The following is a 52328-nucleotide window of genomic DNA, read 5'->3' on the forward strand; positions in this document are numbered from 1 at the left end:
ATGCTAAATTATGCACACGGGTGTGCAGTTTTTTTGGGTGTGTGCACTTTTTAGCGATAAGGTTTTCTTAATAAACAAGCTCTCTATTTTTTAAAAAAATTGTGTTAAAATATAAAATATGAGTGAGTTTTACATAAAGGGGGTGGAGAGAAATAAAACCTAGTAGGGATTTAATTATGGGGTATTGATTAATTTTTTTGTATATCATAAGAAACAATTAATTATTGAGGGGATATAGTATAATTAAAACAAAGGTTGGGGCAAAAAACTAATAAAAAGATAATAAGATATAAATTAAAAGCATGAATTACTATAGTGGGAAATAAGGAGGATCAATTACGATGGATATTATGGAAAAATGGAAAAATGAATATTTAATAGAAGATAGTAAATATGAAAATCATGTGAATTAGTTTATCGAATATTTAAAATCAATTAATAAAAGCAATAGACCAACAAGTATTACGATTGATGATGTAGTGGATTGTATAGGAAGTTATAATAAGAAACAAAAGATAAATACTATTAGTAGCATGGAGAATCATTTAGAAGCCGTTAAGGCTTTTTATAAATATTTAGTTAGTAAGAATTATGCCACTGATATTTTTTCAACAATACATTCATATTTATTAATTAATTATATATAGACCATTAAATTTTATTATTTTAATCAAAAGGATAAATGAGGAGGTAACTTCCCTAGTTATGCGTATTTGCCTTATTTCCTCAGACAACCCATGTGGAGATTATAGTTAGGCTGAAAAGAAAAGACAGTTGAGGGGTTGGAAATAGCGGGATTCAGGGGAGAAAGAAAATGTATATGTTACCTTGGACGGGATTAGAAAATATGGAAGTTTAGATATGAGTCAGTTGGGACTTAGAGTTATAATCCTTACTGGTTTTTTGTTATTGATATAGCTTTATTTGAAAATACATATCTTTAAGATATAATAATAATACAGGCTATACAAATTCTAGAGTAACAAAGCAAGTGGGGGGTGTGGGTTAATTGAGAAGGAAAATATTTGAAAAATGGTTAAAAGAAAATACTAATTTAGCAGATGGTACTATAAATTCATATGGCTCAGCTATAACCACTGTCAGTAATTTTGGGCTAGGAGAAAAAATCATATCAGAAGATATATATGGGGTTAAAGATATTGCAGTATTGAATGAGATAATTAATTTACTTGAATCCTCCGAATTATATATAGAAAAAAATTTAGTGTCAAAAAGAAGGTGGAGTTCTGCTTTAGAACAATATAAACAGTTTACCATGGCTGTTGGGCAAATGGCTAATAGCAATGATTTAGATATAAAAGATACTTTAAATAATACTTATTTAAAACTTGAATTTGAACAGTGGTTGGGCGAACAAATTCAAAGTAATGGAAGTCCGTATTCTCCTCATACACAAAAAGGATACATCTATGCTCTTGAAAAAGCATGTAGTGAAATTGAAAATCTTAATTTAGAAAATGATGACTTATTTACCGTTGGTTCGGTTGATGAATTTAAGAAAATTGATGAGAGGGTAAGAACCAACAAAGATTTTAAACGAGTAAACGAGAAATTTGGTAATGGTCAATTATCTGCAGGGATGATAAAATATGGTGAATTTTTAGCAGAAAGAGAAACAAAGGAAAATTCTCAAGTAGAAGTTAATAATATGCTAGAAAATCAGTATGAATGGACAAGATTTTATGAGGAAACCGCTAAAGCTCTGTTAGAATACAAGGATAATCGATTGGAATTGATGGATGGGATTAGTAAAATATTTAATAAAATTGATATGAAAAATCCTTTAATGAAAAAATTAGCTGATGGTAAGGAAGAAGTTTTGACTGATGTTTGCCCATTTACAGTTTTTGGACTATTCAATAAAGGGATTACAAATAAAAATAGAATATTGATAATGGAAGAACTTGCGGATTTACTTGGTGTCCAAGAGAGTGTACCTACCTCATTTGATGGTATTCCTGTGCTAAATAATATGAAGTCATGGTTCTTTGGTGGTGAGGATCATAGAAAAGAAACTGATATAGATAATTTATGGATGTTGTTCGAGTGCGCAATTAACTTAGCTGATGATTATACAGCAGAAAACAAACATTCATTTATAGAGATATATGATAAAGTAATCAATCAGCATGGTATTCAATGGAATATTACATTTGGGTTATATTGGATTAGGCCATGGGATTATTTAACTTTAGATAATAATACAAGAACTGCTTTGACAGAGAAACTAAAAATAAAAATACCACGTAATTCCGCAAAAAAAATGTGTACAGGAACAGACTATCTCGGTTTGGTAGAGATGATGAAAGAAAAATTTGATGATGAAGATTACCCTGTTCATTCTTTTCCAGAGTTATCCTATAAAGCCTGGAGCGGAGAAATCGAAACTAGGATAGGAGCAACAGTTTCACCCTTTGATATTCCAACTCAAGTAGAATACGAATCTTATACTAAGTCAGATTTCTTATCAGATGTTTTTATTAGCGAAGAAAAATATGAGACCATAAAATCATTGTTAAAAAGAAAAAAGAATCTTATACTACAAGGTGCACCAGGAGTAGGCAAGACATATGTAGCTAAAAGATTAGCTTATTCTATAATGGGGAAAAAAGATGAATCCAAAATAAAAATGCTTCAATTTCATCAGAGCTATGCATATGAGGATTTTATTATGGGCTATAGACCTAATGAAACTGGTTTTGAATTAAAGGAAGGACCCTTCCATCAATTCTGCAAAATAGCATCAGAAAATCTAGATGAGGATTACTTTTTTATTATAGATGAAATTAATAGAGGAAATATGAGCAAAATATTTGGAGAATTAATGATGCTAATAGAAAGTGATAAACGTGGAGAAGAGATAATACTTACTTATTCAGATGAGCTCTTTTATGTGCCAGAAAACTTATATATTATTGGTATGATGAATACTGCTGATAGAAGCTTAGCAATAATAGATTATGCTTTAAGAAGAAGGTTCTGTTTTGTTGAATTGGAACCCGCATTTGAAACAGAAGCATTTAAAAAACACCTTCTATTACAAGGGGCTAGTGAAGATTTAATAAATAAAATAAAGATGAGAATAGGAAGCCTTAATTTAGAGATTGAAAAAGATGTTAATTTAGGTAAAGGTTTTAGAATCGGGCACAGCTATTTTTGTAACTATGTAGATACGGATAAATGGTATGAAGAGGTAATCAAATATGAGATTCAGCCACTTATTAAGGAATATTGGTTTGATGAAGAGGAAAAAGCAAAGAACTATGTTGAAGATTTATTAAGGTGATTGATATGAATGCTAGTCCTAAAATTCCAATAAAAAATATATATTATATGCTTTGTTATGCATGGAATGTACTTGAGCAGTCAGATAATATTTTTTTGGGTAGTGAAAAGTTTGATAATATATATAATCTATTTGCAAGGATCTACATTAATGGGACAAGTAGTTTAATCAAGAGAGGATTCAATAGATACTATATTCAGGAAAATGAAGCAACATCAACTCTTAAAGGGAAGATAAATATATCAGATTCGATAAAGGAACAGACTTTCTACAATGCAAGTATGATTTGTCAGTTTGATGATTTTTCAAAGAATATTAAATTAAACCAGATTATAAAAACTACGATTAATATATTAGTAAAATCACCTCAGCTAGATGATGATTTAAGAAACAAACTATTAAAAATAAGATTACATTTTTCAGATATTCAGGATATTAGGCTTTCTAAGGAATTATTTTCTTCTCTTAGGTATAATAGAAATAATTATCACTATAGAATGCTAATAAATATTAGTGAATTAATCTATTGCGGTTTAATTACCAACGAGGATGATAATGAATTTACATTTTCAGATTTTATAAGGGATAATCAAATGGCAAAGCTTTATGAAAAATTTGTATTAAATTTTTATAAAATTCATCTAGATGAAAATTTATATAAAGTGCATTCTCCTAAACTGAAATGGAATTTAGATGAGGAAATTAGTGAAGAAGAACTATCCCTACTTCCAGAAATGAGAACTGATATAGTAATTGAAGACAAGGTTAAAAATACCCAATTAATAATCGATACTAAATACTATGCACAGACATTGGTTTCAAGTAACTGGACAGATATTGAAAAGGTTCGTACTGCCCATTTGTTTCAAATCTTAGCATATGTAAACAATAGCAATTTTACAGGTGATATAAAAGGAATGTTATTATATCCAACTATAGAAAAAGAGATTAATGCAAACTTTCCAATACTCGGGAAAAGAATAGGAATAAGAACTTTGAATCTTAATACAGAATGGAAAGATATATTGGATAGATTGTTATCGTTGGTAATATAAGATTTAATAAAGATTAATCATGTAAGTTCTCAAAATTAAGTAGAGGAAGGTGGAAAAGGGCAAAAATATAAAATAGGTTATTCATAGAATACTATCTTATTCTACGTCCATGAATTCTTGATAATGATAAGTACTTTAAAAAATCTCTATAATTTATTTCATAATCACGTGAAATACTGAGTAAACAGTGGGAAATATCAAATTAGTAAAAGGGGAAAATATTATGGTATATGATGATAAAATTTTTACTATTATAAATGATTATAGACTTCCAATAAGTAGGGGGGAGCTACCAATAGATATATTTTTGGAAGGCTATTTTAAGGAATATATAGAAGCAATTAAAATAGCTATAAGTAATACTGACAATCGTTTTTTTAGGGATGAATTCTATAATAATCTTGAAAGAGAATTTTATTTAATAGAGGAATTGTGTAATGGTATATTAGAAATTTATCAATTATATGATTCTGCATATATGGTAGAATTATATAAAAAACTTAATGAAGTAATGGGGAAAATTGAAAAGCATTTATATATAAAAGAAATTAAAACGATTAATGATTTTTATAGGATAAGAGTTGAAAATGGAGAAAAATATAGTCGAAAAGATTTATTTCATATACCAATGAGTAAACGGGAATTAATTAGACCGTATAGATATAGTATAGCTGGATATCCATGTTTATATTTGGCGAGTTATATAGAGTTATGCTGGTTTGAATGTGGTATGCCCCAAAAGTTTAGTTTTAGTAAATTTAGATTCAACCCAATTGATAGGGGCACTCTAAAGTTAATAGATTTTTCTATTCAACCATTAGAATTAATTAGTGATGTGGAGATTGGGTATTATAATCACGCAGATAAGAAAGAATTGATTGATAATTATTTAATTAAGTATTTAATTACATATCCTCTTAGAGCAGCATGTTCTGTCAAAGTAAATAATAAAGATAATCCATTTATCGAAGAGTATATTATTCCACAACTATTATTGTTATGGATTAGGCATAATGATAATTTTGATGGTGTAGCATATTTGACTGCTTCAGCAATAGAGGCTGCATATGAATGGAATGCCTTCAATCTTGTATTACCAGCTAAGGATATTAAACAAGAGTATTGTAGCAAATTATCACAGATGTTTGAAATATCAGAACCTGTTAGTTGTGATATTAGTAAGATATTTATAAGTTATTCTTATAAGGTTGAAAATGTAAAGGAATTTTTAAAAGAATTAGAGTATGCATATTTAGAGGGCCAATCGTTTTATTTATATAAAGAAATTATATCACTATGCAAATCCTTCCTATTATTTTATGATTGTATAGTTTCTGAAAAGTATGCTGATGCTGAAGTTTTATATCAAACTATGGATACAATAAATTTATTTGCTAATGTGATAGATGATAATGGAGGAGTTTTTGAAAAGATAGCAATTAAAAAAGCAAAGAATTGGGATGAGCGAATATTAGAAGATAAGGTAACAAAATCTTATAATAATATAATTGAAAAGTTTTCGAAGGATGTGAAACTGATATTGTCAATATTACTTGACAGTTTTTTCTCGCATAGTTCGTTATTAGGCAGCTTGGTTTAGAGATTCATAGTATCTCTGTCTTTTAACCATAGGAGGTAGCCCACCATTGGCAGAGCAAATCCTCCTGTTGTTCCAATAACTGATGAAATAACGCCATATAAGAATCTTAAGTTCTTCAACAGTCATTTCTTTAGTGTTGTAACGATCATAAAGCAGCTCTTCTTTCATTCTGGCCCACATACTTTCACACCTTGCATTGTCATGGCATCTGCCACCATCACTGTTCATACTTTGCTGTATGCCATATTTATTTATTACATTGCGATATTCATTACTGGTGTACTGTGTACCTCTATCAGAGTGAACAATGGCACCCCTAAGTTTAGGATAAGCTTTAAAAGCATTATCAAGAGTATTTACACACAAGGTGGCTTTCATATTTGTATCCATTGAAAGCCCAAGAACTGCTAAATCATAGCAGTCAAAAATTGCAGATACATAAAGTTTACCATCTTTTGCTTTAATTTCTGATATGTCTGTTACAGTCTTTTTAAGAGGCTCAGATGCTCTGAAATCACGCTTAAGAAGATCATCAGATTTTCTGGCTTCGCGGTCAGCTTTGGTTATACCATTAGGTTTACGTTTAGGTTTATGACTAAGACCAATTTCCTCCATAACTCTATAAACAGTACGTTCACTAGGGATATGGACATTTTCAGGATTTTTTAGAAGTAAGGCTTGATGCATACGGATTCTTCCATAGGTATCATTGTACTCATCTTCAGAATTGATTTTTATCATTTCTTCAGCGACAGCCTCATACTTCCAAGGTTTATCTTTATTTGCCAGATAATTATGAAAGCCTTGACGGCTAACTTTAAGCATCCTACAATAAAATGATATTTTACCCTTAATCATGCCGTCATTAGTCTTAATAGCTATAAATCTCATTCGTGAGTTTTTACTGACTTCCGACGGCTGGCGGCGAAAAAAGCGCTTGCTTCCTCTAGAAATTCATTCTCTTCCTTCAAACGTTTGATTTCCTTACTCTGCTCTTTAACTTGCTTTTTTAGGGTCATAAGTTCTTCTGTAAGGGAAAGAGCACTATCAGGAGTGTGTGAACCAGCACCTAAATCAAGTACGCCTTCTTTAGAGGCTTTTACCCATCCGCTTACTGTGCTTGGAGCAATTCCTATTTCTTTTGCAGCTTTATTAATACCAATTTCCTTGGCTAACTTAACTGCCTGGACTTTATAATCCTGGTCATAACGTTTTTGTGCCATGATAAGCACCTCCTTATTCTCTTAATTATATTTTGAATTATACGAGAATAAGGTGTCAACTTTATTTATACAACATCAAACCTGTATTAATGAGTTTATGGGGGTATGTGAAAACAATTCATGACGGTACTACAATAGATAATAATTCTTTTGAATATATTCGGGATTAGTGATTATAAAGTTTAAATTTGTTTGCTTTAAAGGAATTTAGTGGATTTTTTTTAACAAGTGAGTCTAAGTGATGATCCTATTTTGCAAAACCCCTTATTTATGCGTATTGGTATTATCTCTACGTCCTAATCCATTTGGAGACGGTTGTGCTGATAGAGAAGGAATAGGTTAAAATAGCTTGGCTGAGAGGGTTTTGAGTAAATATGTAAGTGTGTTTTTATTCCCCTAGGTGATAAGTTTAGGGGAATTTTTGTTAGGAGGGTCTATTGTGTACGCAAAAAAAACAAATGTTATGTGAAAAGTATACTATTGCTAGATAAAAGGTATTTTTATTCTACTATTGAATAATCATTTGCTATTTTATTGACAATGAGATAAATAAATTTACTATAAGGGTAAATAAATTACTTATATGATAAGAATAATTGCGATATAGGGTAAGAATATTGCAGATACAAGTTGTTTATGGTATACTATCGATAAATTGTTATTACTTAGAGGTGTAAATATGGTAATTAATTATAATAAATTATGGAAGTTACTAATTGATAAAAACATGAAGAAGATGGATTTAAAGGAAGCAGCACATATAGGAACAACGACACTTTCGAGACTAAGTAAAAATCAACCTGTTAGTATGGATGTATTAATGCGCATTTGCAAAGTTCTTAAATGTGATATTGGTGACATTGTAGAATTTACAGAAAAGGAATAACAAAATAATTATTATTTAGGTGATAGAATATGATAAAAGGGATTTCTTTATTTGCTAATGTAGGAATAGCAGAAACATATTTAAGGGATGTTGGAGTAGATATAGTTATAGCTAATGAAATGTTAGAGGAACGGGCAAAATTTTATAAGCACCTTTATCCATCATGTAAAATGATTACTGGTGATATAACGAATAAAATTATATTTGAACAAATAATTAAAGAATCAGAAGAACAAAATGTGGAGTTCATTTTGGCTACCCCACCATGTCAAGGAATGAGTTTAGCTGGTTCTAAGGATCCAGATGATGAGCGGAATTATTTAATTATTTGGGTAGTAAAGGCTATAAAAAGACTTAAGCCTAAGTATGCCTTAATTGAAAATGTTACACAGCAATTAAAAACTCAAATTAGAGTTAAAGGTAAGTCAATAGGGATACCAGATTATATAAAAGCTGAATTAGGGGTGGATTATAATATCAACAAGGATCAAATATTGAATACAAAATATTATGGCGTACCCCAACAGAGAAAAAGAGCAATTATTTTGCTTGCACGTAAAGATACAAATAAGCTTTGGGAGTTTCCTCCTAAAGAAAAAAAGATAGTTACATTAGAAGAAGCTATTGGAGATTTGCCTTCATTAGATCCAGAAGTGCGAGAAAAAGAATATAGGAACTTTTTTCCTGCATTTGAGAAAAAGAAGAGAAAAGGGTTAGCAGTTTCAAAGTGGCATTTTCCACCAAAACATGTTTGGAGAAATGTAGAAGTTATGATGCATACGCCTACTGGTTGTAGTGCTAGGAAAAATCCTGTATATTTTCCCAAAAAACCAGATGGTACCATGGTTGGAGGCGCTCCTCGGACATACATGAGAATGGATTGGGAAAAACCAGCTCCAACTGTAACTAGATATAATAGTACAATTTCATCATTTCAGAATGTTCATCCAGGACGAAAAATAGAAGGAACTAATTTATATTCAGATGCAAGAGTTTTAACTATTTTAGAATTATTAAGAATAACAACTCTACCAGATGATTGGAATATTCCAGAATGGGCAAGCATTCCGTTAATAAGAGATGTAATTGGAGAAGGGATTCCACCATTAGCAGTAAAAAAGATTGTAAAACAATTGGACATAAAATAGTAAACATAGAGAGGTAGAATAAAAATGAAAGCATTATCATTATTTGCTAATGTAGGAATTGCTGAAACATATTTAGAAGAGATAGGAATAGATGTAGTTATTGCAAACGAATTGATAACGGAGAGAGCAAACTTTTATAGGCATCTTTATCCTAATTGTAATATGATAGATGGGGATATAACAGACGAAAGTATATTTAATCAAATTATTGAAAACTCTCAAAAAGAGAAAATTGATTTGATAATTGCAACACCCCCATGTCAGGGTATGAGTATTGCTGGTGATATGAATCCATATGATGAAAGAAATAGCCTGGTTAAATATGCAATAGATGCTGTTGATATACTAAAACCAAAATTTGTATTTATTGAAAATGTAGTTCAACAATTAACAACACCAATTGAATACAATGGTGTAGAAATTATGATACCAGACTATATTAAAACTCGTTTAGGTAAACAATATTATATTAATCAAGAAAAAATTATAAATACGATGGACTATGGAATTCCTCAAATGAGAAAGAGATCAATAATATTACTTTCGCGAAAAGATACAGGTATTAAGTGGGAATTTCCAAAAAAAGAAAACAAGGTAATTCTATTAGAAGAGGCTTTAAAAGGTATACCAGACTTATGGCCAATTATTAGAGAAAAAGAATATAGAAATGTATTACCATCAAACACAGAAGAAGCATTAAGTTTCCATAAGTGGCATAAGCCTCCACATCATGTTTGGAGAAATGTGGAATGCATGTTATATACCCCCACAGGCAATACGGCATTTGACAATATAAAACATTATCCAAAACGAAAAGATGGAGAAAGAATAAGTGGATATAATACAACATATCACAGAATGTATTGGAACAAACCAGCACCAACAGTGACAAGATATAATGGAATAATAGGATCTCAAAATAATGTACATCCAGGTAGACCATGGAAAAAAGATAAAAATGGTGATATGATGTACACTAATCCTAGAGTACTAACAATCTATGAATTAATGATTGTTTCTACTTTACCTTTTGATTGGAATATCCCAGAATGGGCTTCCAATAATTTAATTAGGCATGTAATAGGTGAGGGAATACCACCTTTACTAGTAAAAAAAATAATTGAACCAATATTAAATATTAAAGGAGTATAAAATATGTCAAATGAACTACAAAGAATACATGATAAAATAAATTATGAAACCAATGTAGTGGACCCCAAGACAATTGCAATATTATTAAAGGCTGTGGAAATGAATCAGCCTCTTTCATATGAAAGGGGAAGAGATGAAATTTTTCCTAATGCTAGGTCTGAGGCAGGAATGCAATGGGATCCAACAAAACCTGATACGCATGCCTCAGGAACATTGGAACAATATTGTCTTGTTAATGCTACAGAAGATAGAACTATAAATATCTCAGATTTAGGCTATCGTTTTTTATCGTGTTTTGATGATGCCTATAATATAAAGGTTCAAGAAAATTACTACAAGACAGTTTTGCTAGAAATGATATTTAGTTGGGTAGTATTAGAACATGGACGAAACATTCATCCTGGTAGAATGCTATTTAAGTTAATGCTTGATCCAGATCTCAATGGATATCATACAAGTAATGAATTTGCATTATGGACAAGTGATGAATGTGCAATGACTGACTCAGATTATGATAATATTAAGCAACTAATATTAAATTATAGAAAAAATGCAGTAGAAGTAAAGCAAAAAAAGGCAGAAGTATTTTTACGACCATTTGCTAACTCATGGGGATTATTTGATAGAACTATAAATAATGGAGTTTATACATTTAGAATTAGAGAAGATGTACTTCCTCTAGTGAAACAATTTTTCATTTGTGTAAATATAGAAGATTACCCAGAAACTAACGATAGCGAGAATGTTGATAAAATGAAAAGATTAACAGGTGGTACAAATACCCTTCTTTATGGCGTGCCTGGTTCAGGAAAGAGTCATACGATAGAAACTGATTATTGTAAAGACTTTAGTCAAATGGAACGTGTTGTCTTTCACCCTGATTATATGAATACAGATTTTGTAGGACAAATTCTGCCGACAGTTAAAGGTGAAGGCGATGAGAAAGAAATAACTTATGATTTTACACCAGGACCGTTTACTAGAGTATTAAAGAAGGCAATAAAAAATCCTAATAAATATTTCTATTTAGTTATTGAGGAAATTAATAGAGGAAATGCACCCGCAATTTTTGGAGAGATCTTTCAATTGTTGGATAGAGAATTTGATGGGACAAGTTCTTATAAGATAACTAATTATAATATAGCAAGTGAAGTTTTTGGGAAAAAAGAAACACCAATTTATATCCCATCAAACTTAAATATTTTAGCAACGATGAATACTGCAGATCAAAACGTATTTACTTTAGATACTGCATTTCAAAGAAGATGGAATATGAAAATGATAGAAAACGATGTAACAAAAGCAAAGCATGCCAAGATAAATATTTTGGATACATCTATAACTTGGGAAAAATTCAATACCGTTGTTAATGAACAAATAGTTACTAGTGGAGCAACCACATTATCATCAGAAGATAAGCGTTTAGGGGCATATTTTGTAACAGAAGATGTTCTTAAATATTATTCTATGGATAAAGATAAAGATAAAAATGAAATAACGGAGAGATATGGTATTGAATCAGATGACACTGAAAAACTGGAGAAGGTAATTAAAGATTTAAACTCTAGATTTGGAGATAAAGTTATTAAATATTTATGGGATGATGCGTTCAAATTTAGTAGGGATGATTTATTTGAATCAAACTATAAGAACTTGGAAAAAGTATTAGACGACTTTAACAGGTTTGATGGTGATATAAGATTTAATGTATTCAATCAAGATATTAAAGATAATTTATTCTCAAAAGATAAAATAGAGGAAACTAGAAATGAGTAATGAGTTTAAAGAAGTTACTTTATCTAAGCCTTTGAGTGAATACTGTAGAAATGCTACCAATCGAGAAGGAGACACATTTGTTGGGATTAAGTCTGAAATCATAGGGGATAAACATGAGGTAAATGTGTATTTTCCAATTGGTTATAAAATATCTGAAAAAGAAGAGGATGTCAGGGATGAAATTTTAGACCTAATCAGTGTACTCCAAGCTTATAATGATAAACAATCAAGGGTGTCTCAAATTACGGCAGATCAAGTCCTGAAAACTGTAAGGTTTCCAGTTCAAGCATACTTTAGGGTTATCCACTATTATTTACAAAATGATTACTATAAAGAAAATGAAGAAGTATATGTACCTGGCACATCTGGACCAGTTAACATGAGAGAAACAATAAACAAGATTCAACCTATTGTTCAAAAGTCGGGTTTTGTATTTCCAAATTTAATGGTTCGAAAAAATAGTGATACAGACAAGCACCTAATAACTGAGATTAACAAGTATTGTGTTTATGAAAGTTTTATAAAAATGGGATGGATTTATCATTTTAAACTTCCACAACCAGCTGAAGTGAAGAACCCTAATTTAAAGGTATATAAGAGTGTATTGCAACAAAAGCTTGAGAACGCTAATAACGATACCCTTAAGCAACTATTCCAAAGCATGTTAGCAATAATAGACTTTAGAAATAGTGCAGATGATCCAGAAGAGTTTTACTTTGGAACGAATAACTTTGAGTATATATGGGAAAAATTAATTGATGAAACTTATGGTATTAAAGAAAAAGATTATTATTTTCCGAGAACAACCTGGAGATTAGACTTTGGTGAAAGGCATAATCCAGCCTTAGAACCAGATAGTATCATGGTTACTAATGAGCACATTTGTGTATTAGATGCGAAATATTATAAGTATGGACACTCTGGTAAACCTAGTGATTTGCCAAGGTCAACATCTATTAATAAGCAGATAACTTATGCTGAATATATAGCTGAAAACAGCAAGTTCGAAAAAGAGCGTGGAGAAGGTAAAGATGTATTAAATGCATTCCTTATGCCTTTTAGTAAAGCAAATAATATTTTTGGAACGAGCGATAATTATTTCTCTATAGGAGAGGCAGTGGCAGGATGGAAACATTCTACTAGGGATTACGAGCGTGTTCAAGGTATACTTGTAGATGTGAAAACATTAATAGCTAACTCTACTAGACCTAATAGACAAGAGATAAAAAATCTATCCAAAGCAATAGAAGAAAGCTTAAAAAAGAATAAAGATATGGAGAGTGAAAGATGAGAATTATCTATCACTCTCCTTTTTTATGTCTATATCTTCTTTGTGAAACGGCATTAGTACAATAAACGCAACAGTATTTTTTTATTGAATTAGTTTTAGAAACAAGAAAAAACTGACCACAATTAATGTTTTGACAGGCCCTATAAGATGCTTGTCTTGAGTCTAAGTAAAATAATGAAAGGTACATAGCAGATAACAAAGAAGGAAGATTCCAGTTAGGTTGCATAGTTTCTACATTATAAACCGGTCTAATTTCTGACAAATGATAGTTAAGTTCTCTTTCAATTAAGAATTTAGATATTTTAAATAAAGCATCATGCAAGTATATATTTTCTTCGGATTGAATCTTATCATAAACTTCATCTGCAAAAGGCATATCTAAAGATATCAAGTCAAGATTAACTGAGGAAATCTGTTTTATAAAATGAAATAAAAACTCAATTGCTAATTCTTCATCCTTAGTAAAAAGAGAATTCTTTATTACATACGCTTTAAATATCTGTTTTGTAAAACCCATATGAGGATTGTCATCTTCTAGAATTTTATCATAATCACTTATTATGATGTCATAATTTCCGCTTTCCAAAAGAGAGTCCTGACATCTATATGCTATGTCTTTCCCACCATCATTTCTTGGTACATGAACTATATTATCCCCTTCTATAAGATTGGTTTTAGTGGCATTTTTAATATTATTTAAAAATGAATTGTGAATTGATTCATATACAGTTTCATCGTTAATTTTTATTTCTCGATCTTCTTTAAGTAATAAAAACAGTGCTGAGTCTAAGAACTTCTTGTAATTAACTTTACTGGTGTTTTGGGCATTTAATAAGTTTATTAAGGCTTCAAGATTATCTTTTAAGTATATTATATCTTCTACATTTACATTTACATATTGATCATAACCACTTAAATCAAATAAAAACCCATACTTATTAAAAAACGACATGACAGAGTTTATGTCGTTTTTTTTTATGCCTAAAAACTCACCTAAAATATTGTTCTTATCATTAGCTCTTTGCCTTCTTATTTCTTTTAAACCTTCACCATAGATATAAGCAGCTCTAAATTTTTTTGAAATGTCATTTCTAACTACTAGGCTCTTGGTTTTATTTCCAGTATTTAAGTTAACAACCTCATTGTAGTCAGTGACACATTTACAGCTTTCAAAAACAAATGCACTCTTAAAAGTATCAGAAATAGTCATGAACACATCCTCCCAAACAATAATTGATAAATATAAAATAATTAATTACTTTAACAATATTATACCACAAATTACTAACGTAGGTAATTACTAAAAAAATAAATAATGAGATATTAAGGCTATTCTAATTGTCATTAAAAAAATGAGACAATATATTCAGAAAGAAAACTAGTGAAATCTTTATCTAGTTATTTTTTCTATGACTAGGGAGGTTGTTAGTCTCCAAAAAAATATCGAATGCCTGATTTGCAATAAGGGCAGAGGATACATATTGTTTCACAATATCCATAAGGATAGTTGTGTTGCAATAGAAGTACCCTTACCTTATTGCGTCTACTTTTAGGGTCTGTGTACTTCTTTTAAGGCACAGGCCTTATTTGTATCCTTTGCCACCAGTGCAGTCTGGTGGAAAGGAGCATTTTCATGTCAAGAAACTACAAGACGAGTAAGAAAAATCGTGTTAACTACATTTATTATTCAGCTAATGGACAAACAGTAGAAGTCAAACCAAACCAAGAAGGTGTAACAGATACAATAATTGCTACACTTCATAAAATGGACGACTTAGAGGTAGATGCTAACCGCCGTGAGGCTTATCACGCTCCAGTTCATTTTGATTCATATCAAGGCAAAGATGAAGAGGATGTGGCTGAGCGCAATTCTTACCTTATTGATCCTACATCTAATCCAATGGAAAGCATAATCCAGTCTATAGAAGAAGAAGAGCATGAGAAGAAGTTAGACAAGCTAAGGATAGCAATTGAAACTTTAAAACCCCAACAGAAGGAATTAATCCAAAAGGTATTCTATGAAAAACGTACTAATGTTGATATTGCAAGGGAAGAAGGTGTTTCTGAAACGGCTATTAGAAATCGACTAAAAAGAATTTATGAAAATCTTCGTAAAAAAATCTAAAAAAGGGGGTTCGATACCCCTAGATTTTTTGCATATGGATAGAGGGATAAAAAAGAAACCTCGGAAAGGGGCGAGAACTATGAACTTAAAGCATAAGGTATGTGTTAATATTACGGATCCTAGTGGCAACCCTTCACCAGTTATTAAGAGTGGTACAATGCAGATTCGTAAAAGGTTATTGAATTTTCTTTTTGGCGAAAAAGTAAATGTACTTGTTCTTTCGCCAGGTGATTCAGTTGAAACTGTGGAAATTCGTGAACTTAAGGGAGGTGAAGCCAGTGAGTAAAATTAAACTGTTGGTTGATGTGGCTGAAGATATGCACTCTTTAGCTGATAGCATACAAGCTGTCTGTGATGCAATGCTAGGTGATGAACTTCTTGATGATAATAAACAGACTACAGCTATTAAAGATAAAGAAGTTAAAAAGAAAGAAAAGCCAACTGTTAAGGAAATTAAGCTTGAAGATGTAAGGGCAGTTCTTGCAGAAAAAAGTCAAGCTGGAATGACTGCCAAAGTACGAGAAATCATTCAGAAGCATGGTGCAGAAAAGTTAAGTGAAATAGAACCTAAATACTATGCTGATATTTTAAAAGAGGCGGAGGGACTTATAAATGAGTAGCCATGCAATACTTTCTGCATCTGGATCACATAGATGGCTTAATTGTATGCCATCTGCGAGATTAGAACTTGAATTTGAAGATAAAGAAAATACAGCTGCGGCGGAAGGCACTGCTGCTCACGCCCTATGTGAACATAAACTTCGTAAGGCACTTAAAATGAGGAGCAAAAGGCCTACTTCAAGTTATGACTCTGATGAGATGGAACAGTACACAGATGATTATGTAGATTTTGTAATGGAGCAACTAGAAATTGTAAAACAAAGTTGTAAAGACCCTTTGGTGCTTATTGAACAGAAATTGGATTTTTCCTGTTATGTGCCACAGGGGTTTGGGACAGGGGATTCAATTATTATTGCTGACGAGAAGCTTCATGTAATTGACTTTAAATATGGTATGGGAGTTTTAGTAGATGCAGTAGAAAATCCACAGATGAAGCTGTATGGGCTAGGTGCTTTGGAAATCTATGATAGCCTTTATGACATCAAAGAGGTGTCTATGACTATATTCCAACCACGCAGAGAAAATATCAGTACATGGACAATTCCAGTAGAAGAACTTAAATCTTGGGCAGAAAACGAACTAAAACCAAAGGCTATTTTAGCAATTAATGGTGAAGGAGATTATATTCCTGGCGAATGGTGCACTTTCTGCAAAGCATCAGCAAAATGCCGTGCAAGGGCAGAGGCAAAATTAGAACTTGCAAGGTGTGAGTTTAAGCTTCCACCACTTTTAACTGATATGGAGATAGAAGAAATTCTTCATAAGATACCAGACCTTACTAAATGGGCAAATGAAATTATTGCATATGCTACAGATTCAGCTGTTAATCACGGTAAACAATGGAATGGATTTAAGGTGGTGGAGGGCCGTTCTAATCGTAAATATAAAGATGAAGAAGCTGTGGCAAATGTAGCTAGGGCAAATGGATATAGAGATATCTATCGTCAAAGTCTTATTACAATTACAGAAATGCAAAAATTAATGGGCAAGAAACAATTTGAAGAAGTTTTGGGTGGTCTTATATATAAACTACCTGGAAAGCCGACATTAGTTCCAATTACAGATAAGAGGCCGGCTATGAATATATCAAATGTAAATGATGAGTTTAATAAAATAATGGAGGATGAAGATTATGATAAATCAAAATAAAACTAAAGTTATTACAGGTACGAATACTCGTTTAAGCTATTTCCACGGCTGGGAGCCAGTATCAATTAATGGAGGTGCTGAAAAGTACAGTGTGTCAGTGCTTATTCCGAAATCAGATACAGAAACCATAAATGCTATTAATAAAGCAGTAGATGCAGCAATTGAAGAGGGAATCCATAAGTTTGGTGGTAAAAAGCCAAATAAAGCTGCCATAAAACTACCTTTACGAGATGGAGATGTGGAGCGTGAAGATGAAGCATACAAAGGACATTACTTTGTAAATGCCAATAGTACAACCCCACCTCAGATTGTGGATAGAGCAGTTAAGCCTATACTTGACCGTAATGAGGTATATAGTGGTTGCTATGCAAGGGTTTCTTTAAATTTCTATGCTTTTAATAGTAATGGCAATAAAGGTGTGGCCTGTGGGTTAGGTAATATTCAAAAAATAAAAGATGGTGAGCCTTTAGGTGGTAGAACAAATGCAGCTGATGACTTTACTACTTTGGAAGACGATGACTTTTTAAAATAGAAAGTAAATAACTATAAGACAAGGTGGTAGAGGATATTCTTCTACCCCTTGTTTCTTTTGAAAGGATGATAATTATATGAAAACATTGTCCATTGATATTGAGACATTTTCCAGTATTAATCTTCAAAAGTCTGGTGTTTATCGTTACGCAGAGAGCAAAGATTTTGAAATTCTACTGTTTGGATATTCGGTAGATGGAGGAGAAGTTCAGGTAGCTGATCTTGCAAGAGGAGAGAAAGTTCCAAAGGAGATAATAAATGCTCTTATTGATGATTCGGTTATTAAATGGGCTTTTAACTCACAGTTTGAAAGAGTCTGCTTATCAAGGTGGCTTAGGTTACCTACAGGAACTTATCTTTCTCCGAAATCTTGGCATTGCACTCTTGTTTGGTCAGCAACTTTAGGACTTCCATTATCCCTTGTAGGAGTAGGAGCAGTGCTTGGTCTTGAAAAGCAAAAATTATCAGAGGGGAAAAACTTAATTAAATATTTTTGTATTCCTTGCTCTCCAACAAAATCAAATGGCGGCCGTACTCGTAATCTTCCACAGCATGACTTAGAAAAATGGGAGTTATTTAAAGAATATAACAAGCGTGATGTGGAAACGGAACTCGCAATACAAGATAAGCTATCAAAATTTCCTGTGCCAGATGCTGAGTGGCAGAATTATCAGTTAGACCAGATAATTAATGACCGTGGCATTGCTCTTGATATGGATTTTGTAAGACAGGCAATTTCATGTGATGAAAAATTCAAAACAGAAAATCTTGAAAAGGCAAAGGAACTAACAGGTCTTGAAAACCCAAATTCTCCTTCACAATTAAAAGAGTGGCTTTTTGAAAAAGGGGTAGAAACAGACTCACTTTCCAAGGAAGTAGTTTCAGAGTTACTTGAAGAGGCAGAAGGGGAAATACATGAGGCACTTTCTATTAGACAGAAACTTGCAAAAAGTAGTGTAAAGAAATATACGGCAATGGAAAATGTGGTTTGTAGTGATAATAGAGCTAGGGGTTTAATTCAGTTTTATGGTGCAAATAGAACGGGCAGATATGCTGGAAGGCTTATACAGGTGCAAAATTTACCTCAAAACCATTTACCTGATTTAAAAGAGGCTCGTACTTTAGTTAAAACAGGAAATCTTATAGCTTTGGATTTACTGTATGACAGCATTCCTAATGTACTATCAGAATTAATAAGAACAAGTTTTATACCAAAGAAAGGAAGTAGGTTTATTGTAGCTGACTTTTCTGCAATTGAGGCTCGTGTTATTGCTTGGCTTGCAAATGAAGAGTGGAGAATACATGTATTTGCAGGTGGTGGAGATATTTACTGTGCTTCAGCATCACAAATGTTTAATGTTCCAGTAGAGAAAAATGGTATTAACGGACACTTAAGGCAGAAGGGTAAAATAGCAGAATTGGCTTTAGGCTATGGCGGTTCAACAGGTGCATTAAAAGCAATGGGAGCAGTTCAAATGGGACTTTCTGAAGAGGAATTACAACCATTAGTAAATGCATGGAGAGAGTCAAATCCTAATATTACAAAGTTGTGGTGGGGTGTGGATAAGGCAGTTAAAAGGGCTATAAAAGGTAGAACTACTACATCAACCCATGGCATTCAGTTTACTTACCAGAGTGGAATTCTCTTTATAAAACTACCAAGTGGTAGGCAACTTTCCTATGTAAAACCTCGTATTGGTGAGAATAGATTTGGGGGAGAATCTGTTACCTATGAAGGTGTTGGTGGAACAAAGAAATGGGAGAGAATAGAGAGTTATGGGCCCAAATTTGTAGAAAATATTGTACAAGCAATTAGTCGTGATATTTTAGCCGAATCAATGCTTAAGCTAGAGACTCAAGGATACGAAATCGTTATGCATGTCCATGATGAGGTAATAATAGAAATTCAAGATGAGAAGTCTTCAGTGGAAGAAGTATGTAAAATAATGAGCCAAACTCCATCATGGATAGAGGGATTACTTCTTAATGCTGATGGCTTTGAATCTAAGTTTTATAAAAAAGAATAAGAAGATTTTAATTTAAGGGGTTCGATTGTTTCAGATTTTTTGCATATAGGTAGAGATACAATTCTCGGAACTATATGATAGGAGGTTTTCTTATGAAAGAATTGATACCCAAGGATGAATATGGAATCTTTGCTGACACAAAAGATACTGCAAGAGTAGATAGTTTATTTGTGGCAGAGTTCTTTGAAAAACAACATAAGCATGTTTTGCGTGATATTGCAAAAATCACTGAGCCCAAATCTGGACTTAGTAAAAAATTCACTAAGTCCAATTTTGAGCTGACCTATTACAAAGACAGTACTGGAAGAAAGCTACCTTGTTATGCCATGACTCGTGATGGCTTTACTATATTAGTTATGGGATATACAGGACAAAAAGCAATGCATTTTAAAGAATTATATATCCGAAGATTTAATGAGATGGAGGAATTCATTAAATCTTTAGTTTCTGCTCGTAAGGAGTTCCCATTATTAACAGAAAACATAAAACTACTTCACGAAAATCCGAAGCCTTATCACTTCAGCAACGAATGCGATATGATTAATCGAATTGTAATTGGAATGTCTGCAAAGCAGTTTAGGCTTGCAAACGGTATAGAAAAAGGAAAGAGCATTAGACCATATTTAAATGATGAGCAAATCAGTATGATTGAGACTTTGCAAAGGGTTGATATTGGATTATTGGTATCAGTGCCAGATTATGAACAGCGTAAACGCTATCTTGAATGGTACATTACAAAAATGAAGGACAAGGATATATAGAAGGGGGAAAGCCAATGTTTTATGTAAAAGAAAAGCTTACTGAAACTGTGGAAATATCAGTTGAAATTAATGATGAAAACGTGTACTGCACATGCCCATGTTGTGGTTGCGAGGTAAATGTTGATCTTTCAGAATTATTGAGTGATGGAGTTAGTGATTTATATGGTACTAGTGTTTACTGTAAGGAATGTAGTGAAACACTAACGAGAAAATTATGGAGGGAATAGTCATGAGTATAAATAAATTTAACCCTGAAGGTTACTATGATCCAACAGCCTATGAAGCACTTACAAATATTATTGAGAATGAGAAGGCAGAGAAAAAAGCTGCCTTCAGGCCACTTGTGTATATCTGTTCTCCCTATTCTGGAGATATTGAAATGAATATAAAAAAGGCTCGTACTTTTTGTAGATTTGCCATAGAGAAAAACTATATACCTCTTGCTCCACATCTACTTTTTCCACAGTTTATGGATGATGATGATTCTAAAGAAAGAGAACTTGCAATGTTTATGAATATGGTCTTACTTGGGAAATGCAATGAACTTTGGGTATTTGGTAGTACCATATCAAATGGGATGGTACAGGAAATTGAAAAGGCAAAGAAACGAAAACAGTTAATCAGATATTTTAATGAGAAGTTAGAGGAGGTTTCGGAATGATTAAATTCACTTTATATACAGCAAATTGCACTGGTAATCTTTCAAACTGTCTATATCCCAACAAGGTGGTAATCACGGATAAGGAATCTATGATAGAAGCTATCAAGTTTGACCACGTTACAGCAGAATTTAAAGATAATTACCGTAGTAATGCTAATTTCATAAAAGCAGATAATTTAGCACTCGATTGTGACAATGACCACTCAGATGATCCAAAGGACTGGATAACCTCAGTTGATGTGGCCACTACATTTCAAGGTGTTTCATTTGTAGTTGCCTACAGTAGAAACCATATGAAAGAGAAAGGGGGTAAATCCCCTAGACCAAGATTTCATGTATATTTTATGACTATGGCAATAACAGATGCAGATGAATATGCCAATTTAAAAAAGGAAATAGCATCAATATTTCCATACTTTGATAGAAATGCCCTTGATAGTGCAAGGTTACTATTTGGAACTCATAATGCTGAAGTTGAGTTTTATGATGGGAATAAAAGCATTACAGAATTTCTAGAAGAGTATGCTTTTGAAAACTGGGATATGGAACAGGAGCAAGTACCAGAGGGAAAGAGAAATAGCACAATGTCTCATTATGCTGGAAGGATTATAAAACGCTTTGGAGATACAGATGATGCTTATGAGCTTTTTCTTAAAAAGGCAGAAAAATGCAGTCCACCACTTGATGATAGTGAATTAAAGCAGATATGGAGTAGTGCTGTTAATTTTGGAAAGAGAGTGGCAACACAGGAAGGATATATTCCACCAGAGGATTACAACTCTGATTTAGTACTAAAGCCTGATGATTTCTCGGATGTAGGACAGGCGGTTGTACTTGCAAGAGAATACAAAGAAGTCCTTAGATACTCACCATCAACAGATTATATAGTTTATAACGGTAGCTTTTGGGAAGAGTCGAAACCTAAAGCTCAAGCTGCGGCACAGGAGTTAACCACTAGGCAGCTTGAAGAAGCAGAGACAGAGATGGAAAAAGTTATGGCTGAGATGGTTAAAAACGGAGCAATAGATTTAATTGTAGCAATGGGAGAGAAAAAGGCAAAGGATGTTTTTAACGATGAACAAATGAGGTCTTTTAATAAATATGAAAATGCTATGGCTTATAGGAAGTATGCTATTAAACGAAGAGATTCTAAATATATTACTTCATCATTAAAAGAGGCACACCCAATGCTTGAAATTGAACCTAAAGATCTTGATGCAGATGGTTTTTTATTAAATACACCAACAGCCACCTATGATTTGAGAAAAGGCATAAATTCAATGATGGAGCCTGATTCTTCACATTTTATAACAAAGCAAACAACAGTAGATCCAAATGATATAGGTGCTAGTAAATGGGAAGATGCCTTAGATACATTCTTCTTAAAAGATAAAGATTTAATAAATTATGTGCAAAGAATAGTAGGGCTTTCAGCCATTGGCAAAGTTTATGTAGAAGCTTTAATTATAGCCTATGGTGAAGGAAGGAACGGTAAATCTACCTTTTGGAATGTAATAGCTAGGGTTCTAGGAAGCTACAGTGGAAATATATCGGCAGATATTCTTACTGTAGGATGTAGAAGAAATGTAAAGCCAGAACTAGCTGAAGCCAAGGGAAAGAGACTTCTTATTGCAGCTGAGATGGAAGAAGGGGTAAGGCTTAATACTTCTAATATTAAACAGCTTTGTTCCACTGATGAAATCTATGCAGAAAAGAAATATAAAGACCCTTTTGGATATACCCCAAGTCATACTTTAGTTTTATATACCAATCACCTACCTAAGGTGGGTGCGATTGATAAAGGAACTTGGAGAAGGCTTATTGTAATTCCCTTTGAAGCAAAGATAGAAGGTAGTAGCGATATTAAAAATTATGCAGACTACCTCTATGAAGAAGCGGGGGGTGTAATTCTCACTTGGATAATAGAGGGTGCGGAAAAGGTAATAAAAGACAATTATAATATTGAACCACCTAAAAAGGTGAAGGATGCAATAAAGACCTATAGGGAAAACAATGACTGGCTAGCCCATTTTCTAGATGAGTGCTGTGAAATAGATGAAAGCTTTATAGAAAAATCGGGAGAGGTTTATGAAGAATATCGTGCGTTTTGTATCAGAACTGGAGAATTTGCTCGAAGTACAACTGATTTTTATACAGCTATAGACTCAGAAGGCTTTGAAAGGAAAAGGACAAAGACAGGAAATATAATTAAGGGTTTAAAACTAAAGTCAGAATTCCTGTAACAGTGTATTTTACTTAAAGGTGTAGGTCGTAGAAGGTCATATATATAACTTTTCTATAGGCTATAAAAAATAGTATATATATAAAGTTATATATATACCCTCCATTGACCTTCACCCTTATATATATTTGATGAATAGAAGGTGTAAAAATGCAGGAAAAACAAATAGAACAGAAATTGATAAAGGAAGTAAAAAAGATGGGAGGTATTTCTCCGAAGTTTGTATCTCCTGGATTTGATGGGGTACCAGACAGATTAGTTCTTTTACCTGACGGAAGATTGGCATTTGTAGAACTAAAAGCACCAGGTAAAGCTTTAAGACCACTCCAATTAAAAAGAAAAAAGCAGCTAGAGGGTTTAGGTTTTAAGGTTTATGTAATAGATGATGTCATTCAGATTGGAGGGATTCTAGATGAAATACAATCCTCATGACTATCAAAGCTATGCTACTAAATTCATATTGGATAATCCAATTTCAGCAGTACTGCTAGATATGGGTTTAGGTAAGAGTGTTATAACTCTTAATGCCATATTTGACCTTTGCCTTGATAGTTTTGAGATTTCAAAGGTTTTAGTTATTGCACCTTTAAGGGTTGCGAGAGATACATGGCCTTTAGAAATAAAAAAGTGGGATCACCTTAAAGGACTTACTTACTCTGTAGCTATAGGTAATGAAAGGCAAAGGAAAATGGCCCTTATGGAGAAATCAAATATCTATCTTATAAATCGTGAAAATGTGGATTGGCTAATAAATGAAAGTGGTATGCCATTTGACTATGACATGGTTGTAATCGATGAATTATCATCCTTTAAATCTCATCAAACAAAGAGATTTAAAAGCCTATTAAAAGTAAGGCCCAAAGTAAAACGTATTGTTGGGCTAACAGGAACTCCAAGTAGTAATGGCTTAATGGATCTATGGGCAGAGTTTAGACTTCTTGATATGGGTGAAAGGCTAGGAAGATTTATTACACATTATAGAAATAATTTCTTTGAACCTGATAAACGGAACGTGCAGATGATATTTAGTTATAAGCCAAAGGCTGGTGCTGAGGATGAAATTTATCGTCTTATTTCAGATATTACTATTTCTATGAAAAGCACTGATTATTTAAAAATGCCAGAATGCATTATAAATGAAGTTCCTGTGATACTTTCTGAAAAAGACCAAAAAGCTTATAACAGTTTAAAAAAAGATTTAGTTTTATCTCTTGAAGGTGAGGAAATTGATGCTGTAAACGCAGCGGCCCTATCAAACAAACTTTGTCAAATGGCAAATGGGGCAGTCTATGGTGAAGATAGAAAGGTGTTAGAGGTGCATGATAAAAAACTAGATGCCCTTGAAGATTTAATTGAAGCCGCTAATGGAAAACCAGTACTTGTGGTTTATTGGTTTAAGCATGATTTAGAAAGGATTAAGAAGCGTTTTAGTATTCGTGAAATAAAAAGTACTATAGATATTAAAGATTGGAATAATGGTGAAGTTCCGGTAGCCGTAATTCATCCAGCATCTGCAGGGCATGGACTTAATCTTCAGGCTGGCGGTTCAACTTTAATATGGTTTGGGCTTACTTGGAGTTTAGAACTTTATCAACAAACCAATGCAAGACTATGGAGACAAGGACAAAAAGAAACTGTTGTTATTAACCATATTATTGCCAAAGGAACTATTGACGAAGATGTGATGAAGGCACTAAATAAAAAGGAAGTAAGTCAAGAAGCGTTACTAGAAGCCGTGAAAGCTAGAATAGAATAAGGGGGACTTTAAGTGAATAACTGTTTTGCTTATAAAAATAGAGAGTGTATAGCTTTAAAAGAAACTAAGTGTAAAGACTGTAACTTTTATAAAACAAAAAAAGAAGTTGAAGAAGGAAGAAGAAAGGCCATTGAAAGAATAAAAAGTTTAGATAAAGAAACTAGGGAGCATATAAACGAAACCTACTATGATGGTAAACTGGGGGTGTAGCCTATGAATGCTAAGGAATATTTATCTCAAGCTATGTGGCTTGATAAGATGATAGATAATAAAATAAGACATAAGGAAAGTTTGGAAGCATTGGCTGAAAGAGTCTCCGTAGATTTTTCAAGGGAGAAAGTATCTGGTGGAACTGGCAGTACAACTCCTATGGAAGATGCTGTAGTTAAGTTAATAGATTTAAGTTACGAGATAAATGATGATATAGATAAACTAGTGGATTTAAAAAGAGAAATACTAGAAACTATAAGCCTTGTAGAAGATTATAGATATAGATCAGTTCTTGAAATGAGATATATTAATGGACTAAAATGGGATGATATAGTAAAATACTCAGGCTATGATAGAAGATATCTTTTAAAATTACATGGAAAAGCTTTAATAGAAATAGAGAAGATTATAAAAGAGGACACTAAAAGACACTAGAAGACACCTAACATATGTGCTATAGTATAAGATGTAAAGGTATAGAAAATTATTAAGAGCACCATATGCTGTTTGAATAGGCCAAGGTTATATCGAATCGATTCCAAGGAAACGCAGCATTCTTGAATACAAGCCCTTAGGGAGGAAACTCTCAGGGGCTTTTTCTATGCCCATTTTTAATGGAGGTGCTTTATGATTAAATGTATATCATGTAAATTTGTTAAGGAAGATAAAGCTGCATCGGAAGGACAGTGGAAGGCTTATGAGTGTAGTAATCCTAAAAGTGAATACCATAAAGCTTTGTTAAATGTAACACCAGATGGAGGAATGCTTAGTAAAATATCTTGGCCAGGATGCCCTCATGGAGAAAGAAAGGTGATTTAAAAATGCCAAGAAAACCAAAGTACCCATGCAGGTATCCAGGATGTCCAGAACTAACAGAAGGAAGATACTGCAAGGCACATCAAAAAGAAATGGATAGAGAATACAATAGCAATAGACCATATAAGAAACTATACAACAGCAGTAGATGGCAAGGGCTAAGAAGATATGTCTTAAACAAACAACCTCTCTGTGTAGAGTGTTTGAAGGCTGGAGTAGTTACACCAGCAACAGTTGTAGACCATATAGAACCTCATAAAGGTAATGTAGACTTGTTTTGGGATGAGAATAACCTACAATCTTTGTGTAAGTCCTGCCATGATAGAAAGACTGCAAAGGAAGATGGTAGATGGAAAAGAAAAGTTTATACCTATGGCCCCTAGGGGGGTGAAATCTCTAAAACCTTATAGCCCAGGAACGGGGCGGCCCCCTCGTGCAAGAATTCGCAAAATTCCATAGGGGGGTATAGAAATTATAGTACCTATATATTTAGGGTGCTTTTTTTATGTTTAAAATTGGGGGTAGAAATATTGAAAACAACAGAAGAATTAAAATTAATTAATATAGATGAGTTGATACCTTATGCTAACAATGCTAGGACTCATAGCAAAGACCAAATTAATAAATTGAGAAGTAGCCTTAGAGAATTTGGTTTTATAAATCCCATACTTATAGATAAGGACTATAACATAATAGCTGGCCATGGTAGAGTAATGGCAGCAAGGGAAGAAGGAATAAAAGAAGTACCTTGTGTGTTAGTGGAACATTTAACAGAGGCCCAGAAGAAAGCATACATTTTAGCTGATAATAGACTGGCCATGGATGCAGGGTGGGATGATGAGATGTTAGTTTTGGAATTAGAAAACTTAAAAGAAATGGACTTTGATATGGACCTCACAGGTTTTGAAGCTGCAGAGATAGATGAACTTTTTAGTAATGTACATGATAAAGATGTGGAGGATGATGATTTTGATGTAGATGCAGCTTTAGAGGAAGATACTATTTCAAAACAAGGTGATATTTGGCTTCTTGGAAGACATCGATTAATTTGTGGAGATAGTACCAAAGCAGAAACTTATGAGAAGTTGATGGATGGAAAGAAAGCTAATTTATGTGTTACCGACCCACCATATAATGTAAATTACACTGCTGGAAGTGAAAATGAGAGAACAATTAAGAATGATAATATGGAGGATAAAAAATTCTATGAGTTCCTTCTAACGGCATTTAAAAATGTGCTTGATGCTTTAGATGATGGTGCTGCAGCATATGTATTTCATGCAGACACAGAAGGGCTAAACTTTAGAAAGGCTTTCAAGGATGCAGGATTTCATCTTGCTAATGTTTGCATTTGGGCCAAGCAATCACTGGTATTAGGCCGCTCTGATTACCAATGGCAACACGAGCCTATTCTCTATGGTTGGAAACCTACGGGAAAGCATAGATGGTATTCAGATAGAAAACAAACAACTATCTGGAATTTTGATAGGCCCACAAAATCAGAACTTCATCCAACTATGAAGCCAGTACCTTTAGTAGCCTACCCAATTCAAAATAGCAGTATGAGTAACTGTATTGTATTAGAGCCTTTTGCAGGTAGCGGTTCTACTTTAATTGCATGTGAGCAGACGGGAAGGATTTGTTATGCTGTGGAGCTAGATGAAAAATATGCAGATGTTATTGTGAAAAGATACATTGAGTATGTCGGCTCTGATGAGGAAGTTTTTCTAATAAGAGATGGAGAAAAAGTTAAATATAAGGATATGATATAACCCTTGCAATTTCCTGTATTTAGAGTGATATATGTAAGTAACTTAAATACAGGAGGGATTTTTATGGATAGAAAGGATATTGTAAAAGCAATAAGTGAGCATTTTGGAGTAGAGTCAAAATATTTAGGAGCACCCAGCTTTGCTTATGAGATAAAAACTCCACAAGAAACTTATATTATTAACAGGGAGGGAAAGATTATGACATCTGCTGGAGAAGAGGTAGATCTAGAAAACTTGCTAACTGGTCCTGAAGCAGAAGATGAAATTACTAGCTACGAATTAGGAATACCTATGGAAGGGCATACTGGCAGAACCTTAAGAAATTTAGTGAACATGATTTATAGTAAACAGCCTTTAATTAAAAAGGCATTAGGGTTAGAAGAAAATATAGTAGAGGATGATTTTGTAACCAAAATAAATGAACTATGTATTGATAGCTTAGAAAGTTTCAAAGAAGCATTAGAAGACATTGATGAAGGAAGCCACTTTGGAATTGATTTTGATTTTCAGGAAGAAACTATTACATTTAAATATTTAGAAAATGAAGCAGCCATTAAGCTCTTTGCTTTAATTAATAAAAATGCAAAGGTCCAAAAATATGCTTCAACTAAAGTGAAACCTACTGACAATGAAAAATACACATTTAGAACTTGGCTACTTCGTCTCGGGATGATTGGTGATGAATATAAAGAAACTAGGAAAGAACTTCTTAAAAACCTTTCAGGAAATGGAGCTTTTAGAAAACCTGAAAAGGAGGACTCTAGTCATGAAGCCTAAATGTAAACTGATAGGAGAGGATGGCAATATTTTTAATTTAATGGTAATTGCATCAAGAACTCTTAGAGAAGCTGATATGCATAAAGAAGCTGGTGAAATGATAGATAGAATAACCAAATCAAAAAGCTACGATGAGGCTTTGGCAATAATCATGGAATATGTGGAAGTAGAATAAAAAAACTGTATTTCTTTGATAAATGTCTTGCTAATTACCTCTTTTAGAGTGATATATATGTATAACAAAAACACACTGAAAGGGGATAAAACCATGGCAGATAAGGAATTTTTAAAAACAAACTTTGGCATTGAGATAGAACTTACAGGAATCACAAGAGAAAGGGCAGCAAAAATTGTGGCGGAGCATTTACAGGGAAATATTAAAAAACAATATGATTACTACGATAGCTACAAGATAACCGCACCAGATGGAAGGGCATGGAAAGTAATGTTTGACGGAAGCATTTACACCCAAAAGAAAGTAAACGGGCAAAAGGTAGCAGCAGGAAGAGAATACAGCGTAGAGCTAGTAAGCCCAATTCTTAACTACGAAGAAGACATTAAAACCTTGCAGGAGATAATAAGAAAACTTAGAAAGGAAGGGGCCTTTTCCGAAAGGCAAAATTGCACAGGCATTCACATTCACCTAGATGGCACCGACCATACACCAAGAAGCATTAGAAACTTTATAAACATCATCTACGCTAGAAACGACCTACTTTACGATAGCCTACAAATTGAAAGAGAAAGGATGCGTTACTGCAAGAAGATGGATGCAGACCTAGTAGAAAGAATGAATAAGAAAAAGCCTACAACCTTCAAAGAAATCGAGGACATTTGGTACCAAGGCTACGGCTCCAGTAGGGATAGACATTACCATGAAAGTAGGTACCATTTCCTAAACCTTCACAGCTTCTTCAACGGAGTAGGAACCGTAGAACTTAGAGGATTTAATGGAAACCTTCATGCAGGAAAGATTAGAAGCTACATTGTTTTGGCCCTAGCCATGAACTACCAAGCCTTAACCCAAAAGAGTGCCAGCACCAAGAAGCCACAAATTGAAAATCCAAAGTTTGCAATGAGAACTTGGCTAAATCGAATGGGGCTTATTGGGGAAGAATTCAAAAACTGCAGAGAGCACTTAACAAAGCACCTAGATGGAAGTGCAGCATGGAGATTTCAAAGAGCCGCATAGTTAGACTAAAAAGCGGCAGGCCTAAAAACCACTGGGGGGGAAACCCCTCTTAAGCTGGTAGAAGGACCCCCTCACCTAAAGTAAAGGGCACACAGGCGAGGTGTGGGGGAAATATTGGGCCTTCTGGAAAGGATGAATTAAGAATGAAAAGATTATATGTTGCTTATGGTTCAAATCTTAATTTAAAACAAATGAGCTATCGATGTCCTACTGCCAAGGTTTATGGAAAGGGAATAATTCATGGGTACAGGCTACTTTTTAAAGGCGCACCTGAAAATGCTTATCTGACAATTGAATCATACCAAGATGGGAAAGTGCCAGTGCTTATTTGGGAAGTTCAGCCTGAAGATGAAAAGGCACTAGATAGGTATGAAGGTTACCCTAGCTTTTATTACAAAGAAAACATTCAGGTAGAACTTGAAACGGGAGAAATTGTAACTGCCATGGTTTACATTATGACCAATAAAATGAAAGATAGGATTCACTTAAATATGCCAAGTAAAAGATATTTGAATATAGTGAAACTTGGCTATGAAAGTGCAGGTTTTAACAAGGGCCTACTAGTAGAAGCTATAGAAACTAGCATAAAGTAGTCAAATTGAGGCCCACACTTGCCCTGTAAGGCCTTTTTAAAGAGGCCTTGGGGCAGCTACCCTAGTGATTTTATCAACTGGAAGGAGTGTTTTAAGTGGATAAATTTTTTACCCAAAAGTACTGCGATAGATGTGGTAAGGACTTGAAGAATGGAAGGATTATGTCTATGTTTAATGAAGACTGCATTTGCATGGAATGTAAAGATAAAGAAACTAAGGATAAAGATTATGAAAAAGCAAGGGATAAAGAAATAGAAGAAGTAAAGAAAGGAAATTTAAACTATAAGGGAATTGGAAGGAAAAAATAGGATAATTAGAATAAGGGCCAAAGAGGCTCTTTTTCTTTACTATAAATTGGAGGTGGAAAGCAATGGCGACACGAGGAAGAAAGCCAAAACCAACAGCCATAAAGGTCTTGGAAGGCAATCCTGGAAAAAGACCTTTAAATGAAAATGAACCAAAACCTGAAAGACAAGCTCCCGAATGTCCGTCATGGCTGGAGCCTGAAGCTAAGGCCGAATGGGAGCGAATGGCTAAAACTATGGAGGCCATTGGAATACTCACTGAGGTGGATATGGCAGCTTTTGCTGGATACTGTCAAGCCTATGCTAGATGGAAAGAGGCGGAGGAATTTCTATCAAAGCATGGTACTATATTTAAAACCCCATCAGGATATATTCAACAGGTGCCGCAAGTATCAATTGCCCAGACATACCTTAAGGTTATGAAGGATTTCTGTTCTGAATTTGGACTTACTCCTGCTGCTCGTACAAGAATTCAGGTAAATACAGAAGATACTGATACTGATGATCCAATGGAAAACTTACTGAGGGTTAAATAATGTTTGATGAAAAGAAAGCTAAACGAGCAGTGAAATTTATTAATAACCTTAAACATACCAAAGGTGTATGGCATGGAGTACCTTTTGACCTTTTGCCTTGGCAAGATAAAATCATACAGGACGTATTTGGTACTGTAAAAGTCGATGGCTATAGGAAATATAACACAGCTTATGTTGAAATTCCAAAGAAAAATGGAAAGAGTGAACTTGCTGCAGCCATAGCTTTATATCTAACTTGTGGTGATGGAGAATGGGGTGCTGAAGTTTATGGATGTGCAGCTGATAGGCAACAGGCATCTATTGTATTTGATGTAGCAGTAGACATGGTGGACCAAAGTCCTGCTTTAAAGAAAAGAATAAAGCCAATTCTATCTCAAAAGAGATTAGTTTATATGCCTACAGCTAGTTTCTATCAGGTATTATCTGCAGAAGCATTTACAAAGCATGGGCTTAATGTTCATGGAGTAATCTTTGATGAATTACATGCCCAGCCTAACAGACAACTTTATGATGTAATGACCAAAGGAAGTGGAGATGCTAGAAAGCAGCCACTTTTCTTTTTAATTACAACTGCTGGTACTGATAGAAATTCTATTTGCTGGGAAGTTCATCAAAAGGCTGATGATATATTAAGAGGTAAAAAACATGATCCTACCTTTTACCCAGTTATTTATGGGATTGAAGATAGTGATGATTGGACAGATGAGGCGAACTGGTATAAAGCTAATCCATCCTTGGACCATACCATTGATATTGAAAAAGTAAGAGCAGCTTATATAAGTGCTAAAGAAAATCCAGCGGAAGAGAATATTTTTAGGCAACTTCGGCTTAATCAATGGGTGAAGCAATCAGTAAGATGGATGCCCATGGATATTTGGGAAAAGTGTTCATTTGAAGTTGACCCTGAAAAGCTAAAAGGTAGAGAGTGTTATGGTGGTCTTGACCTTTCAAGTTCCATTGATATAACAGCTTTTGTTTTAGTTTTTCCACCCATACCTGATGATGATAAATATTATGTTCTTCCACACTTTTGGATACCAGAGGAGAACTTGGATTTAAGAGTTCGAAGGGATCATGTTCCTTATGATATTTGGGAACAACAAGGATATCTTCAAACAACTGAAGGAAATGTTATCCACTATGGCTTTATAGAAAGATTTATTGAGGAACTGGGAATGAACTACAATATAAGGGAGATTGCCTTTGATAGGTGGGGAGCTGTACAAATGGTACAAAACCTAGAAGGATTAGGATTTACAGTAGTTCCCTTTGGACAGGGATTTAAGGATATGAGTCCACCTACAAAAGAACTAATGAAGTTAACACTAGAAAAGAAAATAGCCCATGGAGGACACCCAGCCTTAACTTGGATGATGGATAACATTTATGTAAGAACTGACCCAGCTGGAAATATAAAACCTGATAAAGAAAAAAGTACCGAGAAAATAGACGGTGCTGTGGCCCTTATAATGGCTTTGGATAGAGCAATTAGGAATGAAGGGAATAATGGTGGAAGTGTATATGATGATAGAGGAATATTAGTATTTTAAGTTTCTTCATATTGAACGATACATTTATTTAATGTATAATTATTTGAGAAACTGTTAAAAAGAGGGGGGTGGGGAGAATGTATTCAAGACATTTTAATGCAACTAAATCCTTAATCAACATTGTAGATCGTACCCAAAATGGTAATAAAATAGAAGAAAAGAGAAGTGGTTTGTATCTAGAATGGATAAGCAGACAATCGAAATTGTTCGACATAGAAAAATCACAACTTGTAATTCCAGACAAGATTTTTCCAAAGAAAATAACGAGTTTTGCTTTTGGCAAAAATAATTCAACCATACAAGCTAAAATAAATAAGTACTACAACAAATCAACTGACGGTAAAAAATATCTTAGAAACACTACAACTATAGATGCCAATGACGCAGAAGATTTATTGCATAATTTGGTCTTTTTAAGGGGAAATGTTGTTTGGATTGAATTTGGGTTTAACATAGGTTGTGAATTTGGTGGAAAGCATCCAGCTATTATATTAAAAGATCTTGGGGAAGCATTAATAGTAGCTCCACTTACTTCAGGAACGCTGGAAAATCCGAAATCAACAGAAGTGGTAATTGATGTGGTTTTTAATTTACCACCGAGAGATAGATATACTAATATTACTAGAATTACTCCAATAAGTATATATCGTGTAGACATGGATTCGCCTATGGGCAGTATTAGATCTAAAAAGATGAAAGAAATATTTAATGCAATGAAGAAAGACTGGAATTTTTAAAAATGTATTATTTCCTATTGACAGGTAATAATAACAATGATATCATTTTATATACAAAGATGATATCTAAAAAAGAGCGTTTTGCTCGTAATATCTAAAAAAGAAAGCCACCTTTTAGGTGGTTTTCGTTATTCGAAAAGTCATGTTAAATTGTAATCTTTCTATATGAGTTTGAATATAGTATATTAAAGCATCAATGATATCTAAAAAAGAGCAATTGCTCGTACTATCTAAAAAAGAAAGCCGAAATATAGCGGCTTTCGTTACATAAAGCTAAGCTACTTCAGTAATGAAGTGGCTTTTTTCATGCCCATTTCTAGGAGGTGATAAAATTTGCAAATACCAATATTATCAAAGTTTTTTAAATCCAGAGCAGATCCACAAAACAGTATGTGGCAGAGTGCATATAACTTCTTCTTTGGCACCACTTATAGTGGAAAGGTAGTTAATGAAAGAACAGCTATGCAAACTACTGCAGTTTATGCTTGTGTTAGGATTCTAGCTGAAACCACAGCTTCATTACCGTTACACATATACAAAAGAACTGATAAGGGAAAAGAAAAGGCACTAGACCATCCGTTATATTATCTACTTCATGATGAACCAAATCCAGAGATGACTTCATTTGTGTTTAGAGAAACACTTATGGGTCATCTTTTACTTTGGGGAAATGCATATTCCCAGATTATTAGAGATGGCAGAGGGAGAGTTTTGGCACTATATCCTTTAATGCCTGATAGAATGATGGTCTATAGAAGTGATAGTGGAGAGATTTACTACACATATAGCAAAGATGGCGAGGAGTATATTTTGAAAAACTGGGAAGTTCTTCATATTCAGGGTCTAGGTTTTGATGGATTAGTTGGATATTCTCCAATAGCAATGGCCAAGAATGCAATAGGAATGGCTATAGCAACAGAGGAATATGGAGCTACATTCTTTAATAATGGAGCCAGCCCAGGAGGTGTATTAGAGCATCCTGGAATTTTAAAAGATCCTGAAAAGGTAAGAAAGAGTTGGAACAGTGTATATGGAGGAAGTGGAAATGCCCACAAGGTTGCAGTTTTAGAGGAAGGTATGAGTTTTAAGCCTATAGGAATACCACCAGAACAGGCCCAGTTCTTGCAGACTAGGAAGTTTCAACTAAATGAAATTGCTAGGATTTTTAGAATTCCTCCTCATATGATTGGTGATTTGGATAAATCCAGTTTTTCTAACATAGAGCAGCAGAGTTTGGAGTTTGTAAAATATACACTTACTCCATGGCTATCACGTTGGGAAATGTGCATGATGAAAGCTTTATTATCTCCATCGGAAAAGAAAGAATACCTAATAAAGTTTAATGTAGAAGGACTACTTCGAGGTGACTATAAAACTCGTATGGAAGGCTACAGCATAGGTATTCAAAATGGGTTTTTATCCCCCAATGATGTAAGAGAGCTAGAAGATATGAACACCATAGAGCATGGTGATGTTTATGCAGTTAATGGAAATATGCTAAAACTTGAGGATATAGGAGCTTATGCAAAGAATGAACTAAATAGTGAAAAGAAGGGAGGAGAAAAGTAGATGAAGTTTTGGAATTGGATTAATAATGAAGATGGAAGAACTCTTTATCTTGATGGATATATTGCTCAGGAAAGCTGGTTTGATGATGAAGTATCTCCTAGAGAGTTTAAAGCAGAACTTGAAAAATCAGGTGGAGATATTACTGTATTTATTAATTCACCAGGAGGTGATGTGTTTGCAGCAAGTCAAATCTATACCATGCTAAAAGAATATGTTGACAAGGTCACTGTTAAAATTGATGGAATTGCAGCTAGTGCAGCTTCAGTAATTGCCATGGCTGGAGATGAAGTACTAATGTCTCCTACATCAATGCTTATGATTCACAATCCAATAACCTTGGTCTGGGGAGAAGAAGTGGATATGAGAAAAGGAATTGAAATGCTTTCAGAAGTAAAGGAAAGTATCATCAATGCCTATGAAGTAAAGACAAAGCTTTCACGAAATGAAATATCAAAGATGATGGATAGGGAAACTTGGATGAGTGCAAAAAAGGCCCATGAGTTAGGTTTCTGTGACAAAGTTTTATATACAGAAAATGAAACTGTTCCTGAAGATGTTCTAAATGGTTTTATGTTTGACAGAGTTACTGTAACAAATAATTTTATTGGGAAGCTACCAAAAGTTAATAAGCCAAAAGATTCTAAAGATACCAAAACACCATATAGCCAGTTAGTTAAAAGGCTAGAATTATTGAAATAGGAGGAATGTGAAATGGATAAAATTTTAGAATTAAGAGAGAAAAGAGCGAAGCTTTGGGATAAGACCAAGGCTTTTTTAGATGAAAAAAGAAATGAAGAAGGTTTCCTTTCAGCAGAAGATACAGCTACCTATGAAAAGATGGAAGCTGATGTAGTAAGTCTTGGAAAGGAAATCGAAAGACTTGAAAGACAAGCAGCCATTGATTTAGAACTTTCAAAGGCAACAAGTAATGCTATTACTAACACACCAAATAATAATAAAGGGATAGAGAAAACAGGTAGGGCTTCAGATGAATATACTAAGGCCTTCTGGAATGTTATGAGGAATAAGGTTAACTTTGATGTTCAGAATTCCCTTAAGGTTGGCTCTGATCCAGAAGGAGGATATTTAGCACCTGATGAATTTGAGAAAACCTTAATTGAAGCTTTGGAAGAAGAAAATGTTATGAGAAGTCTTGCTAAAATAATTACTACATCTTCAGGAGATAGAAAGATTCCAATTGTAGCTTCAAAGGGAACTGCTTCTTGGGTAGATGAAGAAGGACCAATTCCAGAATCTGATGATAGCTTTGGAATTATCTCAATTGGGGCATATAAACTGGCTACAATGATTAAAGTTAGTGAGGAATTATTGAATGACAGTGTATTTAAATTAGATTCATATATCTCAAAGGAATTTGCTAGACGAATTGGTGCAAGGGAAGAAGAAGCATTTGTAATAGGAGATGGAAATGGAAAACCAACAGGTGTATTTGGAAGTGGAGAAGTAGGGCTTACAACAACTACTACAGCTATAAAGTTTGATGATATAATGGACCTTTTCTATTCCCTTAAGTCTCCATATAGGAAAAAGGCTACTTTTTTAATGAATGATGCAACAGTAAAAGAGATTAGAAAATTAAAGGATGGAAATGGTCAGTATTTATGGCAACCATCAGTACAAATGGGTGAGCCTGATACTATTTTAAATAGACCCGTAAAGACTTCAGCTTATGTTCCAATAATAGAAGCAGGTAAAAAGCCTATAGCCTTTGGAGACTTTTCATATTATTGGATTGCAGATAGACAGGGGAGGTCTTTCCAAAGATTAAATGAACTTTATGCAGCAACAGGTCAAGTTGGATTTAAGGCTACCCAAAGAGTAGACGGAAAACTTACTCTTCCTGAAGCTATTAAAGTATTACAGATGAAAGCCTAGGTGATAGATATGAGTAATGTAAAAAATTATAAAGAGCAAGGTGGAGAAAGATGGGTTGTTAATGGAGTACTCGAGGTAACGGAAGAAGGGGTACTCCTTTTAAATGGTAAACCCTTAATTAGAGCTGAAATTCAAGAGGAGAGTACAGCTACTACTATTGCAGATTTAAAGGCTGACTTTAACTCCTTACTTCAAAAGCTAAAGTACGCAGGACTAATGGAAATGAAATAATGGTGAGGTGATGGGTGTATGGTAATAAGTCTAGATGAAGCAAAGTTGTATTTAAGAATAGATAGTGATGAAGAAGATACACTCATCACTAATTTTATTCTTACAGCAGAGGAGATTTGTGAGGATATTTTAAGATTTCCTATATCTAAGTTTGAAGAAGTACCTCCTGTAGTAAGGCAGGCAATACTATATTGTGTTGCTAATCTATATGAAAAAAGAGAAGGTACTTATTATTACCTAAAAAATGAAAGTGGTGGTATTTCAGAAACTATTAATGTTATGAAATTAATGTTAGGTAATTTGAGAGAAGAAAGTTGGTGATTTTATGGAGATTGGGGAATTAAGGCATAAAATTACTTTTCAAAAATTAACTACCGCCACCAATGAAAACGGTTTTGAAGTAGAAGCTTGGGAGAACTATAAAACAGTATGGGCAGCAATTACTAATCTTCATGGAAGAGAATATTTTGAAGCTGCAGCTGTGCAAAAAGAGAATACTGTTAAATTTACTATTCGATATTTTAAGGGCCTCGATACTTCCATGAGGATTTTGTTCAGAGGTACAGAGTACAATATAATCTCCATTGATAATATTAAATATAAAAATAAGTACATTGAGATAAAGGCATTGGAGGTAGAAAAGAGTGGCCAATGAAGTAAAGATGGAACTTGAAGGAATTGAAAATCTAATAGATGAAGTTGAAAAACTAGGAAAACAAGGGAGTAAGATTGAAAACAAGGCATTAAAGGGAGCAGGAGAAGTTATTAAGGATTCAATAGTAAGAGAAGTTCCTGTGAGAACTGGGAAGTTAAAGAAAAGCATATCAGTATCAGGAATTAAAAGAGAAGGTGGAGAGCCCTATGTTCAAGTAGGTCCTGGAAAAGATGGATGGTATGGAAAGTTTGTAGAATTTGGAACAGTAAAAATGAAAGCTAAACCCTTTATGGAACCGGGGTATGAAAATTCAAAAGATGCTGCTTTAGATACCATTCAAGAAGAACTAAAAAGGGGACTTGGTTTATGATTAATAAAATAGTAATGGATGCTTTGAAAAATATAGGGGTACCCGTTTCTTTTCAAACTTACGGTGGAAAGAAAGACCCTTATATAACCTTTTTTACTTATCTTGATAAAGGAGAACAATTTGCTGATGATGGAGAGGTTATTACTGGATATTATGTTCAAATAGATATCTGGTCAAAAAAAGATTATACTCAAGTTTCAAAAGAAGTACATGAAAGGATGCTAGCGGCTAACTTTATAAAGAAAGGATTTTATGATTTATATGAAGATGATTTAAAGATTTATCACAAAGTAATGAGATTTTTTAAGGAGGTATAGAAATGGCACAGATAGGATTGAATGATTTACATTTTGCAGTGCTTACAAAAGACACAATAGAAGAACTTACCTATGAGGCTGTTGAGAAAATGGTAGGTGCTATAAATGCTAGTATAAGTCCTACAGTAAATACTCAAGAATTATATGCGGATGATCAGCTTTGGGAATCTATTTCAGCATTAGGTAAAATTGATGTGGAAGTAGAAACCGCAGATTTACCTCTTACTACTAGGGCAAAGGTATTAGGAAATAAGATAGTTGAAGGTGTTTTAGTTGAAAGTAAAGAAGATACTCCTCCACATATAGCATTAGGATTTAAGAGCTTAAAGTCCAATGGAAAGTACCGATATATTTGGCTATTAAAAGGAGTGGCCCAGCCAATAGCAGAGGACTTTTCTACTAAAAAAGATAATGTAGACCATAAAACACCTAAGATTAAGTTTACCTTTATGCCAAGAATGCATGATGGAGAGTGGAAGAGAACAGCTGATGAAGATGGTGAGAATTTCCTAGGAGCTAAAACTTGGTTTGATAAAGTTCCAGGAGATACTAGAGTTCAGGAAGGAGTTTAATCTATGGATATAACATTAAGAATAAATAATAAGGATAAGACTTATGTTTCAGGATTTATATCTGCCAGAATGGTTAGAAGAACTATTGAAGTATCAAGGAAAGTAAACTTTGAAAGTTTATCCCCAGAAGAACTGGATACATTAGTAGATTATGTAGTTGAGTTGTTTGGTAATCAATTTACAAGGGATGAACTATATGATGGATTAGAATCCAAAGAATTAATACCAACTATAACAAGATGTATAAATGAAGTAGTAGGACAAGTGGCGGATGAAACTAAAGGTGATGAAAAAAAACAGTAGAGGGGAATTCCATGGATCCCCAGGATTTTATTGATAGCCTATATCTAGGGTTACTTGAAAGTGGATGGACTTTAAATGAAATTGATTCTATGGATATTTTGTATTACCTTAAATTATTAAATAAAAAGCTTGGAGAAGAAAAAGTGTATATTGATGATGTTTTATAACACCTAAACTTTAGGTGGTTTTTTTATAATTTTTTTAAGAAGGGTGGTGAGAATTTGGCAAGGGAGATAGGGCAGTTAAATGTAAAAGTAGGTCTTGATTCAACTGGATTTCAAAATGGTGTATCTCAATTAAATAGAGAATTAAGAGTAGTACAATCTGAATTTAAAGCAGCTTCAGCTTCTATGGGGGACCATGGAAAAAGCCTTGATGGCCTTAAATTAAAATCTGAAAGCTTTTCAAAGCAGACAGAAATTCAAAAAGAAAAGATTAAGGCCTTAGAAGAAGCTCATAAAAAGTCTATAGATACCAAGGGGCAAGATGCAAAAGCTACTCAGGAGTTAGAGATAAAACTAAATAAGGCTAAAGAACAACTGGCCTTAATGGAGCAGGATTTACAGAAAGTAAATAAAGAAATAGAAGTTCAAAGTTCAAACTGGTACAAATTAGGACAGAGCCTAGAACCTGTGGGAAAGAAAATGCAAGATATAGGAGGGAAGTTTCAGAATGTAGGTAAGGACCTAACTAAAAAAGTAACTGTCCCTCTTGCTGGAATAGGAACTGCTGCTATAAAGATAGGCATGGATTTCGAAGAGTCAATGAGTAAAGTAAAGGCTTTCTCTGGTGCAAGTGAAGAAGATATGGTACAACTTGAAAAAGCAGCAAGGGATGCAGGAGCATCTACTTCAAAATCTGCAAAAGAAGCAGCAGATGCTCTAGGTTTCATGGCCCTTGCTGGCTGGGACTCAAAGACTTCAATGGAAGCACTAATGCCAGTTCTTCGTTTAAGTGAAGCAGGAAATATTGATTTAGCAAGAGCTAGTAGTTTAGTTACTGATTCTATGAGTGCATTAGGTCTTACAACTCAGGAATTACCGAAGTATTTAGATATTGTGGCCCAGACAGCAAGAAGTTCTAATACAGACATTGACCAGATGGCAGAAGGCTTTCTTGGAGTAGGTGGAACTTTGAGAGGATTAGATGTACCCCTTGAAGAAAGTGCACTAGCTTTAGGATTTCTTGCCAATGCAGGTGTTAAAGGCAGTGAAGCAGGAACGGCCCTAAATGCAGTTTTATTAAATCTTACAGCACCTACAGGAAGGGCAAAACAAGCATTAGATGAACTTGGATTTAGTGCATTTGATAGCCAGGGAAATTTTAAAGGCTTAGAAAATGTACTATTTGAATTAAAGGATAAACTTAAAGGAATGACAGAAGAGCAAAGAAATACTTATCTTGCCATGATTGGTGGGAAGGAACACGTAAAAGATTTAAATGCACTGTTAAATGGTATGGATGATAGCTATGATACTTTAACTAAAGATATTTCAGAGTTTGATGGTGCACTTGATGATATGGCAAATACTATGCGAGATAACAATAAAGGTTCTATTATTGAGTTGAAATCAGCCATGGAAGAATTGGGTCTTAAAATTTATGATGTATTAAAACCTTCCATAGCAGATATCATTGATTCTATTCAAGGTTTTATAGATAAACTAAACTCCCTAAGTCCAGCCCAGCAAGAGGCAATAGTAAAATTAGGACTCTTTGCAGCAGCTATTGGACCTGTCCTATTAGGAACTGGTTCAATGATTAAAAAAGTAGGAGAGACAATAGAAGTTTTTTCAAATGTAAGTAAAGTAATAGCAAATGCAGGTGGAGTTATTGGAGCTTTAACAAGTCCCATAGGAATAGCCATAGCCGCAATAGTTGCCATAGTTGCAGTTGGAGTAACTCTTTATAAAAACTGGGATGATATAAAGGCAAAGGCAGGAGAACTTAAAGAAGCTATAAGTGAAAAATGGAATAATATAAAAGAAAGTACATCTCAAACTTGGGATAATGTGAAAACTACAATATCTACTAGGTGGAATGATATAAAATCAAATACCAATGAAACCATAGGAAATATAAAGACATCTGTAAGTTCTTCTTGGGAAAATATAAAGAGCAAAACTAATGATACTTGGGAAAACATGAAAAGTAATACTGCTTCAGCCTGGCAAGCCATGAGAGGAAAAATAGATGAGCATGGTGGTGGAATTAAAGGCATCATTGGTACTTATACAGAAATATATAAAACAGTTTGGGGTTCAGCATTAAAGACCATGGACGATTTAACAGGTGGTAAGTTTTCAGCCATGGTAGAGAAAGTTAAGGGTGCATTTAATAAGGTTAAAGATAGTATTCAAAGTGGAATTTCAAAAATAAAAGAATGGAATCAGCAGAGAGTAGAAAACAAGGAAGCAACTTTCACCCAAAGAGTAAAACAAGTATTTGAAACTGTAGGCGAGAAAATAAAGGGCATTGGTAGAAATGCAGAAGGAACTGAATATTGGAGAGGTGGACTTACTTGGGTAGGTGAAAGAGGACCAGAATTAGTAAATCTACCACGAGGTTCAAAGGTATTTAGCAATGAGAAATCAATGGAAATGATAAAAGGCAAAGGGCAAACAAATACCAATAACTCAAACCTAACAATCCACATAGATAATTTTAACAATAATACAGATAAGGATATAGAACAACTTGCTTATGAATTAGAGTTCTACAGACAAAGAGTTGCTATGGGAAGGGGTGGTATTTAGTGATTAGCTTTAACTTTGCAGGAAAGGATAGTTATAAAGACTATGGAATAATAATATCTAAAAGACCCAATCTTCCCTCCCCTAAAAGAAGAGTATCATATATAGACATTCCAGGAAGAGATTCAAGTTTAGTTTATGATGAGGAAACTTATGAGAATACAACCATAGGAGTAGAGTGTAAAATCAAAGATGGTAATTTGATAGATAAAATAGATGATATTAAAGCATGGCTATTTTCAGCGGGAGAGAGTGACTTAATATTTAGCTTCCAAGATGATAAAAAGTATAGAGCGCAAGTGGTTAATAGTATTGATTTTTCTCAGGTAGTTAAGATTTTTTCTGAATTTATAATAATATTTAATTGTAGGCCCTTTAAATATGCAACTTATAATAATGTATTTACAATTGTAGAGTCAGGCTCATCTATAATAAATGTAGGAAGTATAAAAAGTGAGCCTATAATATCGGTATATGGTGAAGGAAATATTGAATTAACAGTAAATGAAACTAAGGTTAATTTAACTAATATAAAAGATAAGATTATACTTAATTCAGTAATTCAAGATTCTTATAATGATTTAGGAGAGAATTTAAATAATAAAGTAAAAGGTGAATTTATATATCTAAGTCCTGGCTCTAATAGGGTTGAATGGACTGGCAATGTAAGTAAAATTAAAATCCTCCCAAACTGGAGGTGGCTATAATGATTACTATTTATGATAAGAAAACAGGGAAAGGAAACTTTGAAAATAACGGACTTTGTGTTTTAGATGAATGCATAATGGCCGAAATTACTCATGAGCTAAATGGAGAATACAGTTTGGAAATTGAGTATCCAGTAGTATCTCATAAGGCTCAATACTTGGAGGAATTAAATATTATTAAAGCTGATGGCCAGCTTTTTAGAATATATAAGGTTGAAAGAATTCAAGATAAGATAAGTAAAATTAAAGTGTGGGCAAGACATATTTTTTATGATCTTGCCTATTATTTTATAGAATCTGTAAGGATATTAAATGCAAATACTAAAGAGGCCTTAGAAGGAACAATTCCACCTGAACTTCAAGCTGTATATGACTTTACAGCACCCGAAGGAAACATAGCACCATTTATTGCAAAGGAAATTAATGCAGCAGATGCAATGTATAGGCTAATTGAAGTTTATGGTGGAGAGATTTATAGGGATAATTATAGGGCACATATTAAAGATAAGGTAGGCACTGATAAAGGAATATTAATTAAATACGGTAAAAACATTAGAGGAATGAAAGTCATAGAAGATACCAGTGAAATGGCTACAAAAATATATCCAGTTGGTGCAAATGGACTATTACTTTCTGAAAGATATATTGAAGTTTTAGGAGATAAGGCTGATATTTTACCTTTTCCTATAGTTAAGAAAGTTGAATTCAAAGAATGTAAGGATGTTGACACACTAAGAGTTAAAGCAAAGGAATATGCTGAAAAAGTATCTCTTCCTAAGATATTTATTACTATTGATTTTTTAGAATTAAGTAAGATAGAAGAATATAAGGATTTTAAATGCCTTACAGAAGTAGATGTTGGAGATATTGTAAAGGTAAAAAACGAAAGACTAGGATTTACTACAGAACTTAGAGTAATAAAAAAGAAAGTAGATTTAATAAATCCTATAAACACTAAAATAGAATTAGGAGACCCACTAAATACTATAATAGAAAAAATAGATACATCTAGACTATTAGATGAAATTAATAGTGCCATAACTGGAACCTTAAGCAGCATGATAATTAAGAAAAATACTGAAGTTATAAATGTTACTACAACTAAATTTGCTGCAATGGTGTTTGGAATTACTGCAAAAGCAGATACAAATTTAAACTGTAATATTACCATGACAGGTAAGGCAAGTGAGGATTGCTCCATAAAGATATTATTTTCTCTTGATGGAGTATATTATGATTTTAAGCCAATTCAAAAGTTAGCTAAGGGTGACAATGTTATAGGACTTCCCCTTCCTATGCCACAGGTTACTGCAGGAGATCATACCTTTATGGTGGAGTTAGAAGTAACTAATGGAAGTTTTGTTATTGAAAAAGGAAATCTTCAAGTAACTATTGAAGGTAGAGACTTAGAAGGTGGACTTAGTGCAAGTATTCCTAGAGCAGAAGTAATTTATAGTTTTCTTTATAATTTGTTTTATATAAAGTTTTCTAAATATAAGTATAATGAAAACTATTTATTTAAAAGTTTAGTGCCAGATAAAAAAGATTTTATAATAAGCTACACTGAAGATGATTTTAGTCAAATCTTTAATAGCTATACAAGAACTATGGACTTAAATATTAATATAGAAGTAGTAGGAATAATTGAAGAGTTTTCACCAAATAACAGTAGTAAATATTTGTATGATAATGAGTGGATAGCATGGAGTGCTGATTTTGATAAAAACAAAGACGGAACTTATGATTATTATAATAAAGTCAGCATATCAGAGCCTGAACTAATAGAAGAAGGAACATTTGACTCAAGATTAGAAAAAGGAGTTTTATATACGGCTACATTACCTAATAGAAACTTATACAATAACTTACTATCTATCATCTGGGAATTGGAGGAGATATGATATGGGAGTAAGACCTATAATGGCAAACCCAAAAGGAAGTTCTGGAATGACTCTTTATGGAACAAGGAATGATGATTCTACAGTAACTTTACCTGACATGGGATTTGACTTTATGTACAATGGAGATTTAATTAGAACAATTTATTCAAGTGGTAACTCGTGGATAGGTATTGGTTCATCTTCAGAGCATATTAAAATTAATAGAAGGTATACAAGTTATAATAATTTGTACTATTCAAGAGAAGAGGAAAATGGATATAGATTATTTAGGGTAAGGTTTGAAGGAAATAGTACCTATAATGGCTGGGGAAATAATAATTTAGTTTGGGAAGTTTCTTTTTATGAAACAGGTGTTATTCAAATAGTTATAGAAAAGACTCCGAATACTGGCACAGATAGCTTTGTAAATCCTGGAATAGGAACTCAAAGCATAACATTAGAAACTGGCAAATCCTATGTCTTAATCTCTGATAGTAAAGATGGGAAGAACTATAAGGTAACAGAAGGATCGTATTTTCCCGATAAAGAAAGATTTTTAATAATTGATGATGAAGGAATAAAGAACTTTCAAGAAGTGGAAGGTGTTCCTAAATGGGTTAAGGTTTCTGATATGCCTTTAACTGAAGAAATATTATTAAACTATGGGAATGATTTTTTACCCTCATCCTTGGATGGTATAGTAGGAGATTCACCAAAGGTTTATTATTATACAGATAATCCTAATGCAGTAGAAAGACAAGAAGAAATTAAATTTAAAATAGGATTAATAGCAACAAGTCTTCCTAAAGTAATAGAGCAAAAGGAAGATTTTTTTATTCCTAGTGAGAAGTTGATATCAAATATAATAGCTGAAGTATCTACAGATATAATAAATAATAATGGAAATATAACTAAGACCAATGGAGAAGTAAGGATAGCTTTTAGTGTGGACAGTGGAGAGGCTTATCTTACCTTTGATATAAATGCAAATGATTATAGGGAAATAGATATCACGAATTCTGTGGAGTTTTTAAATGAGGGAATAAATCCAGAAAACCTAAATGTAATAAATTATGAAAGATTAAATGAGTTAATTGAACTAAATAGAAAAATTAGATTTGCCTATATATTAGAAAAACCGACTCTTTCAGATGTATGTAAGATTAAGAAACTAAAAATTTTCTATAGTTGAGGTGTTTATATGGTAGATGAAAATTTAAGGGAATGTATTTCATATAATAAAGATTCTATAAATGGGAGTATTATGACTAGTAAAAAATATAAAGAAAATCAAGGTATCAAAGGGAAGGTGCTTCTAGAACTTTTTGATGCTAAAACTAAGAAAAAAGTAAAAGAAGCGTATACTGAGAATTTAATTCCAGACCTATATTTCAAAGATACATTCTTAGAACTTTTTGTACAAGGAATTATGGGTGCTGGAAATACAAGAAGATGTGAAAATTATACATGGTTTAATTATCTTTATTTAACCGACAGTGACAAACCTGAGAATATAAATGAACAAAGAGTTATAGGAAATATTATAGGTTTTGCAGGGAGAAATGAACCATATTCAGGGAATGATCCAATAAGGGGAACTGTCAATAGGTCTGAGACTAAATTTGAGTTAACAGATAATAAGATAAAGATTAACTTTGTATTTGACTTCCCAACTCATGCTGCAAATGGAAGAATAGAAAGCATTTATTGGGCAGATAGTGACCCTGAAAATAAGGATTATTTTTATAGAGGTGCTGCATTGTATGGGAGAGAATATGAGGATAATAGTTACTATATTAATAGTGAAATCAATCCAAGAAGATACTATGCAATTAATAGGTTGTTTTCCTATGCAAAAACTATAAAATTCATAAGTCCTACGAAGGGATGGCTTTTAGCAGATGGGAAGAATACAAGTATAACTCAATCAAGTTATTTACAGTTTCCAGAAAGTCTTAAAGGGCATTGGCTAATGATACCTTTTGATATTAATACTAATGACATAATTATATGGGATCAAGTAATAAGATTATTAAACTATGAGGGAAATGCTCTTGTATCAGATAGTAGTAATGCTATAAAAAAATATGATGGGCTATATCAAGCTTGCCCATATATACAACCAGATGGTGAAATGGTTTTTATAGGATTTTATAATTATTCGTATTCAGGAGATAATTATTTAAGAATTTATAAATGGAGTAAAGTAGGAGTACAACTAAGTTTTGTAGACATAAACATGAGCCAAGATTTTAAGGATAAAGATTATAATGTATTGTTTAATTATAAGCAAATAAATACTGATGGAGTATTTCTTGATGGCTGTATTGATATTATAGGCTATACTACTAGACTGGATAGTCAATTCAATGAAAATGTTTATACTAGTAGATGGATAAGAGTGGATAGTCAGGGAAATAAAGTTCAAGATATGAATATTAAACCCAAAATAGGGAACTCAACTTGGTTTGAAACAAGAGGTATGGATAGTGGGAATATTGAAAGAAGATGTTATGTTTACGATTTTTATAGAAGTGCAAATCGAATATATTTATACTATACAAACACTCAGGGTGGAACTAGCTTTTTTCAGGTAATAAATAAACAAGGGAATTTATTAGAACCATATAGAAAATATTTTTCTATAAATAGTAGTTATTATTCTTTCCATAATATACTTGGTACAGATAGATGGATAAGCAGGTATTATGGATCAGGTACTACCTATTTATTGATACAAGCACTTCTTACCAGCAAGCCTATAGGAGCACATACAAAACTTGCACAGCCTGTTGAGAAAACAGAAGCAAATACAATGAAAATACAGTATATGTTTGAAATAGACTTAGTTAATTATGGGGAAGATTATTATTAAAATAAATAGAAGGAATTTTATTGAATACTGGCACTTTTATAGGTGCCTATTTTTTATGCCAAAAAGGAGGAGAAATTAATGAAAAATGTAATTGATACCCTTCAGTTAATATTCACAGCCATAGGAGGATTTATAGGATGGTACTTAGGAGGTGTTGATGGATTGGTTTATGCACTTGTAGCCTTTGTAGTAATTGATTATATTACAGGTCTTATGTTAGCAGTAATTGAAAGAAAAGTATCAAGCAAAATAGGGTTTAAAGGAATATTTAAAAAGATTCTCATATTTATATTTGTAGGAATTGGTAATATTGTAGACTTGCACATTATTAAAAATGGTAGTGCCATTAGAACTGCAGTAATATTTTTCTATTTATCCAATGAAGGACTAAGTATCATTGAAAATGCCACAAAGATAGGCCTTCCAGTACCAGAGAAGTTAAAGGCTGTATTTACAGAACTTAAGAAAGAAGATGAAAAGAATGATTAGGATTTGCTGTGATTATGGCCATGGTGGAAGTGATCCAGGTGCTATATATAATGGAAGGAAAGAATCACAAGATGTATTAAAAATAGGAAAAGCTGTAGCAGCTGAACTAAGAAGACATGGAGTAATAGTTGATGAAACTAGAACTAAAGATACTGCCATGAGTCTAAAAGAAAGAAGTAACTTTGAGAATAAAAAGAAATATGACTACTTCATATCATTTCATAGAAATGCTTCTAAACCTGAAAAAGCCGAAGGGGTAGAAACATTCACTTATATTAATCAAACTGAAAAGGCTAAGAGTTTAGCAGAGAAGATGCAAAGAGCATTGGTAGATGCTGGTTTTAAAGATAGAGGTGTAAAGGCAGCTAACTTCCATGTATTAAGGAAAACAAAAGCACCAGCAGTACTCATTGAAATAGGATTTATTGATAACTCTAAAGACAACAAGTTATTCGATAGTAGTTTTAAGAAAATCGTAATGGCCCTATCAAAGGCTATACTAGATGAAGTTGGAATTGAATATAAAGAACCTAATATGTCATCCGCTAGTCAAACTCTATATAGAGTAATGGTAGGTTCATATTCAAAAAAAGAAAATGCAGAAAGGCAAGTAGAAAAACTTAAAGCCTTGGGATTCGATGCTGTTATAATGCCTTATAAATTTTAATTGTAGGAGTGGTTTAAATAGCCACTTCTTTTTTTATGGGGGGATTGTATGACTGAAGAACAAAAAACACAAATAATAAACTTAAGAGATGAAGGCTATAGCTATGGTGAAATAGCTAGTGACCTTAATATTTCAGTTAATACTATAAAGTCTTTTTGTAGGAGAAATGATAAAGCAAAAGAAGATAAAGAAAATCTTGAAGAGGATCAATATGATAATTGTAAATATTGTGGCAGGAAATTAGAGAAAAATCATCGAGGGAAACCTAAGAAATTCTGTTCTGAGAAATGCAGAAGAGCATGGTGGAAAGAAAATAAAGATAAGCATGAAAAGAAAGCTTTTTATACATTAACCTGCCAAGGATGTGGTATTGAGTTTCAAAGCTATGGAAACAAGGACCGTAAGTTTTGTACCCATGCCTGTTATATAAATCATCGTTTTAAAGGGGGAGATACAATTGACAAAGGAACAATTTGAAAGAGAGAAAAATTATCAAGTGTCTCTTTTAGTGGCAAAGAATATGCTAGAGGAGAATCTTATAGATCATAAGGAATATCAAAAAATTAACAAAGCCTTAGTAAAGAAATATAACCCCATAATAGGTGGGTTGTATGCTTAATTAACTTGCTATGTATCAAAATTAGAGTTAACATCGTGCTGAAAGGAGGTGGGGAAATGGCTAGAAACATTAGAAGAATCAAGGCTTCAAACATTAAACGGCTTGAAAGGAAAAAAGTTGCAGCCTATGTTAGAGTCTCTTCTGGTAAAGATGCCATGCTTCATTCATTATCAGCACAAATTAGTTATTATAATGACTATATTCAGAAAAGGCTTGAATGGGAATTTGTCGGTATCTATGCAGATGAAGGAATGACAGGAACTAAGGATAATAGAAAAGAGTTTCAAAGAATGCTTCAAGATGCAAGAGACAGAAAAATTGATTTAATAATTACAAAATCAATTTCTAGATTTGCTAGGAATACAGTGACTATGCTAGAAGTTGTTAGAGAATTAAAGGATATAAATGTAGATGTATACTTTGAGAAAGAAAATATTCATTCTATAAGCGGGGATGGGGAGCTAATGCTAACTATCCTCGCTTCTTTTGCCCAGGAAGAAAGCCGTTCTGTTAGTGAAAATTGCAAGTGGAGAATTAGGAAAGGTTTCTTAGAGGGGGAAATTGTAAACCTAAGGTTTATATATGGCTATGACATTGATGATGGAGAAATTACTATAAATGAAGAAGAAGCTGAAATAGTAAGGATGATATTTGATGACTACTTAAATGGCATGGGAACAACTAGTATTGCAAAAAAACTTAGTCAGATGAAAGTGAAAAGACCTAGAGGAGGTAAGTGGAATTCAGAAAGAGTTGCTGAAATCCTTAGAAATGAAAAATATATAGGAAATGCATTACTTCAGAAGAAATATGTAGAAGACCATTTGACAAAGACTCTAGTTAGAAATAAAGGAGATCTTCCACAGTACTATGTTGAAAACTCACATCCTGCGATAATTGAAAAAGATATCTTTGAAAAAGTACAATATATAATGGAAGAAAGACGAAATAAGTTTGCAGGGAAAAAAGTATCTTATCCTTTTACCAGCAAATTAATTTGTGAAAACTGTGGAAAGAAATATAGAAGAAAGCTAAGCCATGGTAGAGTGTATTGGGTTTGCAGTACCTATACAAGACATGGAAAAGATTACTGCAACTCAAGGCAAATACCAGAGGAGATTTTACTTGAGATTACAAGTAAAGTATTAGAAGTAGAGAATTTTGATGAAACCCTATTCAATGAAAAAATTGAACATATAGAGATTTGTGATTTTAACATACTGAAATTTGTATTTAGAGATGGGGAAATTATTCAGAGGACATGGGAGCATAAACCACGAAGTAAAAGCTGGGATGAAGAAGCTCGTCAAGGGGCAAGAGAAAGGGCATTAAAACAATGGGAGGAGAGAAATCATGGAGGTAGCAAGAACGGTAACGGTAATACCTGCCAAGAATAATAGCTATGAATGTTTCAAAGAAAATAGGCCCATCAAGAAAAAAGTAGCTGCTTATGCAAGAGTCTCAACCAATTTTGATGAACAAGTTTCTAGCTTTGAAGCACAGAGGGACTACTATACAAACCATATTAAATCAAAACCAGAATGGCAGTTTGTAGGAGTATATACAGATGAAGGAATATCAGCTACTAGCACAAAGAATAGAGAAGGTTTTAATCAAATGATTGAGGACGCACTGGATGGGAAGATTGACCTTATAATAACTAAATCGGTATCTAGATTTGCTAGGAATACGGTAGATACTTTAACTACTGTAAGGAAATTAAAAGAAAATGGAGTTGAAGTATACTTCGAGAAAGAAAATATTTATACAATGGATAGTAAAGGTGAACTTTTAATAACCATAATGAGTTCTCTAGCTCAAGAGGAAAGCCGCTCAATTTCTGAAAATGTGACATGGGGACATAGGAAAAGATTTTCAGATGGAAAAGTAAGCCTTCCATATGGCCAATTCCTTGGATATGAAAAAGGTGAAGATGGACTTCCAAAAATAGTAGAAAAGGAAGCAGAAATTGTTAGAAAGATTTATAGATTGTTTCTTAAAGGAAAGACTCCTTCAGGTATAGCTAAAGAACTTACAGAAGAAAACATACCAACTCCTGGAGGGAAGAAAGTGTGGTGTAGTTCAACTGTACAAAGCATCTTACAAAATGAAAAATATAAAGGGGATGCACTATTACAAAAGTCTTATACAGTTGATTTTCTAACAAAGAAGAAAAAGATTAATGAGGGAGAAGTTCCACAATATTATGTAGAGAACAGCCATCCAGCTATTATTGAACCAGAAACCTTTGACCTAGTGCAACTTGAGATGAAAAAGCGAAAGGAAGCTAAAGGTTACAAGACAGGGGGAAGCTGCTTTTCAGGGAAAATAGTATGTGGAGAATGTGGAAGCTTTTATGGAAGTAAAGTTTGGCACTCAAACAGTAAATACAGAAGAACCATATGGCAATGCAACCACAAGTTTAAGAATGAAAAGAAATGCAAGACTCCACACATCTATGAGAACCAGATTAAGGAGGCATTTATCAAAGCTTTTAATAGCTTAATAGAAAATAAAGAAGAAATTATAACGGGCTATGAAGTTATATTGGAAGAACTTCTAGACACAACAAAGCTTGAAAAGAAGGCAGCTGTTATTCAAAATGAGATGGAAATAGTAGAAGAAT

At 33.3% G+C, this 52328-nt stretch carries 58 protein-coding genes; 55 read left to right on the forward strand and 3 right to left on the reverse strand.

Annotation, left to right across the window (positions count from 1 at the left end; translation table 11 throughout):
• Positions 1-1009: 1009 nt before the first annotated feature.
• The 3 genes from BUA21_RS12640 to BUA21_RS12650 all read left to right on the forward strand — a co-directional run bounded on the left by BUA21_RS12640 (position 1010) and on the right by BUA21_RS12650 (position 5962).
• Positions 1010-3307 carry an AAA family ATPase gene (locus BUA21_RS12640; RefSeq protein WP_084604301.1) on the forward strand — a complete coding sequence of 766 codons (2298 nt, stop codon included), beginning with the start codon at positions 1010-1012 and terminating at the stop codon, positions 3305-3307.
• A 5-nt stretch (positions 3308-3312) separates the two neighbouring features.
• On the forward strand, positions 3313-4362 hold the full coding sequence (locus tag BUA21_RS12645) for a 5-methylcytosine restriction system specificity protein McrC (RefSeq protein ID WP_072745202.1): 1050 nt from the start codon (positions 3313-3315) through the stop codon (positions 4360-4362).
• A gap of 223 nt (positions 4363-4585) precedes the next feature.
• A complete protein-coding gene (locus BUA21_RS12650) occupies positions 4586-5962 on the forward strand; it encodes a hypothetical protein (protein ID WP_072745203.1) in 1377 nt (458 codons plus the stop codon).
• On the opposite strand, the gene BUA21_RS12655 is transcribed toward BUA21_RS12650, so the two are convergent.
• On the reverse strand, positions 5945-6853 hold the full coding sequence (locus tag BUA21_RS12655) for an IS3 family transposase (protein ID WP_072745204.1): 909 nt from the start codon (positions 6851-6853) through the stop codon (positions 5945-5947). The genes BUA21_RS12650 and BUA21_RS12655 overlap by 18 nt on opposite strands.
• Complete coding sequence (locus BUA21_RS12660; protein ID WP_072745205.1) at positions 6850-7185, reverse strand: transposase; 336 nt, start codon at positions 7183-7185, stop codon at positions 6850-6852. Before BUA21_RS12660 ends, BUA21_RS12655 begins: the two co-directional genes overlap by 4 nt.
• A 679-nt stretch (positions 7186-7864) precedes the next feature.
• Here BUA21_RS12660 and BUA21_RS12665 point away from each other — a divergent pair.
• From BUA21_RS12665 to BUA21_RS12685, 5 genes are read left to right on the forward strand one after another with little or no spacing between them, the layout of a single operon-like run.
• Positions 7865-8071, forward strand: a complete 207-nt coding sequence (locus BUA21_RS12665; protein WP_072745206.1) for a helix-turn-helix domain-containing protein — start codon at positions 7865-7867, stop codon at positions 8069-8071.
• Positions 8072-8100: 29 nt separating this feature from the next.
• The gene (locus BUA21_RS12670; protein WP_072745207.1) at positions 8101-9219 is read left to right on the forward strand and encodes a DNA cytosine methyltransferase; all 1119 of its coding nucleotides are present in this window, start codon (positions 8101-8103) and stop codon (positions 9217-9219) included.
• A gap of 24 nt (positions 9220-9243) precedes the next feature.
• Positions 9244-10371 (forward strand): DNA cytosine methyltransferase, encoded by a 1128-nt coding sequence (locus BUA21_RS12675; RefSeq protein WP_072745208.1) that lies wholly within the window; start codon positions 9244-9246, stop codon positions 10369-10371.
• A gap of 3 nt (positions 10372-10374) precedes the next feature.
• Entirely contained in the window at positions 10375-12147 is a 1773-nt protein-coding gene (locus BUA21_RS12680) for an AAA family ATPase (protein ID WP_072745209.1), read from the forward strand.
• Positions 12140-13438, forward strand: a complete 1299-nt coding sequence (locus tag BUA21_RS12685) for an LlaJI family restriction endonuclease (protein WP_072745210.1) — start codon at positions 12140-12142, stop codon at positions 13436-13438. Before BUA21_RS12680 ends, BUA21_RS12685 begins: the two co-directional genes overlap by 8 nt.
• Positions 13439-13448: 10 nt before the next feature.
• On the opposite strand, the gene BUA21_RS12690 is transcribed toward BUA21_RS12685, so the two are convergent.
• Positions 13449-14648 (reverse strand): hypothetical protein, encoded by a 1200-nt coding sequence (locus tag BUA21_RS12690; protein WP_072745211.1) that lies wholly within the window; start codon positions 14646-14648, stop codon positions 13449-13451.
• 423 nt (positions 14649-15071) lie between these two features.
• Between BUA21_RS12690 and BUA21_RS12695 the strand changes: the two genes are divergently transcribed.
• The 47 genes from BUA21_RS12695 to BUA21_RS12915 all read left to right on the forward strand — a co-directional run.
• Entirely contained in the window at positions 15072-15563 is a 492-nt protein-coding gene (locus BUA21_RS12695; protein ID WP_072745212.1) for an RNA polymerase sigma factor, read from the forward strand.
• A 79-nt stretch (positions 15564-15642) separates the two neighbouring features.
• Entirely contained in the window at positions 15643-15849 is a 207-nt protein-coding gene (locus BUA21_RS12700) for a hypothetical protein (RefSeq protein WP_072745253.1), read from the forward strand.
• Positions 15842-16183, forward strand: coding sequence for an rRNA biogenesis protein rrp5 (locus BUA21_RS12705; protein ID WP_072745213.1), 342 nt, complete (start codon positions 15842-15844; stop codon positions 16181-16183). Before BUA21_RS12700 ends, BUA21_RS12705 begins: the two co-directional genes overlap by 8 nt.
• Positions 16176-17333: a DUF2800 domain-containing protein gene (locus BUA21_RS12710; RefSeq protein WP_072745214.1), complete on the forward strand. Its 1158-nt coding sequence runs from the start codon at positions 16176-16178 to the stop codon at positions 17331-17333. The genes BUA21_RS12705 and BUA21_RS12710 overlap by 8 nt, the downstream gene beginning before the upstream one ends.
• Positions 17308-17865, forward strand: a complete 558-nt coding sequence (locus BUA21_RS12715) for a DUF2815 family protein (RefSeq protein WP_459550727.1) — start codon at positions 17308-17310, stop codon at positions 17863-17865. The genes BUA21_RS12710 and BUA21_RS12715 overlap by 26 nt, the downstream gene beginning before the upstream one ends.
• A gap of 76 nt (positions 17866-17941) precedes the next feature.
• A complete protein-coding gene (locus tag BUA21_RS12720; RefSeq protein WP_072745216.1) occupies positions 17942-19891 on the forward strand; it encodes a DNA polymerase in 1950 nt (649 codons plus the stop codon).
• Between the two features lie 92 nt (positions 19892-19983).
• The gene (locus BUA21_RS12725) at positions 19984-20652 is read left to right on the forward strand and encodes a Rha family transcriptional regulator (protein ID WP_072745217.1); all 669 of its coding nucleotides are present in this window, start codon (positions 19984-19986) and stop codon (positions 20650-20652) included.
• A 14-nt stretch (positions 20653-20666) separates the two neighbouring features.
• A complete protein-coding gene (locus BUA21_RS12730; protein WP_072745218.1) occupies positions 20667-20879 on the forward strand; it encodes a hypothetical protein in 213 nt (70 codons plus the stop codon).
• Between the two features lie 2 nt (positions 20880-20881).
• Positions 20882-21313 (forward strand): DUF7768 domain-containing protein, encoded by a 432-nt coding sequence (locus BUA21_RS12735; RefSeq protein WP_072745219.1) that lies wholly within the window; start codon positions 20882-20884, stop codon positions 21311-21313.
• Positions 21310-23556, forward strand: coding sequence for a phage/plasmid primase, P4 family (locus BUA21_RS12740; RefSeq protein WP_072745220.1), 2247 nt, complete (start codon positions 21310-21312; stop codon positions 23554-23556). The genes BUA21_RS12735 and BUA21_RS12740 overlap by 4 nt, the downstream gene beginning before the upstream one ends.
• Before the next feature lie 149 nt (positions 23557-23705).
• Entirely contained in the window at positions 23706-23987 is a 282-nt protein-coding gene (locus BUA21_RS12745; protein WP_072745221.1) for a VRR-NUC domain-containing protein, read from the forward strand.
• Entirely contained in the window at positions 23968-25311 is a 1344-nt protein-coding gene (locus BUA21_RS12750) for an SNF2-related protein (protein WP_072745222.1), read from the forward strand. Before BUA21_RS12745 ends, BUA21_RS12750 begins: the two co-directional genes overlap by 20 nt.
• A 12-nt stretch (positions 25312-25323) precedes the next feature.
• Positions 25324-25521, forward strand: coding sequence for a hypothetical protein (locus BUA21_RS12755; protein WP_072745223.1), 198 nt, complete (start codon positions 25324-25326; stop codon positions 25519-25521).
• A gap of 3 nt (positions 25522-25524) precedes the next feature.
• Positions 25525-25956, forward strand: coding sequence for a DUF1492 domain-containing protein (locus BUA21_RS12760; RefSeq protein WP_072745224.1), 432 nt, complete (start codon positions 25525-25527; stop codon positions 25954-25956).
• A gap of 192 nt (positions 25957-26148) precedes the next feature.
• Positions 26149-26340, forward strand: a complete 192-nt coding sequence (locus BUA21_RS12765; RefSeq protein WP_200796557.1) for a hypothetical protein — start codon at positions 26149-26151, stop codon at positions 26338-26340.
• Between the two features lie 2 nt (positions 26341-26342).
• A complete protein-coding gene (locus BUA21_RS12770) occupies positions 26343-26720 on the forward strand; it encodes an HNH endonuclease (RefSeq protein ID WP_072745225.1) in 378 nt (125 codons plus the stop codon).
• A 147-nt stretch (positions 26721-26867) separates the two neighbouring features.
• Positions 26868-28109, forward strand: coding sequence for a site-specific DNA-methyltransferase (locus tag BUA21_RS12775; protein WP_072745254.1), 1242 nt, complete (start codon positions 26868-26870; stop codon positions 28107-28109).
• Positions 28110-28172: 63 nt separating this feature from the next.
• Positions 28173-28886: a virulence-related protein gene (locus BUA21_RS12780; protein ID WP_072745226.1), complete on the forward strand. Its 714-nt coding sequence runs from the start codon at positions 28173-28175 to the stop codon at positions 28884-28886.
• The gene (locus BUA21_RS12785) at positions 28876-29061 is read left to right on the forward strand and encodes a hypothetical protein (RefSeq protein WP_200796558.1); all 186 of its coding nucleotides are present in this window, start codon (positions 28876-28878) and stop codon (positions 29059-29061) included. The genes BUA21_RS12780 and BUA21_RS12785 overlap by 11 nt, the downstream gene beginning before the upstream one ends.
• Before the next feature lie 93 nt (positions 29062-29154).
• Entirely contained in the window at positions 29155-30078 is a 924-nt protein-coding gene (locus BUA21_RS12790; protein ID WP_072745228.1) for an amidoligase family protein, read from the forward strand.
• Between the two features lie 143 nt (positions 30079-30221).
• Positions 30222-30671, forward strand: a complete 450-nt coding sequence (locus BUA21_RS12795; RefSeq protein ID WP_072745229.1) for a gamma-glutamylcyclotransferase family protein — start codon at positions 30222-30224, stop codon at positions 30669-30671.
• 95 nt (positions 30672-30766) lie between these two features.
• Positions 30767-30979 (forward strand): gamma-glutamylcyclotransferase, encoded by a 213-nt coding sequence (locus BUA21_RS12800; protein ID WP_072745230.1) that lies wholly within the window; start codon positions 30767-30769, stop codon positions 30977-30979.
• Between the two features lie 62 nt (positions 30980-31041).
• Positions 31042-31512, forward strand: coding sequence for a phage terminase small subunit P27 family (locus BUA21_RS12805; RefSeq protein WP_072745231.1), 471 nt, complete (start codon positions 31042-31044; stop codon positions 31510-31512).
• Entirely contained in the window at positions 31512-33062 is a 1551-nt protein-coding gene (locus BUA21_RS12810; protein WP_072745232.1) for a terminase large subunit, read from the forward strand. Before BUA21_RS12805 ends, BUA21_RS12810 begins: the two co-directional genes overlap by 1 nt.
• Positions 33063-33139: 77 nt before the next feature.
• Positions 33140-33799: a type II toxin-antitoxin system PemK/MazF family toxin gene (locus tag BUA21_RS12815; RefSeq protein ID WP_072745233.1), complete on the forward strand. Its 660-nt coding sequence runs from the start codon at positions 33140-33142 to the stop codon at positions 33797-33799.
• A gap of 333 nt (positions 33800-34132) precedes the next feature.
• Positions 34133-35368 (forward strand): phage portal protein, encoded by a 1236-nt coding sequence (locus BUA21_RS12820; protein ID WP_234973720.1) that lies wholly within the window; start codon positions 34133-34135, stop codon positions 35366-35368.
• Positions 35369-36067 (forward strand): head maturation protease, ClpP-related, encoded by a 699-nt coding sequence (locus BUA21_RS12825; RefSeq protein ID WP_072745234.1) that lies wholly within the window; start codon positions 35369-35371, stop codon positions 36065-36067. It abuts the gene before it with no gap.
• Positions 36068-36079: 12 nt separating this feature from the next.
• The gene (locus BUA21_RS12830; RefSeq protein WP_072745235.1) at positions 36080-37264 is read left to right on the forward strand and encodes a phage major capsid protein; all 1185 of its coding nucleotides are present in this window, start codon (positions 36080-36082) and stop codon (positions 37262-37264) included.
• Positions 37265-37273: 9 nt separating this feature from the next.
• Positions 37274-37495 (forward strand): Head fiber protein, encoded by a 222-nt coding sequence (locus BUA21_RS12835; RefSeq protein ID WP_072745236.1) that lies wholly within the window; start codon positions 37274-37276, stop codon positions 37493-37495.
• A gap of 18 nt (positions 37496-37513) precedes the next feature.
• On the forward strand, positions 37514-37816 hold the full coding sequence (locus BUA21_RS12840; protein ID WP_072745237.1) for a head-tail connector protein: 303 nt from the start codon (positions 37514-37516) through the stop codon (positions 37814-37816).
• Positions 37817-37820: 4 nt separating this feature from the next.
• Positions 37821-38150 carry a phage head closure protein gene (locus tag BUA21_RS12845; RefSeq protein WP_072745238.1) on the forward strand — a complete coding sequence of 110 codons (330 nt, stop codon included), beginning with the start codon at positions 37821-37823 and terminating at the stop codon, positions 38148-38150.
• A complete protein-coding gene (locus BUA21_RS12850; RefSeq protein WP_200796559.1) occupies positions 38140-38520 on the forward strand; it encodes an HK97-gp10 family putative phage morphogenesis protein in 381 nt (126 codons plus the stop codon). The genes BUA21_RS12845 and BUA21_RS12850 overlap by 11 nt, the downstream gene beginning before the upstream one ends.
• Positions 38517-38837 carry a hypothetical protein gene (locus BUA21_RS12855; protein ID WP_072745239.1) on the forward strand — a complete coding sequence of 107 codons (321 nt, stop codon included), beginning with the start codon at positions 38517-38519 and terminating at the stop codon, positions 38835-38837. Before BUA21_RS12850 ends, BUA21_RS12855 begins: the two co-directional genes overlap by 4 nt.
• Before the next feature lie 2 nt (positions 38838-38839).
• Complete coding sequence (locus BUA21_RS12860; RefSeq protein WP_072745240.1) at positions 38840-39409, forward strand: major tail protein; 570 nt, start codon at positions 38840-38842, stop codon at positions 39407-39409.
• 3 nt (positions 39410-39412) lie between these two features.
• Positions 39413-39712, forward strand: a complete 300-nt coding sequence (gene gpG, locus BUA21_RS12865; RefSeq protein WP_072745241.1) for a phage tail assembly chaperone G — start codon at positions 39413-39415, stop codon at positions 39710-39712.
• Between the two features lie 11 nt (positions 39713-39723).
• Entirely contained in the window at positions 39724-39879 is a 156-nt protein-coding gene (locus BUA21_RS14975) for a hypothetical protein (protein ID WP_200796560.1), read from the forward strand.
• A gap of 54 nt (positions 39880-39933) precedes the next feature.
• On the forward strand, positions 39934-42468 hold the full coding sequence (locus BUA21_RS12870; protein ID WP_072745242.1) for a phage tail tape measure protein: 2535 nt from the start codon (positions 39934-39936) through the stop codon (positions 42466-42468).
• Positions 42468-43172, forward strand: a complete 705-nt coding sequence (locus BUA21_RS12875) for a distal tail protein Dit (protein ID WP_072745243.1) — start codon at positions 42468-42470, stop codon at positions 43170-43172. Before BUA21_RS12870 ends, BUA21_RS12875 begins: the two co-directional genes overlap by 1 nt.
• Positions 43172-45073 (forward strand): phage tail spike protein, encoded by a 1902-nt coding sequence (locus tag BUA21_RS12880; RefSeq protein ID WP_072745244.1) that lies wholly within the window; start codon positions 43172-43174, stop codon positions 45071-45073. The genes BUA21_RS12875 and BUA21_RS12880 overlap by 1 nt, the downstream gene beginning before the upstream one ends.
• A 1-nt stretch (position 45074) precedes the next feature.
• Positions 45075-46244 (forward strand): hypothetical protein, encoded by a 1170-nt coding sequence (locus BUA21_RS12885; RefSeq protein ID WP_072745245.1) that lies wholly within the window; start codon positions 45075-45077, stop codon positions 46242-46244.
• Between the two features lie 9 nt (positions 46245-46253).
• Positions 46254-47927 carry a hypothetical protein gene (locus BUA21_RS12890; protein WP_072745246.1) on the forward strand — a complete coding sequence of 558 codons (1674 nt, stop codon included), beginning with the start codon at positions 46254-46256 and terminating at the stop codon, positions 47925-47927.
• A gap of 78 nt (positions 47928-48005) precedes the next feature.
• Positions 48006-48416, forward strand: coding sequence for a phage holin family protein (locus tag BUA21_RS12895; RefSeq protein WP_072745247.1), 411 nt, complete (start codon positions 48006-48008; stop codon positions 48414-48416).
• Positions 48400-49083, forward strand: coding sequence for an N-acetylmuramoyl-L-alanine amidase (locus tag BUA21_RS12900; protein ID WP_200796564.1), 684 nt, complete (start codon positions 48400-48402; stop codon positions 49081-49083). Before BUA21_RS12895 ends, BUA21_RS12900 begins: the two co-directional genes overlap by 17 nt.
• Before the next feature lie 48 nt (positions 49084-49131).
• The gene (locus BUA21_RS12905) at positions 49132-49560 is read left to right on the forward strand and encodes an RNA polymerase sigma factor (protein ID WP_072745249.1); all 429 of its coding nucleotides are present in this window, start codon (positions 49132-49134) and stop codon (positions 49558-49560) included.
• Positions 49541-49702: an SHOCT domain-containing protein gene (locus tag BUA21_RS14980; RefSeq protein ID WP_200796561.1), complete on the forward strand. Its 162-nt coding sequence runs from the start codon at positions 49541-49543 to the stop codon at positions 49700-49702. The genes BUA21_RS12905 and BUA21_RS14980 overlap by 20 nt, the downstream gene beginning before the upstream one ends.
• Positions 49703-49758: 56 nt before the next feature.
• A complete protein-coding gene (locus BUA21_RS12910; protein ID WP_072745250.1) occupies positions 49759-51099 on the forward strand; it encodes a recombinase family protein in 1341 nt (446 codons plus the stop codon).
• The coding region (locus BUA21_RS12915; RefSeq protein WP_072745251.1) for a recombinase family protein at positions 51056-52328 on the forward strand (1273 nt) is incomplete at its 3' end. The genes BUA21_RS12910 and BUA21_RS12915, both read left to right, overlap by 44 nt.

It is taken from the genome of Sporanaerobacter acetigenes DSM 13106, assembly GCF_900130025.1.
Taxonomy (GTDB): Bacteria; Bacillota; Clostridia; order Tissierellales; family Sporanaerobacteraceae; genus Sporanaerobacter; species Sporanaerobacter acetigenes.

Coding starts and splice junctions, on each gene's coding strand:
- BUA21_RS12645 (WP_072745202.1), top strand. CDS start 3,313: ATGAATGCTAGTCCTAAAATTCCAATAAAAAATATATATTATATGCTT.
- BUA21_RS12650 (WP_072745203.1), top strand. CDS start 4,586: ATGGTATATGATGATAAAATTTTTACTATTATAAATGATTATAGACTT.
- BUA21_RS12655 (WP_072745204.1), bottom strand. CDS start 6,853: ATGAGATTTATAGCTATTAAGACTAATGACGGCATGATTAAGGGTAAA.
- BUA21_RS12660 (WP_072745205.1), bottom strand. CDS start 7,185: ATGGCACAAAAACGTTATGACCAGGATTATAAAGTCCAGGCAGTTAAG.
- BUA21_RS12665 (WP_072745206.1), top strand. CDS start 7,865: ATGGTAATTAATTATAATAAATTATGGAAGTTACTAATTGATAAAAAC.
- BUA21_RS12670 (WP_072745207.1), top strand. CDS start 8,101: ATGATAAAAGGGATTTCTTTATTTGCTAATGTAGGAATAGCAGAAACA.
- BUA21_RS12675 (WP_072745208.1), top strand. CDS start 9,244: ATGAAAGCATTATCATTATTTGCTAATGTAGGAATTGCTGAAACATAT.
- BUA21_RS12680 (WP_072745209.1), top strand. CDS start 10,375: ATGTCAAATGAACTACAAAGAATACATGATAAAATAAATTATGAAACC.
- BUA21_RS12685 (WP_072745210.1), top strand. CDS start 12,140: ATGAGTAATGAGTTTAAAGAAGTTACTTTATCTAAGCCTTTGAGTGAA.
- BUA21_RS12690 (WP_072745211.1), bottom strand. CDS start 14,648: ATGACTATTTCTGATACTTTTAAGAGTGCATTTGTTTTTGAAAGCTGT.
- BUA21_RS12695 (WP_072745212.1), top strand. CDS start 15,072: ATGTCAAGAAACTACAAGACGAGTAAGAAAAATCGTGTTAACTACATT.
- BUA21_RS12700 (WP_072745253.1), top strand. CDS start 15,643: ATGAACTTAAAGCATAAGGTATGTGTTAATATTACGGATCCTAGTGGC.
- BUA21_RS12710 (WP_072745214.1), top strand. CDS start 16,176: ATGAGTAGCCATGCAATACTTTCTGCATCTGGATCACATAGATGGCTT.
- BUA21_RS12715 (WP_459550727.1), top strand. CDS start 17,308: ATGAAGATTATGATAAATCAAAATAAAACTAAAGTTATTACAGGTACG.
- BUA21_RS12720 (WP_072745216.1), top strand. CDS start 17,942: ATGAAAACATTGTCCATTGATATTGAGACATTTTCCAGTATTAATCTT.
- BUA21_RS12725 (WP_072745217.1), top strand. CDS start 19,984: ATGAAAGAATTGATACCCAAGGATGAATATGGAATCTTTGCTGACACA.
- BUA21_RS12730 (WP_072745218.1), top strand. CDS start 20,667: ATGTTTTATGTAAAAGAAAAGCTTACTGAAACTGTGGAAATATCAGTT.
- BUA21_RS12735 (WP_072745219.1), top strand. CDS start 20,882: ATGAGTATAAATAAATTTAACCCTGAAGGTTACTATGATCCAACAGCC.
- BUA21_RS12740 (WP_072745220.1), top strand. CDS start 21,310: ATGATTAAATTCACTTTATATACAGCAAATTGCACTGGTAATCTTTCA.
- BUA21_RS12745 (WP_072745221.1), top strand. CDS start 23,706: ATGCAGGAAAAACAAATAGAACAGAAATTGATAAAGGAAGTAAAAAAG.
- BUA21_RS12750 (WP_072745222.1), top strand. CDS start 23,968: ATGAAATACAATCCTCATGACTATCAAAGCTATGCTACTAAATTCATA.
- BUA21_RS12760 (WP_072745224.1), top strand. CDS start 25,525: ATGAATGCTAAGGAATATTTATCTCAAGCTATGTGGCTTGATAAGATG.
- BUA21_RS12765 (WP_200796557.1), top strand. CDS start 26,149: ATGATTAAATGTATATCATGTAAATTTGTTAAGGAAGATAAAGCTGCA.
- BUA21_RS12770 (WP_072745225.1), top strand. CDS start 26,343: ATGCCAAGAAAACCAAAGTACCCATGCAGGTATCCAGGATGTCCAGAA.
- BUA21_RS12780 (WP_072745226.1), top strand. CDS start 28,173: ATGGATAGAAAGGATATTGTAAAAGCAATAAGTGAGCATTTTGGAGTA.
- BUA21_RS12785 (WP_200796558.1), top strand. CDS start 28,876: ATGAAGCCTAAATGTAAACTGATAGGAGAGGATGGCAATATTTTTAAT.
- BUA21_RS12790 (WP_072745228.1), top strand. CDS start 29,155: ATGGCAGATAAGGAATTTTTAAAAACAAACTTTGGCATTGAGATAGAA.
- BUA21_RS12795 (WP_072745229.1), top strand. CDS start 30,222: ATGAAAAGATTATATGTTGCTTATGGTTCAAATCTTAATTTAAAACAA.
- BUA21_RS12805 (WP_072745231.1), top strand. CDS start 31,042: ATGGCGACACGAGGAAGAAAGCCAAAACCAACAGCCATAAAGGTCTTG.
- BUA21_RS12810 (WP_072745232.1), top strand. CDS start 31,512: ATGTTTGATGAAAAGAAAGCTAAACGAGCAGTGAAATTTATTAATAAC.
- BUA21_RS12815 (WP_072745233.1), top strand. CDS start 33,140: ATGTATTCAAGACATTTTAATGCAACTAAATCCTTAATCAACATTGTA.
- BUA21_RS12825 (WP_072745234.1), top strand. CDS start 35,369: ATGAAGTTTTGGAATTGGATTAATAATGAAGATGGAAGAACTCTTTAT.
- BUA21_RS12830 (WP_072745235.1), top strand. CDS start 36,080: ATGGATAAAATTTTAGAATTAAGAGAGAAAAGAGCGAAGCTTTGGGAT.
- BUA21_RS12835 (WP_072745236.1), top strand. CDS start 37,274: ATGAGTAATGTAAAAAATTATAAAGAGCAAGGTGGAGAAAGATGGGTT.
- BUA21_RS12840 (WP_072745237.1), top strand. CDS start 37,514: ATGGTAATAAGTCTAGATGAAGCAAAGTTGTATTTAAGAATAGATAGT.
- BUA21_RS12845 (WP_072745238.1), top strand. CDS start 37,821: ATGGAGATTGGGGAATTAAGGCATAAAATTACTTTTCAAAAATTAACT.
- BUA21_RS12855 (WP_072745239.1), top strand. CDS start 38,517: ATGATTAATAAAATAGTAATGGATGCTTTGAAAAATATAGGGGTACCC.
- BUA21_RS12860 (WP_072745240.1), top strand. CDS start 38,840: ATGGCACAGATAGGATTGAATGATTTACATTTTGCAGTGCTTACAAAA.
- gpG (WP_072745241.1), top strand. CDS start 39,413: ATGGATATAACATTAAGAATAAATAATAAGGATAAGACTTATGTTTCA.
- BUA21_RS14975 (WP_200796560.1), top strand. CDS start 39,724: ATGGATCCCCAGGATTTTATTGATAGCCTATATCTAGGGTTACTTGAA.
- BUA21_RS12880 (WP_072745244.1), top strand. CDS start 43,172: ATGATTACTATTTATGATAAGAAAACAGGGAAAGGAAACTTTGAAAAT.
- BUA21_RS12885 (WP_072745245.1), top strand. CDS start 45,075: ATGGGAGTAAGACCTATAATGGCAAACCCAAAAGGAAGTTCTGGAATG.
- BUA21_RS12890 (WP_072745246.1), top strand. CDS start 46,254: ATGGTAGATGAAAATTTAAGGGAATGTATTTCATATAATAAAGATTCT.
- BUA21_RS12895 (WP_072745247.1), top strand. CDS start 48,006: ATGAAAAATGTAATTGATACCCTTCAGTTAATATTCACAGCCATAGGA.
- BUA21_RS12900 (WP_200796564.1), top strand. CDS start 48,400: ATGAAAAGAATGATTAGGATTTGCTGTGATTATGGCCATGGTGGAAGT.
- BUA21_RS12905 (WP_072745249.1), top strand. CDS start 49,132: ATGACTGAAGAACAAAAAACACAAATAATAAACTTAAGAGATGAAGGC.
- BUA21_RS12910 (WP_072745250.1), top strand. CDS start 49,759: ATGGCTAGAAACATTAGAAGAATCAAGGCTTCAAACATTAAACGGCTT.